The organism is Agrococcus jejuensis (genome assembly GCF_007679035.1).
Classification (GTDB): Bacteria; Actinomycetota; Actinomycetes; order Actinomycetales; family Microbacteriaceae; genus Agrococcus; species Agrococcus jejuensis_A.
On the sequence record NZ_VEFR01000002.1, the window covers coordinates 230,687 to 288,357 of the forward strand.

The window sequence follows — 57,671 nt, forward strand, 5'->3', positions numbered from 1 at the left end:
CCCGCCGCCGTCGACGCTCGTCGGCATCGTCGGCGAGGCCATCGGCGCCGATCGCTGCGAGCTGCGCCTCGGCACGAAGGCGCTCAGCTGGAGCGCGCACGACGCCCCCGCGCACGCCGAGGAGGCGACGCTCGTGCTCGGCACGAGTCCCGACGTCGTCGCGACCGTCGCGCCGGCGCACGTCATGCCGTCGCCGGAGGCGTGGCAGCCGCTGCTGCTGCTGCTCACGCCCTACGCGGCCGAGGACGCCACGTGGCACGCGCGTCGTCGCCAGCAGGAGGCCGTGGGCCGCATCGACGACGTGCGGTGGCGCGCATCCGCCGACATGGAGCACGAGCGCAGGAGGCTCGAGCGCGACCTGCATGACGGCGCCCAGCACCACCTCGTCGCGTTGCGCATGGCGCTCGCGCTCGCCGACCACCGCCGCGACCAGCCCGACGCCGAGGCGCGCATCGTGGCGCTCGGCGCGCAGCTCGATGCCGCCGAGGAGCTGCTCATCTCGACGGCACGCGGCGTGCTGCCGAAGTCGCTCGCGACCACGGGCCTGCGCGGCGCCCTGCGCGCGCTCGAGGCGACCGACGTCGTCGTGCGGGCCGACATCCCCAGGCTCATGCCGGCCGTCGAGTCGGCGCTGTACTACCTGGCGCTCGAGGCGGTGAGCAACGCGCACAAGCACGCGCCCGGCGCGACGATCGTCGTCGAGGCGCGACTCGACGCCGAACGGGCGCTCGTCGAGGTGCGCGACGACGGGCCGGGCTTCGTCGTCGGCGACGACGTGGGCGGCCTGTCGTACCTCGCGGATCGGATCGAGGCGATCGACGGCACCCTCGAGGTGCGCTCGGCGCCCGGCGAGGGCACGACCGTCACCGCGTCCGTGCCGTACTGAGCCTCAGCGCACGAGCAGGCCGACGGCGCTGCGCTCGAGCACCTCGACGGCTCTGCGGCCGGCGCTGCCGAGGCCCGGCCGGGCGCCGACGCGCTGCCAGTGCTCGACGGCCTCGAGGGCTGCGGCGTGCACGCGCTCCTGCGGAGCGTCGGGCGGCAGCCCCAGGCGCGTGCGCGGCTCGCCACCGTCGGCGCCCGCGAGCCGGGCGGCGGACGCGTCGACGATCGCCGGCGCCTCGCCGCGCGCGAGCTCGTCGAGCAGCACGTCCTCGACGAGCTCGTGCGCACCCGCTCGCACCTCGTCGATCTGCCATCGCAGGTCGGCGTCGCCGTCGTCGGCGGCGTGCTCGGCGAGCCGCTCGAGCACGCGGCGGGCGGCGAGCACGGGCGCCCGCGCCGCGAGCGCCGCGACCGCCTCCGCGGGTGCGACGCCGTCGCGGAACAGCAGCTGGCCGGGCCGGAGGCGCTGCGCGAAGCCGGGTCGGGGCGCGAGGGCGCACACCACGGCGTCGACGGCGCCCCAGCGGCCGTCGGGCACGCGGATCTCGTCGGCGAGCGCCACGTCGGGCGCCGCATCGCACAGCACCGCCTGCACGCCCGGCATGGGCGCAGGCAGCGGCCCCTGCACGACGAGCAGCACGATCGGCGCGACGAGCTCGTCGCGGCACGTCTCGCGCTCGTCGTCGGGCAGCCTCGCGACCTCGACGAGCGTCGCGACCCTGCCGTGCACGGGGCGCGCCGCGATCTGCCGGTTGCCGATCGGCAGCGACGTCACCTCGCTGCGGTCGGGCATCGTCACGGTCACCTCGACGGCGGCGCCGCCGTCGAGCACCCGCGCGACGAGCTCGCCGCCGAGCGACGCGATGCGCTCGGCGTCGGCGACGAGGGTGCGCGCGACGGCTGGCCCGTCGACGGGCGTCGCGCTCGCGACCGTCGCGACGAGCGCGGCCCCGTGGTGCAGCGCGACCGTGGCGGAGGCGCCGGCGCGCGCGAGCGCCGTGAGCGTGCCCGCGACCGCGTGGTAGAAGCCCGACTCGATGTCCCAGCCGGCGCGGCGCCCCAGGTCGCCGACGACGTCGACGGGCACGGGCAACGCGGCGGCGAGCTCGCGCAGCGTCTCCTCGACGCCGCGATCGGGCAGCATCGCGGGGAACACCCCGCGCACGGCGTCGCGGAGATCGGCGATGAGCCGATCGGCGAACGCGTGGATCGCCGGCCACTCGAGCGCATCCACGGGCTGCGCGAGCATCTCGCGCAGCCCGGCGAGGTCGTGCACCGTCGCCGTCGTGATGGTCTCGACGAGGCGGATGCGCTCGCCCTCGCGCACCCGCGCGGCGCGCACCTGCGCGCGCTCGGCATCCGTCTCGCGCTGCAGCGCGTCGCGGCGCGCGCGCTCGAGCGTGCGCATGCTGCGCGCGGCGCGCACGGTGGCACCGAGCCAGGCGCACGTCTCGTCGAGCAGGCGTCGGCGCCGCGCGGGCCCGAGATCGGGCGCGGGCCGGATCTCGAGCACGCCCACGCCCGGAACCGGATGCCGCGCGGGCTCGGCGTGCGACTGCGCCGCCCCCTCCTCCATCCACGCGGCGATCTGCTGGTGGTGGCCGTCGGCGAAGCGGCGCAGCAGCCGCAGCTGCGGTGCCGCTCCCCCGCGCACCGCGAGGCCGCGTGCGAGGTTCTCGAGCAGCGCGTGCGGCAGCGCCTCGCGCGGGGTCGTCGCCAGCACCTCGACGACGTCGCGCGCGACTGCCTGCGCCGTCATCGGCCCGAGCCGTCGACCTTCTGCGCCTGCAGGTAGCTGAGCACGGCGAGCACCCTGCGATGGTGCATCGTCGCGTCGTCGGGGATGCCGAGCTTCACGAACAGCGACGCGACGTGCTTCTCGACGGCCTTCACCGACACGAAGAGCTCCTCGGCGATCGAACGATTCGCACGCCCCTCGGCCATGAGGCGCAGCACGTCGAGCTCGCGTTCGCCGAGCGCTCCGATCACGCCGTCGCGGTGCTCGCCGATCTCGACGAGCCGCGACGCGAGCACGGGTTCGATGACGATCTCGCGCGCGAGGATGCGCTCGAGGGTGTCGTTGAGCATCTGCACGCTCGCGATGCGCTCCTTCAGTCGGTAGCCGATGCCCTCGGTGCCGATCGACAGCATCGTGCGCAGGTAGTGCGACTCGGCGTAGTGCGACAGCAGCAGCAGGCCGACCTGCGGATGCTGGGCGCGGATCCGCGCGGCCGTCGAGAGCCCGCCCTCCTCGCCCGGCGGCATGCGGATGTCGAGCACGGCGATGTCGACGTCGTGCTCGGCGAGCGTCGCGAGCAGCTGGTCGCCGTCGTCGAGCGCCGCGACGACCTCGTGGCCGGCGGCGTCGAGCAGCATGACGAGGCCCTCGCGGAAGAGCGTGCCGTCGTCGGCGATCGCGACCCGCATCGCACCCGCCTTCCTCCACAGCCCTCGCATGCCCGCGGCCGCGGGCCCGAAGGTCAGCCTATGGGGGCCTCCGGCCGCGAGCGCGACCACATCGCGTCACATCGGTCGTCTATCGTCTGCTCCGTGGGACCCATGCGATATTCGATCGGCGTAGACCTCGGCACGACCTCGCTCGCGGTCGCGATCGGCGACGACCTGGGCACGCGCGCCGCACAGCTGTCGCCGGTGCTCGTGGAGCCGTCGGTCGCCCTCTGCGCCGCCGACGGCACGATCCTCACCGGCCAGGCCGCGCTCGACGCCGCCGCCGACGACCCGACGAGGCTCGTGCGCGGCTTCAAGCGGCGCCTCGGCGACCCGACGCCGATCATCGTCGGCGGCGTGGGCTTCGCCCCGGAGGCGCTCATGGCGGCGCAGCTGCGCGACGTCGTCGCGCGCATCACGGAGCTGCAGGGCGAGGCGCCCGCGCACGTCGTGCTCACGTGCCCGGCGGCATGGGGCCCGTACCGCCGCGAGCAGTTCGCGCAGATCGCCGAGCTCTCCGGCGTCGCGGTCGACGAGATCGTCACGGAGCCCGTCGCGACCGCGACGTCGGTGTCGCGCGATCGCCCGCTCGACGACGGCGCGATCGTCGCCGTCTTCGACCTCGGCGGCCGCACCTTCGACGCGACGGTGCTGCGGATGGGCGCCGATGGCCTCGAGGTGCTCGGCACCCCCGAGGGCGTGGAGCACCTCGGCGGCGACGACTTCGACGACGCCATCCGCGGCCTGCTCGACCAGCGCGTCGGCGGGCGCATCTCGGCCCTCGACGCCGCGAAGCCCGACGAGGCCGCGACGCTCGCGGCGATCGACGAGGCCTGCACGCTCGCGAAGGAGGCGCTGTCGGTGCGGGAGGAGACGGTGGTGCGTCTGCCGTTCGACGACGCCGACCACCCCATCACGATCATGCGCGCCGACCTCGAGCGCAGCATCCGCCCCGCCGTCGGCCTCGCGGTCGCCGCCCTGCTGCGCACGATCCACTCGGCCGGCATCGATGCCGACGCCGTCTCGACCGTCATCCTCGCCGGGGGCTCGTCGCGCATCCCGCTCGTCGCCGAGGAGGTCGCGAGCATCGGCAGGCCCGTCGCCGCGACGCACCACCCCAAGTTCACCGTGGCGCTCGGCGCGGCAGAGCGGGCTCGCGCGATCGCCGCCTCGGCGCTCGCCATCGACGGCGATGCCGCCGCCGCTTCCGTCGCCACGCCGGTCATCGCATCGCCCGCCCCCGTGCCCGGCTCGGCGCCGACGGCCCCGCGCGGGCCTCGACGGCTGCGCATCCCCCGCGGGTACGCGCTCGTCGCCGGTGCCGCGGTCGCCGCGCTCGTCGCCGGAGCGATCGTCGTGGGCGCCATGCTCGGTCGCGACGGCGACCCCGACACGGCGGCGCCCGACGCCAACGTCCAGTCCGAGTCGAGCACCGAGCCGAGCGTGCCGCCCACCGTCACCGCCACGGCCGCGCCCGTGCCCGCGAGCGCGCAGGACGAGGCGGAGGCGACCGTCGCATCGCCCGTGTTCACGGGCGGCAGCTCGACCACGGGGCTCGACCTGTTCGTGCAGTCGGCCGACCCCTCGGGCGTCTGGGGGCTCACGCCCTTCGTCGACGGCGAGGCGATCAGGCCGAACCTCACGCTCACGCAGTCCGACGGCGGCCTGCGGGCACTGTGGACGAGCGGCGGCCCGGCGCAGTTCTACGCGCAGACCCTCGGCGACCCGCTCGACCTCGGCGAGATCGCCGACGACGACGGCGCGCTCGTGTTCGACGTCACGCTCAACGCGGGCACGGCCGACCACCTCGAGATCGCGACGCACTGCGGCTACCCGTGCGGCGGCTCCGTCGACGTGACGAGCGTCATCGCGAACGTCGCTCAGGGCGAGACGACCCACGTCATCATCCCCGTCGAGTGCTTCACGGCATCCGGCCTGCTCCCCGAGTCCGTCGACACCCCCTTCCTCGCCCTCGGCTCGGGCGACGTCGACATGACGTTCCGCGAGATCCGCTGGGAGAACCTGGCGGGCGCCGACCCGACGGCGGTGCGCTGCGGGCCATGACGGCGAGGTAGGGACACCCCTACCCGCGGCGTCGGGATGACAGCCCGAGCGGGGGGATGAGCCCAGAGACACCGCCTTCGCGCGGTCGGACGATCGAGAGAGACGTCGACCGACGGGAAGGACGCGCTCATGGCCATCGCCGCAGCACCGACCAGGACCAGCACCCAGGACACCAGGGCGTTCGACGCGCTGGTCGCCGAGCACCGACCGGGGCTCGTGCGCTACGCGACGCGACTCATGGGCGGCGACGTCGCCGCGGCGGAGGACGTCGCGCAGGAGACCCTGCTGCGCGCATGGCGCCACCTCGACCGTCTCACCGAGCAGCAGGGATCCGTGCGCGGCTGGCTCACGCGCGTCGCCCACAACGTCGCCATGGACCAGCACCGCGCCCGTCGCTCCCGCCCCACGGAGATCGCCTGGACCCAGTTCGACGAGGAGCGCGCAGCGTCGCTCGACGACCCGGCGCGCGAGGTCGAGGACCGCGTGCTCGTGACCGAGCTGCTCGCGCACGTCTCGCCCATCCACCGCTCGACCCTCGCCGAGGTGTACCTCTCCGACCAGACGGCCGCCGCCGCCGCCGCGCGGCTCGGCGTGCCGGTGGGCACCGTGAAGAGCCGCGTGTTCCACGCCCTGCGCACGATGCGGACGCAGGGCGGCGCGGCGCTGGCCGCCTGACGCCTGCTCGCTCGAGACGGATGCCCGCCAGGCTCGGCCTGGCGGGCATCGTCGCGGTCGTCGCCGGTGGGCTCGCTTCGAGGCTCGCTGCGGGCGGTCCTCGGGTCCGGCCCGGGAGACGCTCCCTGAGGTGCGAGCCTCGAAGGGTCCCACCGAGGACCTCGGATGGATCCGCTCGAGGCTCGCCCTTCGGGCTCGCACCTCGAGGATCGGTCCTGGGGAGATCGGACCTCCTCGGCGTCAGGCGCCGATCGCCTCGGGTGCCGGCACGTCCTCGGGCAGCAGCAGCACGAGGTCGTCCATCGTCGGGTCCTCGATGGTGCGCGTGCGGCGCGCGTGGTTCGCGATCGCAGCATCCATGACCTGGCGCGCGTAGCGGCCGTTGCCGAACGACGCCGTGCGGTCGACCGACGCGAAGTGGCCGCGCAGCGCCGCGACCGTCGAGCCCGTGCACTCGTAGCCCGAGCCCGTCGCGTGCTGGTTGACGATCGTCACGAGCTCGTCGGGCGTGTAGTTCGCGAACCGCACCCGGTGCGAGAAGCGCGAGTCGAGCCCCGGGTTCGTGGCGAGGAACTGATCCATCTCGCGCTCGTAGCCCGCCGCGATCACGACGACCTCGTCGCGGTGGTCCTCCATGAGCTTCACGAGCGTGTCGACCGACTCCTTGCCGAAGTCGGCACCGTTGCCGCCGCCCGAGGCGAGCGTGTACGCCTCGTCGATGAACAGCACGCCGCCGCGGGCGCGGTCGAACGCCTCGGTCGTGCGCCTGGCCGTGTGGCCCACGTACTCGCCCACGAGGTCGGCGCGCGACACCTCGGTGACCTGGCCCTGTGCGAGCACGCCGAGTGCCGTGAGCAGCGAGCCGTAGAGGCGCGCGACGGTCGTCTTGCCGGTGCCGGGAGGGCCGGCGAAGATCAGGTGCCTGCTGAGCGACGGCGCGGGCAGGCCCGCCGCCTGCCTGCGGCGTGCGGAGGTGAGCAGGTCGACCATGCCCTGCACCTCCTCCTTCACGTCGTCGAGGCCCACGAGCTCGCGCAGCGTGCCGAGCAGCTGCTCCACCCGCTCCTCGTCGACGCGGCCGACGCCGGCGCCGATCGACGAGCCGGGCAGCGGGCCGAGGTCGTCGGGCACGAGCCGCGTGAGCGTGAGCGAGTCCACCTCGGCGGCGTTGCCGAGCCGATACGCCTGCCTGCCGAGCATCTCCTCGAAGACCTTGCGCGCCGTGCGGCCGTTGCCGAACGTCTCGTCGCGCGGCAGCTTCGTGAAGTAGTCGTGCAGCGCCGCGCGCGTCTCGAACTCGAGGCTGTAGTGGTTGCCGCGGCAGAGGTTCTCGACGATCGTCACCATCTCGGCCGACGAGTAGTCGGTGAACTCGATCGTGCGCGAGAAGCGCGACGACAGGCCGGGGTTCGCGGCCATGAACGTGCGCATGTCGTTCGTGTAGCCGGCGACGATGACGACGACGTCGTCGCGGTGGTCCTCCATGAGCTTCACGAGCGTGTCGATCGCCTCGCCACCGAAGTCGTTGCTCGACCCGCCGTCCTTCGACAGGGCGTACGCCTCGTCGATGAACAGCACGCCGCCGAGGGCCTTGCCGAACTGCTCGGAGGTCTTGATGGCGGTGCCGCCGATGACCGCGGCGACGAGGTCGGGCCGCGCGACCTCGACGAGCTGGCCGGTGCGCACGACGCCGAGGGCGGCGAGGATGCGGCCGTAGAGGCGGGCGACGGTCGTCTTGCCGGTGCCGGGCGACCCGGCGAACACGAGGTGCCGCGAGACGGGCGGCGACGGCAGCCCCGCCTCGGCGCGGCGCTCGGCCATCTGGTGCATGCGCACGAGCGTCTCGACCTGGCGCTTGACGCTGTCGAGGCCGACGAGCTCGTCGAGCTCGGCGAGCAGGCGATCGAGCTCGTCCTGCCCTGGGCGCTCGGGAGGGGCGCCGGCCGTCTCGACGCCGCGCGGGAGCGCGGGTGCGCCGTCCTGCGCGTCGTCGTCGACGGCATCCTGCGGCTGCTCGACCTCGACCTCCGCGTCGGGACCGATGCGCACCTCGTCGCCGACGTCGACCATGCGCGTGCGTCGCAGCGCACCCGTGGCCGAGTCCTGCCAGGCGACGCCGACGCTCGAGCCGCGCACGGAGCCGCCGTCGACCGCGAGCCGTGCCGCGTCGCGGGCGACGGCCCCCTCGGCGTCGGCATCGACGACCCGCACGTTCGTGAGCGCCGCCGTCGCGTCGTCGGATGCGGTGACGCCCGCGCCCGCGGGCCGCTCGATCGTCGAGTCGAGCAGCGTGAGCGACGCCGTGCCGGCGACGACGATCGCGTCGTGGCCCGCGCCGCGCAGCTCGCATGCCTCGGCCGTGAGCCGCGCGCGCTCGATGAGGTGCAGCGCGTGCGTCGCACCGTCGTCGATGCGCACGCGCGCGAGCTCGACGACCGCGTCGGCCATGCCGACGATGCCCTGGCCGCCGAGCCGCTGCATCGCGACGTCGCGCAGGGTGGCGGATGCACCGGTCGTGACGAGCACCCCGATGCCGTCGCCGTCGGCGATCAGGGTGCCCGAGGCATCGAGGCTCGCACCGCCCTCGACCGTGATGGCGGCGTTCTCGACCGAGCCGATCGTGCCGCGCACGAGCGTGAGCTGGCCGCCGTCGGCGACGAGCAGGCCGCCCTGCACGGCGTCGATGGCCGAGTCGGTGAGGTGGGCGGAGCTCGGACCGCGCACGACGAGCGCCGTCGTGGCGATGTCGTGCAGGCGTCCGCCGACGATCTCGGTCCTGCCACCCTCGTACACGAGCACGCCCGCGCCTGCGTCGTTGAGGACGTTCGTGTCGTGCATCGACAGCTGCGCCTCGGCACGCACGACGAGCGCGACCTCGGTGGACGCCTCGACGGTGCAGTCGTCGAGCGACAGCGCCCCCGACTCCACGTCGACGGCCACGTCGCCACCGTCGCGGGCGATCGTCACGCCCGAGACGCGCACCTCGACGGCTGCGCTGCGGATCGCGGCTCCCGTGGCGCTCTCGATGCGCACCTCGCCGGCGTCCCCGACGCCCGAGAGCGAGACGGCACGGTCGACCGTCAGCGACTCCCGGTAGATGCCGGGGCGGATGGAGATGACGTCGCCGTCGTTCGCGGCGGCGAGGGCCGAGGCGATGGACTGGTGGCAGTCGGGGTTGTCGGCGGCGACCGTGAGCACCGCGCGCTCGGGGGCGATCAGTCGAGTGGCCATGTCGTGCCCTCCCAGGCGTCGGGGCGGATGGCTGCCGACAGCCGCCGCCAGGTCTCCGCGTCGATCGGTGCGGCCGGCCCCGCAGCCCGCAGGTGGGCGACGAGCTCGGGGTCGGGCGCGATCCAGTGGTGCTCGAGGTAGTAGGCGACGGCGTCGCTCCAGATCCATGCGCCGTCGGAGCGCAGGTCGGCGGGCACGGCGGCATCGACGTCGCCGAGGTCGTCGCGCAGCGGCTGCGAGGCGCGCACGACGATCGAGCCCGACCGCAGCAGCACGAGCAGCGCGTCGCGCTCGTGCTGGTCGACGATCACGGGGTGGTCCGCGGCGAACCAGGGCGTGCCGTCGCGCTGGCCGTCGAACACGCGCGCGACGCGCGGCGGCGGCACCCGACGTCGCGTCGAGAGCCGGGCGGCGACGTCGCGCAGCAGGGCGCGGATGCGCTGCGCGCCGCGCGCGGTCCCGTACGGCTCGACGGAGGGGGTGGGCGACTCGGGTGCCGCGGCGGTCGTGGCGGCGTCAGGCTCGTGCTCGACCGGTGGCGACGAGGACTCGTCGTGCTGCTGGGGTGCGGGGAGCTCTGACGTCATGCGATCCACCTCAGGCCGCCAGGGGAAGGTCGCCGAACCAGCGATCCTCGGCGTGGGCGCCGATCTCGCCGCGGGTCGCGGCTGCGGCGTGCAGTCGCGCGAGGGCCTGCTCGGGATCGGCGCTCTCCTCGGCGAGCAGCAGCCGCGGCGCCGGACCCTCGGCGGTGCCGAGCACGCGGAGACGCGCGCCAGCCGGCAGCACGACGTCGTCGGCGCCGGGGCTGCCGTGCAGCACGCGGTCGAGCCGCCGTCCGCTCGTCGTCCAGATGAGCGCCTCCGCCGGTCCCGCCGCAGGTCCGTCGGCCGCGGCTGCCACGAGGGGCGTGCGCAGTCGCAGCAGCGAGCCCGGCGCGGCGTCGAGCCCTGCGGGGATGCCGCGCACCACGACGGAGCGGGCTGTCGGCAGCATCGCGAGCCCCTCGGCGAGGCACGTGTGGAAGTCGAGGTCGTACTCGGCCTGCGGCTCGGTCGCGAAGACGCGCACGAGCGAGAGGCCCGTGAGCATGGCGGAGCGGTCGCTCGCGACGCGCATGCCGGGCTGCTGCGCGAGCAGCTGCGAGACGGTGCGGCTCGCGACGTCGTAGCGGGGGCCGAGCGCCGTGCGCACGCGATGGCGCTGGTCTGCGGTGGAGCGGACGCCGAGCGGCACGTCGATCGCGGGCGCGCTGCGGGGCGGCTCGGCGGCGCGCGCCGCCGTCGCCTCCTCGGTGCGCGGCGACTCGGGAGCGTCGGCAGCTGCCACGGCGCCCGACGGCTCGGCGACGGGGGGCGCCTCGGCCGCTGCCGGTGCGGGGGCCGCCGCCGTCTGGAGGGCGCCTGCGGCCCGCTCGGCTGCGGGCTCGGGCTGCGCGTCGGGCTCGGGGACGGAGGCCGATCGCGGGGCTGCGGTCGCCGCGCGCGTGCCGGCACCGAGCAGTCGCGTGGAGGCCGAGCCCTGCAGCGCTCGCGCGAGGGCGTCGCTCGCTGTCGCTGCCGAGGCGCGCCCCGGCGTCGCGGCACCGTCGGCGGTCGCCGCGGCGGTGCTCGGAGCCTCGGCCTCCGCCTGCGCGGCCGATCGCGTCTGCGGCACCGTCGGCGCCGCGGGCTCAGGTGCGAGGGTCGATGCGGGCGCGGGCTTCGGCGCGGGCTGCGCGTCGGCAGGCTGTGCGACCCGGTCCACCGCGTCGGTGGGGGTCGGCCGACGCACGGCGGCCGCGTACCAGGCCGCCGCTGCCGAGTCGGCGCTCGGCACGTTCGTGACCTGCGCGTCGCGGGCGCGGCGCTGGGCTGCTCCTGCGCTCTCCTCAGGCGCGGAGGCGGCGGCGACGCCGCCGATCACCGCGTCGACCGTCGTTGCGTCGCGGGCCGCGGTCGCCGCATCCGTCGACTCGCGCAGGGCGGCGCGCTGCCCGGCGGCGCGCTGCCCGGCGACGTCGCCGCGTCGCTGCGCACGCGTGCGCTCCGGCTGCGCGGCGGCAGTCTCGATGGCGGCGGGCGAGACCTCGAGACGCTCGACGTGCGCCTGCTCGACCTCGCCGTCGGTGCCGTGGCGCTCGGCCTCGAGCGTCGCCTCGTCGAGGGCGGGCTCGGCGGCGTTCCGGGGCGCCGCCTCCGAGGCGGCGTGCCGGTGGTCGAGGTCGTCCGCGGCGACGTCGGTGTCCCCGCTCGCGTCGGCCGCGGCGGCGACGATGCGCCCGTCGGCCGTGATCGCGAGCGACTCCGTCGGTGCCCAGGCGCCCGGGTACGCGTCGCGCACCACGCGCCGTGCCGCGCCGTCGAGGGGATGGATCGTCACTGCGCTGCGCTGGGCGAGCCCCTCGCGCAGCGGCGCGAGGAGCGCGGGCAGCGCCGCGGGCTGCTGCGCCCCGTCGCACTGCACGAAGATGCCGAGCGATCCCACCGGCGCCTCGAGCTCCGCCTCGTCCACGAGCGGCTGGCCGGCGGGCCGGACGACGATGCCCGCAGCCACGACGTGCACGACCCAGCGATCGCCTGCACGGCGCCGAGTCGTGGGGGTCTCGCCGAGGCGGTACTCGACGGCGTTCGTGGCGACGAGCCCGGACGGAGGCGCCCACCGCTCGAGCGTCACCGTGCCATCGGGAGCGCACACGCTCTCGAGCGCGAGCGTCGTCGGCGGGGCATGCTCGTCACCGTCGATCCGCACGGATGCACCGTCGATCTCGACGCCGTGCGCGACGCGCAGCGGCTGGTCGAGGGCGGCCGCGAGCGATCGCACGGTCTCGAGCGGCAGGCTGCCGACACCGAAGCCCGCGAGCACGACGGCCGATCGCGTCTCCATCGGCAGGGATCGCAGCATCGCGAGCAGTCGATCCTCGGAGGGCGCGGGCTCGGACGGGCTGCCCGCGACGACGAGCAGCTGCCGCTCGCGCACGGCGATGCCGGCGAGCCGCATGGCATGCCTCGGCTCGGTGCCCGCCGTGATCCACACGCCGGCGGGGATGTGGGCGGCCCCGCGCAGCGACTCGGGCAGCTGCGACTGCCAGGCGGGCGCAGGATAGCGTCGCCCGGCGCGCACACGAGCACCCAGGGGGCTCTGCGCGATCCAGCCGTCGCCGCCGCCGACCGAGAAGAGCGTGCCCTCGCAGCGCACGATGCGCCCCTCGGGTGCGACGACCGAGACGCCGAGCGCCTGCGCGAGACGCGTGCTCTCGGCCTCGCCGTCGTCCCCGGGCTTGGCGAGACCCGCCTCGGGCACCACGACCGCGCCGTCGAGGTGCGGCAGCACGGCGTCGACGACCTCGGCGTCGGCGCTGCGCAGCGCATCGCGCAGCGCGGGCGTCGCCGTGAGGTAGCGGGCGGCGCGCAACGGCGGCAGTCCCTCGAGGATCGCCGTGGCCTCCGCGTCGTCGCTCTCGGCGACGACGATCCCGAAGCCGGTCCGCTGCACGGTGATCGACGTCACGGCACTTCCTTCCCTCAGCACGATCACGCGCCCGGGGCAGGTGGTGGTTCACCGCCGTGCGGCGCGTCCCCCGTGCGTCCTCAGGAGCGGCTGAGCGCGTCGTCGAAGAAGGCCTGCGCGTCGAAGGTCGAGCCGTCGCCGGTGAGCGTGCCGTCGGGCAGCACGATGCGGTCCTCGAGCTCGTCCTCCTCCTCGGGCACGTAGCCGGCCGTGGGCGCGTCGGGGATCCAGGTGTCGTCCCGCGGCTGCTCGGGCGTCGGGCCGTCGCCGTCGCCTGCACGGGGCGCGTGCGTCGCCGCGTCGTCGTGCACCGACTGGGCTCCGGATGCGTCGGATGCGTCGGCCGGATCGGATGCCTCGGGCGCGGGCTGCGCGGGCACGGGCGCGACCGGCGGCAGCGGCTCGGATCGCACCGGCGGCACGTCTCGCGGTCGCGGCGGCGCGGGTCGGGCCTGCGGCTCGTCGTCCTCGCCCTCCGAGGCCGTGAGGTATTCCGCGGCGGTCTCGTACTCGGAGGTCGACTCCGTCTCGGCGGCATCGACGGCGGCGTCGTCCGCCTCGTCCTCGCCCTCCGAGGCCGTGAGGAACGCGTCCGCGGTCTCGTCGTCCGACGCTGCGTCGCCGTCGGTGGTCTCGACGGGAGGCGCGGACGTCGTCGGCCGCGGCGTGGTCGCGGTCGACGCCTCGTCGTCGGCGACCGACGCGAGCTCGTCGTCGACCATGCGGTCGGCGTCGTCGTCGGCCTCGTAGCCGTCGTCGATCTCGGTGCCGCGACCGCCCTCGTCGCTCGGCGCGGGGCGCTCGTCGACCGGCGTCGCGATCGTCTCGTCCTCGTGAGCCTCGCGAGCCTCGCGCTCCTGCGCACGGCGGCGCTCGGCGACATCGGCGCGCTCGTCGGCCCGCTCCCTGCGATCGCGCTCCGCGGCCTCGCGCTCCGCGGCCTCGCGTTGCTGGTCACGACGCTGCTCCGCAGCCTCGGCGCGGCGACGACGCTCGTCCTGCTGCTCCCCCCGCTCGATGGCCTCGGCGCGGCGATCGCGCTCCTCCTGACGCTGCTCCTCGCGCTGCCTGTCGTCGGCGTCCTGCTGCTCGGCCTCCCGGCGTCGCTCCCGCTCGCGGCGATCGGCAGCAGCCGCGCGTCGCTCGCGCTCGTCTCGATGCTCGCGCTCCTGACGCTCGACCTCGCGCCGCTCGGCCTCCGCGCGCTCCGCGTCCTGGCGCTCCCACTCCCGGCGCTCCGCGTCCAGGCGCTCCTGCTCGCGGCGCTCCGCCTCCTCCCGCACTCGCTCTCGCCGCTCGGCCTCCTCGCGCTCCGTGCGCTGCTCCTCCTCGCGGCGGTGCCGAGCCAGCCGCTCCTCGGCCTCCCGCCGCTCGGCGTCGCGGGCGCGCTGCGCTGCCGCGTCGCGCTCGGCGCGCGCCGCCTCCTCGCGGGCCGCGGCCTCGTCGCGCTCGCGCGCGGCCTCGTCGGCACGCGCCGCGTCGCCGTCGGTGTCGGCGGGCACCGCGAGCCCGAGCGCCCCGAGCTGCTGCTCCCACACCTGGAGCACGACAGGCACGTCGACCTCGCCCGGCTGCCGCGGCCCGCCGCTGCTCACGATCGTCGAGGTGCCGGCCGTGATGCGCAGCCGCAGGTGGGCGTCGACGATGAACGAGCGGCCCTTGTGCGTGATCTTCTCCGACGTCTTCACGTCGGTGCCCTGCTCGTCGGCACGGCTCGACGAGCTCTTGAACGAGGGCGCGAGCACGCCCGCGACCATGCCGGCGTCCGTCATGCCCGACAGACCGAACGGCAGCGACATGCCGGCATCGTCTGCCCGCTTCTTCGCCTCCGCGAGCCCGACGCCGAGGTCGACGGTGTGCTGCAGCGTCGTCGATGGCGCCTTCGAGCCTGGGCGGATCGACGGCTCGACGAGGCCGCCGGAGATCGACAGGTCGGAGCGAAGGTCGCGGAAGGCACCGCGGCGCGCGATGAGCTCGTCGACGCTGAACGTCTCGCCCGAGACGATCCTGGGGATCGCGTTGAACAGCATGGGGTTCGACATCGCGGTGCGCAGCGCCTCGTCGTAGACGTCGCCGGGACGCACGTCGCCGCCCTTCGCGTCGAGCGATTCCTGCACCGTGGCGCGCACGTCGTCGACGCTCGCGTGGTCCCAGCGCACCGGTCGCCAGGCGCCGACCGCGGGCAGCTGATGCTGCTGCGCGGCGGGGGCGGGAGCGGGCGGGGCGTCGAGCGAGTCCGGCGAGTCGGTGGGCTCGAGGATGTCGACCGTGCCGCCGACCGAGATCGGTGCGAGCGGCGTGTGCGAGCCCTTCGTGATGGCGCGGGGCAGCAGCGAGTCGAGCGCACCGCCGACGTGCTCGTGCAGCTGCAGCGTCACGTCGTAGGTCACGGGCACGTGGTGCTGCTCGAGCGACTCGTGCTCGGCCGTCGTGGCGAGCTTCGGCGACTCGGGACCCGAGACGCTCCTGTCCCACCGACGGTTGAAGACCGTCCAGTCCTGCTGCGTCGAGGCCTCGCCGCCGGGCAGGTCGGCGACCTCGTCCGGCCGCGTGAAGAACCCGAGTCGGCCGTCGAGCCCGAAGTTGACGAGGTGGAAGCGATTCCGCTTGCGGGTCGAGCCGCCCGAGCGCTCGGTCGAGAGCGTCTCGCCCTTCAGATCCCTCCTCGTCGCGGGGTCGGCGGCGTCGGGGCGGTGCGAGACGTCGAGCTCGATCGTGACGGTGCGCTGCGTGAACGGGCCAGCAGGCAGCGGCACGGTGATGCGGTTCGGGCCGACCATCGCGTCGCGCACGAAGCCCGAGCCGGAGCTCTGGGTGAGCACGCGACGCACCTCGCCGAGGATCTGCTGGCGCGTGCGCTCGTCGATGCCGACGGGGCGCCAGCTGCGCTCCATGCGCGCGAGCGCCTCCTTCGTGATCCGGCTGTCGGCCACGACGGCGTCGGAGTCGTCGCGGAAGGGCGCGAGCGGGTCGGCGGGCGGATTCGCGGGATCGGCAGGAGGGTGCGCAGGATCGCGCGGCGGCAGCGAGCCGAGCTCGATGCCCGCGGGCGTCACGACGGGCGGGTCGGCGACGACGGTCGAGTCGTTCGTCGTCGTGGGGTCGGTGGTCGCCGCCGGCGCCGGCGCGTGCGCCACGAGCTCGCGCGGCAGGTCGATGCCGTGCTTCTGCAGCAGCGCGGCAGCCTCGCGCACGGGCAGCTCCACGTCGACCGACGCGGGCTCGAAGCGCGTGTACGACGGGTTGGCGAAGCCGCTGCGCCACCGCCAGCGGCGCAGCTCGAGCGAGGGCTTGTAGCTGCGCTCGGCGTCGAACCGCAGCACGGCGGTCTCGCCGACCTTCGACCGCTCGCTCGCGATGCCCGCCGAGCGCTCCGCCTCCTTCGAGCGGCCGTGGGTGTAGCCGAGCTTCGCGCCGATCTGGGCGAGGAAGTTGTCCTTGCCGCCGGGTGCCGTGGCGCGCACGATGCCGTCGAGGCCGCCGTTCAGGCTCCACTCCTTCGACGTGCCGACCGCGCGATCGTCGGCCGAGCCGCGCATGAGCGTGCGATGGTCGCGCGTCGTGACGAACGACGGGTTGCCGAGCCGCTGCTTCACCTCGACCGAGCCGTGCAGGTCGCGGATCTTGCCGGGCAGCACCATGTCGCCGGTCGTGACGCCGCGGTCGCCGAGGCCCTCGTTCGCGATCGTGCGCAGACCGGCGTCGGAGCCGAGTCCCTGCACGGTCGCAGCCGTCACCTCGCCGGGCTTCGTGAACGGCGAGCGCGTGATCGTCGGGCCCGCGACGGGGTCGAAGGCGCGCGATCCCCAGCTCGAGAAGTTGCCGCTGCCCAGCGGGCTGCGGTGCGGGGTGCCGGTGCCGCTCGTGAGGTCGGCGCGCTTCGACAGCGAGGCCTCGAGCAGGCTCGCGTGCGCGTCGTGGCCGCTGACGCGCTCGACCTTCGCGTAGGCCCCCAGGTCGGCGGCGTCGATCTCCTGGAAGCTCGGGTCGCCCACGTCGCCGACGAACGTGCGCGGACTCGTCGCGCCGGGCGTCGTGCCGTCGAGCTGCGGCCTGCGTACGGCGACGCCGTCGATCTCGATCGACTGGCCGAGGTCGGGTCGCACGACGCTGTGCCGGTCGGCGGTCGGGCCGCTGCCCAGCAGCCTGCCGCCCGCGAGGCCGCGCTGCAGGAAGTTCGGATCCTTCGTCGACTCGTGCACGACCTTGAGCGTCGTCCTCGTCGGGTGGTAGCCAGCCGGACCGATGCTCGATGCGGCGCGCGTGTCCTTGATCGTGTGCTGCGCGGCGTTCTTCGCCGTCCGCTGATGCCCGCCCGAGAGCTGCAGGATCGCGTTGCCCCAGTTCTTCTCCGCCGCCGGCGACGCGGCCGCGGCCTGCGAGGTGGTCGACGCGAACGACGCGATGGCCTGCGACCCGACGGTGAAGCCCTGCGTCGCCTTGGAGTCCATCGTGATCTCGCGCTTGCTCGACACCGACTCCTCGTGCTTCGACGTGCGCGAGTCCGCCGTCGTGCCCGGGTCGCCGAGCGTGACCTCGGCGGTGATCGTCACCCGGTGCGTACGACCGCCCTCGTGCCACACGGCCGTCGTGCCGTCGGTCGCCGCGTCCTGCATCGACGCCTTGGCCTTGGCGTCGTCGGCGAACGTCCTGGCGATGGCCTCCTTGCCCTTGTCCGAGAGCTCGAGCCCGTCGCCGATGCGGTCGGCGAGGTCGGGCGGCACCGACACGAACGAGTCGCGCGACGGGTCGAAGGTCGACTCCGGGCGGAAGGGCCCCTGGTGCATCGTCATGCCCTCGGGCCGCACGGGTGCAGGCAGCCAGAGGCCTCGCGCGGCGGCGTCGGCGATCGGCACCGAGAACGTCGTCTGCACCTCGACCGACCGCGGCGACCCGAGGCCGAAGCGCGGCTGCACCTGCACCGTGCGGCGCAGGGAGTAGATCGCGACCTTGTCGTCGTTGCTGCGTGCCGACGAGTGCTTGGTCTCCTTCGAGCCGCCGATCTGGCCGCTCGACGTGACGGTGAGGCCACCACCGATGCGCAGGAAGCTGCGCAGGCGACCACGCGCGCCCGCAGTGGCGCTGAGGTCGACGCCCTTCGACCAACCCGAGGAGAAGGCCGTGCCCCGCGTCGTCTTGCTGCCCCCGTCGGCGACGCCGAGGTACGCCGTGCGTGGAGCGTCGTCGGTCACCGAGAACGTCGACCGGTCGCCGCGTGCCTTCGCGTCGCCGGAGGCGGTGAGGATGCCCGTGAGCGCGTCGACGTCGCGCTGCGAACGGGGCCGCACCGTGCCGTCGGCGAGGGTCGTGACGCGGCGCGGCTCGATGCCGCGCAGGTCGGCGTTCTGCCACGTCGACGCCTCGCCGGGGACGCGACCATCCTGCCTCGGGGCGGTGGCGGACGCGTGGGAGACCTCGGGCATCGTCAGGCGGGCGTCGACATCGACCTGCGTCGTGCGCCCGTCGGTCGTGAGGTCGAGCGTCACGTCGGCGTGGGCCGGCGTCAGCCCCGTCTTGGGTGCCGCCGTGTCGCGCAGCGTCGACTTGAGCCCGAGATCGGCGCCCGTCGTCGCACCCATGCCGAAGGTCGCGGCGGGGAAGCCGGGCGTCGGACCCATGGCGACCGTGAGCTGCAGCTCGGCCTTCGCGGAGTTGCTCACCGACGTCTTGTCGGAGCGCTCGACGTCCTGCGTGCGGCTGAAGGCGTCGGTGGCCTCCTGGACCTTGGGCGCAGGCTCGGGCTTGCCGTCGCCGTCGGCCGTCGCGTCGGCGCCGTCGGCGTCGTCGGCGTCGTCGGCGTCGTCGGTCGAGGTCGTGGCATCGGTCGACGGCTTCGGCGTCTCGGCCGCGACCGGCGTCACGGCCGGCATCTGCACGTCGGCCGTGCGCACGGTGGCCGTGTGGCCGTCGACCGTGATCGACCCGGCGTCGAGCACGCCGCGCCATGCCTCGGCGACCTGCGCATCCGTCGACCTGTCGGTGAGCCCCAACGCGTCGCGCACGCGGTCGGGCGCGACGCCGAGATGGTTCGCGACCTGCGCGTGCATGGCGTCGGGATTGCGGATCGACGAGAGCGGCAACGGCTGGCCCTGCAGCAGGTCGTTCGCCGGGTAGGAGTGCTCGGGCAGCTGGTGCTCGCCATCGGCGATGCGCTCGATCATCCAGAGGTTGCGCGGGTAGAGCATCGCGCCCTCGCGATGCACGGCGTCGCCCATGATGCCGTCGTCGTGGTGCACGGCGGTGCTGTCGGCGTCGCGCTGGAAGACGCGGCGGGAGTCGACCGACTCATCGGCGAGGCCCAGCGAGTGCAGCAGCTCGTGCGTCAGCACCTGCCCGGCCTCGTCGGTGCGCCAGTGGCGCTGGTCGGTCGAGGTGGGGCGCTGGCCGTCGGGCCCACGACCGGTGTCGCCGATCTGGTCGACGGGTGCGACGACGTCGATCGTCGTGTGCGCGGTCGACGCGTCGTCGACGAACTGCACGTCGAGGTGCAGCTGGTCGCCGCTCGGCAGCCGGTAGCCCTGGTTGACGATCGCGTCGACGCTCGAGCGCGCCCGATCGCGCGTCGCGGTCACGTCGGCGGCGCTCACGCCGTCGCCGGGGGCGAGGTGCATGCGCACGGTGTACACCTGCACGGCGCGACCGTCGGGCACGACGACGCGAGCCCGGTCGTACTGGATGAACCCCTCGAACCTGCGCAGGCGTCCCGTGGTGCTGTCGGTGCGCACGTCGGCGACCGTGACGTCGACGGTGCGCGCCGGCGCGGACGTGAGCCGCGGACGCCAGTCGGCCTCGGCGATGGGCGTCGCCGTCGGCTCCGACCACGGCGCCGTGGGGTCGCTCGCGTGCCGCCAGCCCTCGTCGTCTCGCACGGGGATGCTCGGGTCCGGTCCGCGCCGCGGCGGCGTCGGCCGGCGCTCGATCGGCGGTGCGGCATCGGTCTCGGGCGTGCGCGGGGGCGCCGGTCGGGGCAGCGGCGGGGCCTCGGGGATGTCGGACGCGCCGCGATCCTCGCCGCGGCCGCGGAAGGGCAGCGCCTCGTGGTCGCGGGTGCCGTCGCGGCCCTGGGCGCCGTCGCGATCCTGCGAGTCCTCGCGATCGGAGACCCCGTACAGGTCCTCGTCGCTCGTCGCATCCGAGGCGTCGAAGAGCGCCTCCTCGCCCTCGCGGGTGCGCGTCCAGTCGCCCTGCTGGTCGAGATCGCGGCCGTCGGGGCCGAATCGATCGGGCTGCCCGCCGTCCGCCGCGAGCTGGCGGTCCACCTCCTGCTGCTCATGGAAGGTGCGCGCCGCCTCCGCCGACGGCCGCACGTGGTCGCCGGGGTTCCCGGTGGGCTCGACGTGCCGGGGCGGGCCCACCTGGGTGCTGCTGCTGAGTCGGTCGCCGCTGCCCGACACCGAGGTGAAGATCTGCTCGTCATGGTCGGGCTTCGCGACCAGGTGCGCCTCGAACAGCCGCCTCGTGCGCGGCGTCGGCTCGCCGTGCATGTCGAGCTCCGCATCGAAGCCGGTGCTCACCGCGCCGTTGAGCCTCCTGTCGCCCACGCGCACGTTGCCGGTCGAGTCGATCGAGCGCGCGATGACCTGCACGTAGTCGGTGCGGCGATCCGGTGCGAGCAGATCGCGCAGCGCGTCGACGGCCCGCTGCTGCTCGGTCGCCGGCGCCTTCGGCGAGGGCGTCGCGCTCAACGCGGCGAGGTGCGGAGCGGCCACCGCGCGCTCCTGCGACGTGAGTCGCCGGCCGACGATCCGTCGCAGCCTGCGCAGCGCGTCGTCGCGCGTCAGACCCGTGCTCGCGCTCGGCTGCGCCGACGGGTCGAGCGTGTCGAGCGCCGCGGAGCGGCCGTCGCGCGTCTCGGGAGCCTCGACGAGCCGCGACAGCTGCACGAGCCCGTCGTCGCGGTCGGTGCGCACCTGCTCGTCGGTGCGCTGCTGCCTGGATGCGCGCGGCTCCTGCGTGACCGCACGCTGGTACTGCTGGAACCTGCCGATGGCGCTCGCGATGGTCGCGTTGCCCTGCTCGCGCTGCACGCGTGCCGCCTCGCGATCAGCGGGCTCCGCCTGCGGGTCGGCCAGCACCGACTCGGCCCGCTCGACGTCGCCACGGCCGTGGATCCCGGCGAGGATCGCCCGGTTGAGGGCGTTCTGCCCAGCGCCCGAGGCGATGATGTGGTTGCGCGTCGCGTCGCCGTCGTTGCTTCCGGTGGCGAGTCGCTGCTGCTCCTGGCTGGTGAGCGCGTCGCCCGCGGCGACCGCTGCGTCGACGATGTCGCCCTGGTCGGGCAGCTGGTCGACGCGGTGGTCGTGCGGCAGCGCGGGTCGCGGGCCGCCGGTGCCGCGCAGGAAGCTCCCGATCGTCGCGAGGTCCTTCGGGTCGAGTCCCTTCGTCGCCCCGTAGCGGACCTGGTGCAGCTTGTCGTCGGGCAGGTAGGCCTTCGGCTGCCCGGTGCCGTCGACGTCGGGCTGGGTGGGGCGCGCCGATCGCTGGGCGCGGTAGATGCTCGAGGGCACGGTGCCGTCGGGATTCGGCCGAGGCGTGGGGTCGAGGCGCGCAGGGTCCGCGACGAGGGGACGCCTCTCGAGGTCGGCGGGCGCGGTCGTCGTCGACGGCAGCGGCGGTGCGGGCGGCGGGGGCATCGTCGCCGGGGACTGCGACGGTGACGGCGACGCGGCACCCTGCGCGGTCTGCTGGCGCTTCGGCTTCGACGACGATGCATCGCCATCCCGCTTGCGCTTGCCTCCCGGCGCCTGCGCGGGGCTCGTCGAGGGCGGCAGCGCGCCGTGCGGCGTGGGCGCGAAGTCGGCGCGCTGCGGGGTCGCGTCCCGCCAGGTCGCGTGGATGTGCTCGACGTCGGCGTCGGTCAGGTACGGCGGCGCATCCTTCGCGGCTTCATCGACGCGCGGGAGGTCGCGCGCACCGTCGCCCATGACGCCGTCGCGCCTCGGCGTGCGCAGCAGATGGTGGTCGCCGCGGTAGCCCTCGCGCGCGCCGACGAAGTGCATCACCTCGTGCACGAGCAGCGGCGCATCCTTCGGGTCCGCCGACCACGTGCGCTGATCGACCTCGCCCTCGGGTCGCACCGTCACGCGCACGCGGTCGCTCGACGGGGCGTCGCTCGCCACGAACGTCGGGTCGATGCGCACCTGCATCGCGTGCCCGTCGCCGAGCGTGAACCGGTCGTTGACGAACGCGTCGAGGTGGGCCTGCACGTCGTCGACCACCGCGCGGAGGTCGTCGCCCGACATCGTGTCGGCGTCGGCGGTGATCTCGACGGGCACCTCGAACAGGCGGATCTGCGCGCCGTCGACCGTGAGGTCGCGCGAGACGTAGTCGACGATCGCGATCTCGCCGCGGATGTCGACGCCGGGCCCGTCGGAGCGTGCCGGGGTGAACGACTCGGTGCGCAGCTGCTTGGGCGCCGCCTGGTCGTACGCGGCCTGCCACGCCGGCGACTGCGCGGTGGGCGCGGCGTCGCGCGGCGCGACGTCGGCATCCGCATCCGCATCGACCGTGGTGATGCTCGTCGCGTCGCTGTCGGCGTCGCTGTCCACACCGCTGTCGGCGTCGCTGACGATGCTGGAGACGTCGTCGTCCGTGTCGCCGACGATGCTCGCCGCGTCGTCGTCCGTGTCGTTGACGATGCTCGCCGCGTCGTCGTCACCGACGACGTCGGTCTGGGCCTCGGGAGACGTCGCGTCATCACGCTGCGGCTGCTGGTCGACATCCGCGTGCGGATCCTGCGCAGACGGGTCGCGTGCATCCTGCGTCTGGCCGTCGGGGCTCGCGTCGGGCGCGACGGGCCCGTCGGTCGTGGCGTCGACGTCGACGTCGGCAGAAGGCGTCGGGCCGGAGCCCTGGCCGGGCGTCGGCGTCGAGGCCGCCACGGGGGTGGTGGTCGGCGGCGTGCTGCCGGGCGTCGTCGTCTGGGGCGCGGACGCCGGTGACTGCTGGGTCTGCGTCGAGTCAGACGGCGTCGTGTCGGCCTGCGTCGTGTCGGCCTGCGACGAGTCGGCCTGCGACGAGTCGGCCTGCGACGAGTCGGCCCGCGACGAGTCGGCCCGCGTCGAGTCGGACTGCGTCATGTCGGCGTGCGTCGGCGCATCCTGGTCGGTCGCCGAGTCTTGGCCGACCGTCGAGTCCTGGCCCACCGTCGAACCCGCGTCCAGCGTCGAGCCCTGCTCCACCGTCGAGCCCTGCTCCACCGTCGAGCCCTGGTTCACCGGCGAACCCTGCGCGACCGACGAACCCTGGCCTGCCGGCCGCAGGCTCGCCGGGTCGCCGGTCACCCCCTGCGGAGCCGTGCCCTGGCCGTCCGGCCTCGTCGGCCCCTGCTGGGCTCCCGGCGTCTCGGGTGCCTGCTGCTGCGATCCGGGAGCCGAGTCATGCTGCACGTCGGCGGTCGAGCCGTCCTGCTGCTGCGGATCCGACGACGACCCCTGGTCCTGCGCGCTCGTCGTCGGGCCACCCTGCGACTGCGCGGCGGGCGGCGTCGCGTCGGCGACGGCCTCGCCCTGCTGGCCAGCGGGCTCCTGGCGACCACCGAGCGGGTCGGGTGCGCTCGACGTGCTGCTCTCGAGCGGCCCCCGACCGTCCGTCGAGTCCCCGCCGCCGACGTCCTGCCGGCCACCGGCGCCGCGCTGGCCGCCGGCATCCTGCTCGCCACCGGCACCCTGCTCGCCGCTCGCGCCCTGCTGCGGAGCGCCCCGCGGTCCCTGCGGTGCGCCCGAGCCGCTGCCGGAGCCCTGGCCGCTCCCGGATCCCCCACCGCTTCCGGTCGAGAGCCCCGGACCGGCGCCCGTGCCCAGACCCGGTCCCCCGCCGAGCGCCGAGCCTGCGCCGCCGTCGGTGATCGGCGTCTGACCGGCGACCGGGTCGGAGCGCGTGCCGGCGTCGCCGCCGCCCGAGCCGCTCTCCGACGGTCCCGGGCCGCCGAACGCGGTGCCGGCGTGGTAGCCGGCCGCGGTGCCGAGGCCCGTGCCGATGCTCGACGACGCCGCCGAGAGCACGCCGCCCACGCCCACCTGGAAGCCCTCGCCCTGGATGGCGCTGTACGTGCCCTCGGTCATGACCTCGACGAAGGCCTCGCCGACGAAGTCGGTGGCGATGTCCTGCGCCGTGTCCTTGATGCCATGCGGCTTCGGCGCGCCGCCCGAGCTCGTGGTCGGCGGCAGGTCGCCGTCGGAGCCCTTGCCGGTCGGCGGCACGTCGACGCCATCGCCAGCGCCCCTGCCGGGCGGCGGCACGTCGACGCCATCGCCAGCGCCCTTGCCGGGCGGCGGCACGTCCACGCCGTCGCCAGCGCCCTTGCCCGCACCCGAGCCGGCGCCGTCGCCGACGCCCTTGCCGACGCCCGATCCGATGCCGTCGCCGATGCCGTCGCCCGCGCCCTTGCCGAAGGCCTTGCCGAGCCCGGCGCCGCCGAGGATGGGGACGGCGCCGAACATGCCGGCGAGGCCGCCGCCCGCCGCGGCGCCGGAGGTCTTGTCGCCGTCCCACTCGGTGCGGTTGCCCTCGGCCATCTGCACGAGCTGCGCGACGGCGTCGATCGCGACCTCGCTCAGCACGTTGAACGCCGCACCCTTCGCGACCTCGGCGAGCAGCTTGCGCAGGATCGTGCGGAACAGGATGGTGTACATCGCCTTGCGCGCCGCGAGCCAGGCCATCGAGGCGCCGAACGACGGCACGGCCATCGCGATCGCCCACGCGATCTCGGCGATGAGGGCGATGAGCGCGCCGATCAGCGTGTACTTCGTGTACTCGACGTCGAGCGCGAGCTTCTCGAGGAACTGCGAGCTCGACAGCATCGACTCCGCGACCTCGCGCAGCGCGTCGCCCTCCGTGAGCGACGCGACGTACCGGTCGTAGGCGTCGGCGCTCATGCCCGAGAAGCCCTGCTGCGTCGCGGCGAGGTCGCGACGCAGGTCGCCGTCGAGGTCGTGCAGCTCGCGGGCCGCGAGCTCCCAGCCCTGCGCGAGCGCGCGCAGCTGGTCCTCGTTCGCCATCGGGAAGCGCTCGCCCGCGAGCACGAGGAAGAGGTTCGCGGCCTCGTTGCTGACCATGAGCGCCATCGCGTCCTCCTCTCCCTCGAGCCCTGGGCGGGCATGCCGTCGGGTCCGCGGACCCGAGCCCGGCTACATCTGGTGCCGGCTCTCGCGGGTCGCCGTGTCCTCGGTGTCGGCGAGCTCGCGCGCGACGGTCGTGGTGTCCTGCGCGATCTCCTCGACCGACGTGGACAGCTGCGCCATGAACTCCTTGGCAGCGGTGGAGGCCGGCACGTAGTTCGTGTCGTACGACTCCTTGAAGTCGCCGTCGCCCGCGGCGTTCGGATACCGGGATGCGAGCTGGTCGACCGTCGACGAGAGCCCCTGCACACGGCTCTGCAGCGCGCGCAGTCGCTGTGCGCTCTGGCGCAGGCGATCGGGATCGGCGGCGAAGCGGTCACCGCTCATGGCGCACCTCCCCGAGCTGCTCGACGAGCCCCTGCATCATCGAGGTCATCTCGTCGGCCGAGGGCAGACCCGCCATGGGATCGAGACCCTCGGGTGCGCCGTCGCCGAGCAGCGCTCGACCCTGCTCCCGCACGTCGTCCTGCGCCTGCGCCACGATCGCGACGATCTTCGAGCACAGCTCCTTCGGCGCGAGCTCGCGCCAGGACTGCCCGGTGATCTTCAGCTCGGTGAGCACGCCCTGGGCGTCGACCGTCGCGCTCAGCACGCGATCCTTCGACGTCGCGGTCGCCGTGAGCGCGTCGACCTCGGCGGCACGCTCGGCGAGGTCGGCGTGCGTCTGGCGCACCTCGGCCATCATCTGCTCGATGTCGTCTCCGGTGAGCTGCATCATGCTCCCTCCTGCTGCGATGCCGCAGCCTGCTCCGCCGCGCCGGGCTCGGCACGCCGCTTCGCCTCGGGTGCGCGGCCTCCGGCCACGCCCGCAGGCACGTGGGCCGGCTGCACCGGCTCGCGCTCCTCGCCGAGACCGATGACGCCGTTCCCGTCGGCGTTCGTCGTGCCCCACACGTCCTCGTCCTCGGCGAGCCAGGTGTTGCGCTCGCGATCGCGGTCCTTCGCACCCTGCGAGCCCGGCGCCATGGGGGCCATCGGCATGCCGCCGCCGCCACCCATGCCGCCACCGGCCACGCCGCCGTTCGCACCACCGCCGGCGCCGGCTCCGAGGCCGTTGCCGGCACCGCCACCCGCGCCGAAGACGCCGCCGTCGTCGCGCCCCGCACCACTGGCACCGAATGCGTCGCTGCCACCGGCGGCGGAGCCGCCCGCCGCGCCGAACGCGCCGCCACCGCCACCTGCGCCGCCGAGCTCGCTCGCAGGCATCCCGGCCACGGCGCCACCACCGCCAGGGGTGGCGCCGCCGCCTCCGGCGCCCGCGAACGACGAGTCGCCGCTGCCGCTGCCCGCGCCGCCGCCGGCTGCGAAGTCGTCCCATTCGGAGGCGGCGCCAGCGCCCGACCAGCCACCGCCGACGCCGCCGCCTGCACCGAACCCGTCGTCGCCGCCGGCACCGGCGCCACCCCAGTCGGAGCCGAGCCCACCACCGCCGGCACCCGAACCGCCGAAGCCCGAACCAGCACCGTCGACACCGGCGCCAGCGCCACCCCAGTCGGAGCCGAGCCCACCACCGCCGGCACCCGAACCGCCGAAGCCCGAACCAGCACCGTCGACACCGGCGCCAGCGCCACCCCAGTCGGAGCCGAGCCCACCACCGCCGGCACCAGAGCCGCCGAAGCCCGAACCAGCACCGTCGACACCGGCGCCAGCGCCACCCCAGTCGGAGCCGAGCCCACCACCGCCGGCACCAGAGCCGCCGAAGCCCGAACCAGCACCGTCGTCCTGTCCGCCGGCGCCGGAGCCGTCGGGGGCGAGCACGCCGTCGCCGCCGATGCCGCCGGGAGGCGCCCAGCTGGAGCCGCCGGATGCGCCCGCGCCGCCAGCGCCGACCGTCGCGGTCTCTCCCTGCTCCCCGAGCCCACCACCGACCCCGCCGCCGATCGCACCGGCGCCGCCGCCATCCTCCGAGGGCGACGTGAGGTCGGAGAATGCGTCGTTCGGGTCCTCGAGGTCGGGCATCGCGACGTCGCCGCCGGCCGCGCCCGCGCCGCCGTCGTCCCGGTCGGTCGAGCCCGATCCGCCGCCCTGTCCGTTCGAGCCGCCGCTCTGGCCGCGCGATGCGCCGAAGCCACCGCCGCTGGCGCCCGCACCGCCGACCACGCCCGCGCCGCCGCCCGCGCCCGCGCCGCCGCCGTCCTCAGCCGACCACGATCCGCTGCCGTCGCCGCCGAGGCCGTCTGCGCCGAGGCCACCACCACCGCCGAACTGCCCGGCACCACCCCCGCCGAAGTCGCCCGCACCGCCGCCGAACTGCCCGGCACCGCCGCCACCGCCGAACTCCCCGGCGCCACCGCCGCCGCCGAAGTCCCCTGCGCCGCCACCGCCGCCGAACTGCCCGGCGCCACCGCCACCACCGAAGTCGCCGGCACCGCCGCCACCACCGAAGTCGCCGGCACCGCCACCACCGCCGAAGTCGCCGGCACCGCCACCACCACCGAAGTCCCCGGCACCGCCACCACCACCGAAGTCCCCAGCGCCACCGCCGCCACCGAAGTCGCCGGCACCACCGCCACCGGGCCCGTCACCGCCGGCGCCACCGCCGCCCGGGCCATCGCCGAAGATCTCATCCCAGTCGGGCATGTCGCCGCCGCCGCCGGGTCCGTCACCGCCAGCGCCGCCGCCGTCGTAGTCGGCCGACGTGTCCTCGACCATCGCGGTGGGGTCCTGCATGTTCTTGAGCGCGCGCAACGATGTGCGCATCGTCGTCTCGAGCTTCTGCTGCGCGGCGAAGACCTCGCCGGCCATCGTCGCCAGGACGTCACGCACCGACTGCGAGATCGCGCGGTTGATGGCACCGAAGGTCGCCTCGCTGTGCAGGTCGCCGCTGACGCCCGTGAACCCCTCGGGCGCGTTGCCGCCCCGGTTCCCCCACGTGTACGAGGCGTACACGCTCTTCGCGCGCTCCTGGGACATGCCCGCACCGTGCTCTGCGCGCCACACGCTGTCGGCATCCATGACGTACGTCCAGATGTCGTCGATGACGGCAGCCCTGGCCTGCCCGGGCAGGTGCCCCATCGCGGGGCCGTGCGCGTTCCACGTGCTCACGACCGACGTGTTGAAGGTGCGCACCGCCTCGGCGACCGTCTCGAGGGAGGCAGCGACGCCGCCGTCGTCGGTGAGCTGACGGTGCATGGCCTCGAGCGACTTCTGCTGCGCGGTGAGCTGCGCCAGCAGCGCGGCCGCGGCGGAGCCGCGGATCGACGAGTCGTCGGCGCCGAGCGACGTCGCGAGCGCCGAGATCTGCTCGGCGTTCTGGCCGGTGACCGTCGCGAAGTTCGCGAAGAGCGCTGCTGCCGTGTCGGTGCGCCTGGCGCTGAGGCCGGGCGCATCGTCCTCGTGGATCATCCGGATGTTGCGGAGCAACGCCTCGTAGGCGTCCGAGAAGTCCGGCGCTGCGCTCGGATTGTTGATGAGCTCGAGGCTGCGGACGTCGTCCTTGTAGTGGAAGTACCCGCGCACCCAGTTCGGTGACCAGGCGTCGCGGCCAGGGCCGCCCCGCGTGCCGGTGAGCCAACCCCTCGTGGGGTCCTGCAGCTGCTCGAGCACTGCAGCGAGCCCGCTGTCGGGCACGCCGGTCACGAGGCCGAGCAGTGCCTCGAGCGCCATGTCGCCCGTCGCGGTCGACCCCGTCGACGAACCCCCTCCGCCCGAGGCTCCGTGGTCGCCCGAGCCGGTCGTCTCGTCGTCGGCCATGTCGTCTCCTCGTGCGCAGGGGGTTCGTGCTGATGGGTGTGGCCGTCAGGCCTGGGCGTCGGCGACGCTCAGGTCGTCGGTCTCCTCGAAGAGCCTCTCCGCCTTCTCCAGCTGGTCGCGGAAGGTGGGGAGCGTCTTGTCGGTGAAGGTGTCGGTGAACGTGCGCACCTGGCCTGCCAGGGCCGACACGTCGTTGCCGACCTGCACGGCGACCTCCCAGCGGGCCTCCGCGGGCTGCGCCCGCAGGTCCGAGCCGATGGCGTAGCCGTCGGTGCCGTAGAGGGCGTCGTCGTTCGTGCGCTCGACGTCCGTGACGAGCTGCTGCACCTTGCGGTACTGCTCACGGTCGAACGCGACTCGCGTGCCTTCGTCTGCCATGGGGTTCTCCTCTCTCGAAGCGATCACGGGGTGCCCGCGAGCTCGCGGGCACCCCGTCGACGTCAGCTGAAGACGGCTGCGCCTCGCACGTCGCCGTCGAAGAACTCCTCGCGCACGCGCACGGCGGCGTTCTTGATGTTGACGCCCGCCTGCTGGACCTCGGTGTACTCGGTGTTCCAGCGCTGCTGCAGCTCGCCCCACACAGGCAGCGAACGACCCCACTGGGCCTCGCCCATCGGACGGATGGTGTCGTAGATGTTCTGCAGGATCTGCTCCACCTCCTGGCACGAGGCGTTGAGGGACTGGTTGGCCGTCTCGAACTGGACGAGGTCGACGTTGAAGGACATGTCGGTTCCTTTCGTGGAGGGGAGGGTCAGGCCGCGGCGCTGGACGCGGTCGAGTCGTCGGTGTTGGTGCGCTGGGTCAGCAGCGTCTGCACCTGGCCGTTGAGGATGTCGAGCTTGTTCTTGATGTCGCTGTACTCGCTCTGCCACTCGGTGAGGCGCTGGCGGAGCACCATGCCCGCCTGGGCCTGCGCAGCCGACGCGATGGTCTGGGTCGAGTCCTCGACGCGGCCGCGGGCGGCCTCCATCGCGGAGACCTGCTCCATCGTGCGGCTGATGATCTGTCGGAGGGTGTTCGCTTCGAAACCGGTGAGCTCTGCCATGAGGTTCTCCTTCGTGTTCGTGTGTGTCAGGGTCGTGTGTCGGTCGATGGGGTCAGGGTCTGGATGCGTGCGTCGAAGGTGGGCTCCTGTCCTACGTCGCGATCGTGGGCCCCGTCGGCAGCAGCGCGAGCAGCGCTGCCGGCACGGCGGGGGAGCTGGAGGCGTCGAGCCCGAGGGCTCCCGCGGTCTCTGCGTCGGCGACGGGGTACTTCGTGCCGTCGTCGGCCACGAGGTAGAGGCCGGCGCCGCTGACGCCGGGGGCCGCGGCCGTCGCCGCGAGGTGGCCGGCGCCGGGCGCGACGGCGACGATGCCTGCCGAGTCGGCGAGCGATGCGGCGTCGACGGTCGTGACGCTCGTCTCGCCGTCGGCCCACACCGAGCACGGCGCGAGGCCCGAGGCGATCGCCGTCGGCGGCGTCTGGGGCAGCTCCGCCTGCCATGCGGCGGGATCCGAGACGGTCGTGGCGACGAGGTCGCGCGGCGTGATGGTGCGCGGCTCGGGCAGGCCCAGGTCGGGCACGGTCGTGAGGAGTGCGGCGACGGTGTCGGTGATCGGCATGAGGCCGTCCTGCGTGACGACGTAGCGGGCGCCGTCGTCGGTCTCGACGACCTGACCGAGCGTCGTCGGCTCGCCGGCGATCGCCGGTCCCTCGCCGCCGAGCGTGAGGGCCGACAGGTCGAGGTCCCTGCCGCTCGGGATGGTGTCGAGCCAGGCGGCCTCCACCTGCACGGCCGCGTTCGGCTCGAAGCCGATCGCGCGTGCGGCCCACGATCCCGGCAGCTGCGAGCGCATCCCCTGCCAGACGAGCGACAGCTCGCCGTCGGCGGTCACGAGCACGGCCTCGTCCGCGGCGATCGGCTCGCCGTTCGTCGAGGCGCCGATCGCGAGGGTCGTGCCCTCGACGGCCGCGCAGGCGGCCCACTCGGGCGGCGTCTGCTGCGCGCCGGGCAGCTCGTCGGGCAGGCCCTGCACGCCCACGGCCTCCCCGCGCGGCACCGATGCGAGGTCGTCGCTCGACACCTGGATGACGGCGGGCGGAGCACCGGCGAGGAGCGCGGCCGACGCGAGGTTCATGACGGGGTGCAGGGTGTCGTCGATGAGCATGTAGCGGCTGCCGGTCGACTCGTCGACGAGCAGCGCACCCGGCTGGTCGCGCCAGCCGTCGTTCGTCGTGAACAGGAAGATGTTGAGCACGACGACGACGACGAGCGCGGCAGCCGCGACGGCGACGCCGATGCCCATGCCGGTCGACGTGCGACGCAGGGGACGGTCGGGCGCGTCGGGGTCCGAGCGCAGCACCGCGGCCGAGAGGCGCCCGCGCAGGAAGAGGTGCGCGTCCACGAGATCACGTCTGCCGTACATGCCCTGACTCCTTCCTGCCTTCGCTTCGACCACGACGGGACCGCCGTGGATGGTTCACACGAGGTCGGCGACCCACGCGTAGAGGCCGACGACCGCGAGCGCGAGCGCAGGCACGGCGATGGCGCAGATCCAGTGCATGACGTCGCCCGCGCGGCCCCAGGTGGGCGCGAGTCGCTTGCGCGGCAGCAGCAGCGCCGCGACGCATGCGTTCGCGGCGACGATCACGAGCGCGGCGGCGATGAGGATCTGCCACAGCGTGTCGAGCCGCCCGGCCTGGGCGACGGCGAGCACGACGATCGGGATGGCCGCGGCGACGAGCACGGCGCCCCGCTGCAGCGTCGCGTGGAGCTCGCGCGCCTGCAGCAGCACGCCGACGCTCGCTGCGACGGCGAGCGCGATGCCCGACCAGTGCGTGTCGAGGGCGAGCACGCACATCGCGGCGCACAGCACCGTCGCCCACGCCATCCAGAGCGCGGTGGCCATCGCCTGCGCGATCGTCGCCTTGCGCTCGACCTCGTCGGCGGGCACGGCGTCGAGGCCGGTCTGGAACTCCTTCGACGACAGCGGCACGGGATCGACGGCGAGACCGCCGACCCAGGCGGCGAGGCCGGGGATGCCGCGCGCGACCGCGAGCGCGATGAGCACGACGATCGCGGCGCCCGCGACGAGCTCCAGGCGCAGCACGAGCGGCACGGCGAGTCCGAGCACCGTGACGATCGCGGCGCCCGCCACGGCGAGCAGCACGGGGCGGACGCCGCCGCGCGCGTAGGCCGCGGCACCCGCCGCGACGCCGGTCGTGGCCGCGGCGATCGCGACGGCGGCGAGCGCGGGGGTGCCGGCGGTGGGGAAGAGCGCGGCGGGCAGTCCCGCACCGGCGACGGCGGCGCCGACGACGCCGCTGCCGATGAGCAGCGAGCCGATCGCGTCGTCCCAGAGCCTGCCGATCAGCGCGCCGGCTGCGAGCAGCACGAGTGCGAGCGAGCCTGCGACGATCGGCGCGACCGACCCCGTCGATGCGGCGGCTGCGACGGCGGCGAGGCATGCGACGGCGCCGGCGGCGAGCGCGGCGCGGCGCGTCCAGGTCGCGTCCCACGTGTCCTCGCGCGCGTCGAGCACCGACTGCACGCCGTCGACGAGGTCGTCGTACTGCGCCTGCGCGAGCGCGCCGGTGCGCGGCCGCAGATAGAGCACGTCGCCGTCGAGCAGGCCCGCTGCGGCGGTGCCGAGGTCCTCGTCGAGCGGCGGATGCCCGAGCCGCTGCAGCACCCAGCCGCCGTGGTCGAGGCCGCGGGTGGCGAGCACGGGGTCGAGGTGGCCGACGATCGTCGGCAGCAGCTCGGCGATGGGGATGTGCGAGGGCACGGCGAGCTCCACCCGCGAGGTGGGGCCCACGACGCTCAGCCGGCACATGTCGCCGGCGCCGGCCGGGGCCGTGACCGCAGGCTCTGCCGACTGCGACCGGCCGCCTGCCGGGATCGGGCTGCTCTCCATGCGCTGTTCGAGCGTCGTCATGCCAGGCACACGCGCCGCGGCGCATGGAGGGTTCACCGGTCCGGCGGGCGCCCGAGCGCTGGCAGGGCCAGCTGCGTCGGGCTCCGAGCCGGCGACCATCGATGCATGACCCCGCCCGTGTCCGTCACGCTCGAGCGCATGCGCGCCGCGCTGCCCTCGACCGTGCTCCTCGAGGTCGTCGAGGGCGGTGGCGACGGCCTCGACATCGAGCTTCGCGGCATGCGGTCCGGCGTGCTGCTGCGCGTCTCGCTCGGCCTCGCGATCGCGTGGGTGGAGATCCGCAACGTCTACGACTGGCATCGGGAGATGATCGAGCTCGATCGCACGGGCCCCGAGCTCATCGCGCTCGCCCGCTCAGCAGACACGTTGGTCGACGTCTCGATCTCCTACCGATGGCGGCTGCTCCCCATCGCTGGGCGCGACCGATGGATCGAGCTCGACGATGGGATGGGCCTGTGGTGGGGCGGCCGCCGCAACACGGCCGCGCTGCGTCGCGTGCGCCTGCCCGAGTACCGCGAGGTCCGCGTCCCGCTCGCGCCGACCATCGGGCCTCAGGGCTACTCCTGAACCGACCCCGGTGAACCCCTCGAGGGGGTGCCGCGCGTGCTCACGGTGACGCATCCATCGAGGAGAGCCGAGATGAGCACCATCCCCTTCCGCAGGCAGCAGCGGGCGAAGCCGCCCGAGATGCCCTCCGGCGACATCGAGCTGCAGGAGCCGCCCTCGCTGCCCGAGCTGCAGCCGAAGGATCCGCTCATGATGCTGATGATGGTGCCGATGATGCTCATCAGCGGCGTCATGATGCTCGTCTTCCTGGGTCAGCGGAACCCGGCGCTCGCCGTCGGCCTCTTCCTCGGCATGCTCGGCCTCGCCGTGCTGATGGTGCTCGTGCAGCTCACGCGCGCCGCCGCCGAGCGCCGGAGCACCGTGCGCGGCGATCGCCGCGACTTCATGCGCTACCTCGCGCAGATGCGCACGAAGGTGCGCGGCGCCGCATCGCAGCAGCGCGCCTCGCTCACCTGGCGGCACCCCGACCCGGCGTCGCTGTCGAACGTGGCGATGACCGCGCGGCTCTGGGAGCGGCGCGGCAGCCACGGCGACTTCGGCGAGGTGCGCATCGGCACGGGCTCGCACAGCCTCAGCCAGCGCATCACCCCGCTGTCGACGAAGCCGATCGCCGATCTCGAGCCGCTCTCCGCTCGCGCCCTGCGCCGCTTCATCGCCGTGCACGGCTCGGTGCCGCAGCTGCCCGTCTCGCTGTTCCTGCGACGCCTCGCCGACATCCGCCTCATGGGCGACGACGACGCCGCACGGGCGATGGTGCGCGCGATGATCGCGCAGGCCGTGACGGCGCACGCGCCCGACGAGCTGCGCATCGCGGTGTGCACCACGCCCGAGCGCGCCGCCGACTGGGACTGGGTGAAATGGCTGCCGCACGCGCAGCACCCCAGCAGCCAGGACGGCGCCGGATCGACGCGCCTGTTCGACGTCGACGTCGCCGACTTCGTCGAGCTGCTCGACGGCGACCTCAACGGCCGATCGCGCTTCGAGCCCGGCGCCTCCCCCACGGCCGACGAGCCGTACCACCTCGTCGTCTTCGACGGCATCGCGCCGCCGACGGGCTCGCGGATCGCATCCGCCGGATACCGCTGCACGACCACCCTGACGCTCGGCATCGAGGTCGACGAGACCGACACGTCGGGCCTGCTGCTCGACGTGCGGCCCGACGCGGTGCACATGCTGCGCACCGACCGCACCGAGGGCGTGCAGCGCACGGTCCTGTGCACGCCCGACGGGCTGAGCCTCGCGGCGGCGACCGCGCTCGTGCGCGTCATCGCGCCCTACCGCGTCGGCAGCCGGTCGGCGGATGCGAGCGAGCCGATGGTCTCGGACTTCGAGCTGCCGACGCTGCTGGGGATCGACGACGTCGACCGCTGGAGCCCCGAGGGCTTCATGCGCGAGCAGCTCGACCGCTCGCGCCTGCGCATCCCGCTGGGCGTCGACGAGCGCGGGCACCCCGTGGACCTCGACATCAAGGAGGCCGCGCAGGGCGGCATGGGCCCCCACGGCCTGCTCATCGGCGCGACGGGATCGGGCAAGTCCGAGCTGCTGCGCACGCTCGTGCTCGGCATGGCGATGACGCACTCGTCGGAGACGCTGAACTTCGTGCTCGTCGACTTCAAGGGCGGCGCGACCTTCCTCGGCCTCGACGAGCTGCCGCACGTGTCGGCACTCATCACGAACCTCGCCGACGAGGCGACGCTCGTGACCCGCATGCAGGATGCGCTCGCCGGCGAGCTGAACCGCCGCCAGGAGTACCTGCGCGCGGCCGGCAACTACTCGTCGCTGCTCGAGCACGAGAAGGCCCGCCTCGCGGGCGCGCCGCTCGAGGCGATGCCGACGCTGTTCGTCATCGTCGACGAGTTCAGCGAGCTGCTCGCCTCCAACCCCGACTTCGCCGAGCTCTTCGTCATGATCGGCCGCCTCGGACGCTCCCTCGGCGTGCACCTGCTGCTCGCGAGCCAGCGCCTCGAGGACGGCCGCATGACGAAGCTCGAGAGCCACCTCTCGTACCGCATCGGCCTGCGCACGTTCTCGGCGATGGAGAGCCGCAGCGTCATCGGCGTGCCCGATGCGCACCAGCTGCCGAACGCGCCGGGCAACGGCTTCCTGCGCAGCGACGTCGCGACCCTCACGCGCTTCAAGGCCGCGTACGTCTCGGGTGCCTACCGGCGTCGCACGCGCGAGCAGCGCCAGGAGGAGGTGCGCCAGCAGGTCGTGCTGTTCCGCGCCGAGCGCGTCGCACCGCCCGCGATCGAGGAGGGCCTGCAGCCCGCCCTCGAGGATGCGGTCGTCGCGCCGCTGCCCGCTGCGGCCGAGCCGTCGCCCGACGAGACCGTCATGGGCATGATCGTCGACCGGCTCGTGGGCTTCGGCCCGCCGGCGCATCAGGTGTGGCTGCCGCCACTCGCCGACCCGCCCACGCTCGACCAGCTGCTGCCGCCGCTGCTGCCCGACCCCGATCGCGGCCTGCACGCGATCGGCTGGACGGGATCCGGGCACCTCAGCGTGCCGATCGGCGTCGTCGACAAGCCCTACGAGCAGACGCGCGAGCTGTACGAGATCGACCTCGCGGGCGCGGGCGGCAACGTCGGCGTGGCCGGCGGCCCGCAGTCGGGCAAGACGACGATGCTGCGCACGATGGTGAGCGCCCTCGCCCTCACGCACACGCCCGCCGAGGTGCAGGTCTACTGCATCGACTTCGGCGGCGGCGGCCTCTCGACGCTCGAGTCGCTGCCCCATGTCGGCAGCGTCGCCACCCGGCGCCAGGGCGAGCAGGTCGCTCGCACGATCGCCGAGGTCAGCACGCTGCTGCGCGAGCGCGAGCAGCTCTTCACCGACGCGTCGCTCGAGGGGATGGCCGAGTACCGTGCTCGCCGCGCGGCCGGCGAGTTCGCCGAGCAGCAGTTCGGCGACGTCTTCCTCGTGGTCGACGGATGGGCCGCGCTGCGCGCCGAGTTCGAGCAGCACGACATGGCGCTGCGCGAGATCGCACGTCAGGGCCTCGCGTACGGCGTGCACGTCATGATCTCGACGAACCGCTGGACCGACGTGCACAGCTCGCTGCGCGATCAGCTCGGCACGCGCGTCGAGCTGAAGCTCGGCGACCCGATCGACTCGGTGCACGGCATGCGCAAGGCCGCCACCGTGCCGCAGCTGCCGGGTCGCGGCATCGACGCCGACGGCATGCACTTCCTCGCCGGCGTGCCGCGCATCGACGGCGCGACGACCGTCGACGGACTCGCCGCGGCCTCGCGCGACCTCGGCGACGCCGTGCGCGAGGGCTGGACCGGCCCCGTGGCGCCCGGGGTGCGCATGCTGCCCGCCGTGCTCGACGCGGCACTGCTGCCCGCCCCGACGGCACCCGGTCCGCGCATCGCGATCGGCCACGGCGAGCAGGACCTCCAGCCGGTGTGGCACGACTTCGCCGCGAAGCCGCACCTCAGCATCGTCGGCGACTCGGCGAGCGGCAAGACGGGCGCGATGCGCCTCATCGCGAGCGGCGTCGTCGGCGCCTACTCGGCCGACGACGCGCGCATCACCGTCATCGACCCGCGTCGCGGCGTCGTCGAGTCGGTGCCCGAGGCGTACCAGTTCGCCACCGCGTTCTCGACGTCGGCGACCGAGCAGGTCGTCGCGCGGCTCATGACGGAGCTGCGCGAGCGCGTGCCGAGCGCCGACGTCACGCCGGCGCAGCTGCGCCGACGCGACTGGTGGAGCGGTCCCGAGCACTTCGTGTTCGTCGACGACTACGACCTGCTGCTGGGCACGATGGGCGGGCCGCTCGCGCCCCTCGTCGAGCTGATCCCGCAGGCGGGCGACATCGGCCTGCACCTCATCCTCGCCCGTGCGGGCGCAGGATCGAGCAGGACGGCGATGGATGCGGTGATCCGCAGGCTGCACGAGTCCAACACCCCCGAGCTCACGCTGTCGCTGCCGGCGTCCGAGCCCCTCACGTTCACGCCGGGTCGCGGCAAGCCGCTGCCTCCGGGCCGAGCGGCGCTGCTCACGCGGCGCGGCGGCGAGGGCCTGCAGATCGGATGGACGGAGCCGGTGGCATGAGGCGCGCGAGGCTCGTCGCCGCAGCATCGACGCTCGCGGTCGTCGCGAGCGTGCTGCTGCCCGCCGCGAGCGCGACGCCCGCCGTCGCGTCGTGCGCGGCGACGGCAGGGTCGCCCGTCATCGAGGCCCCCTCGTGGGGGCAGCAGCGCATGGGTGCCGAGCGCGCCTGGCCGCGCTCGACGGGCGACGTCGTCGTGGCCGTGCTCGACACCGGCGTCAGCGCAGCATCCGCCTCCCTGCAGGGCGTCGTCCTCCCCGGCACCGACCTCGCGGGCGGCACCGGCGACGTCGACTGCTACGGGCGCGGCACGTTCGTCGCCTCGCTCATCGCAGGGCAGCCGCTCGAGGGCACCGCGTTCGCCGGCATCGCGCCGGGCGCGACGATCCTGCCGGTGCGCATCACGAACGACCCCGACGACCTCATGTTCACGTCCGAGCTCCCCGCCCTCCTCGCCCGCGGCATCACGGCGGCGGTCGAGGGTGGCGCGCGCGTCATCGCGATGCCGCTCACGTCGTCGTCGAGCTCGGCAGAGCTCGAGCAGGCCGTGCAGGCGGCGGTCGCGGCCGACGTGCTCGTCGTCGCCGCCGCCAGCGCCCCCACGACCGACGCCCTCGCCTTCCCGGCGAGCCTCGACGGCGTGCTGTCGGTGGCACCGCTCGACGAGGACGGCGGCACCGACCCGGCCCAGCTGGGTGCCGTGCCCGATCTCGCAGCACCCTCCGGCGGGCTCGTGGGCGCCGTGCCCGACGGAGCCGGCCACGTGACGGGCGCCGAGGCCGACCTGTCGGTCGCCTACGCCGCGGGCGCTGCTGCGCTCGTGCGCGCCGAGCGACCGGAGCTCACGGCCGCCGAGGTCGCCGACCGCCTCATGGCGACGGCCGACCCGTCGACGGCGCCGCTCGCCGAGGGCATGACGAGCGACCCGTCGATCGGCCACGGCGTCGTCGACCCCGTGGCCGCCGTCTCCCGCCTCGATCCCGACTCGGTCGCGGTCGCCTCGGGCGATGCGCCCGTGCTCGACATGCCCGCCGAGCCCGACGAGCGGCCGATCGACCTGGCGCTGCTCATCGGCATCGGCCTGCTCGCCGCCGCCGTCGCGGTGCTCGGCCCCGTGCTCGGCATCGTGTCGGTGCGCCGGAGGCGTGCAGGCGAGGCCTGACTCCCCCAGCAACTGGTCGCCTCGGGCGGGCACGTCAGGTCTCGTGACGGCTCCTCGCTGCGCTCCGGGCCTCCTCGACCAGCTGGAAGGACGGCATCCCCGAACCGGGGCGGTCCAGGAAGGCGGTCGAGGAAGGCGCGAGAGGAGCGGCTCCCCCTCCAGCCGGTCGAGGAGCGCGCGAGCCCGAAGGGCGAGCACGCGTCACGAGACCACGCGACCGCCGCTCCCGCCCGATCACGCAGATGGTCGCGCCGAGCGGGCACGTCACGAGGTCTCGTGACGGCTCCTCGCTGCGCTCGGGGCCTCCTCGACCAGCTGGAAGGACGGCATCCCCGCACGCTGGCAGCGGCTCCCCTCCAGCCGGTCGAGGAGCGCGCGGGCCCGAAGGGCGAGCACGCGTCACGAGACCACGCGACCGCCGCTCCTGCCCAGGCACGCGCATGGTCGCGCCGAGCGGGCACGTCACGCGGTCTCGATCAGCCGGTAGGGACGACGACGCCCCCGCATCCGATGGATGCGGCGGCGTCGTGACGGCGAGGCCGAGCGTCAGCTCGCGGCGGCCTCCACGGCCTCCGCGGCGCCGCGCTTGTCGTCGACCGAGAACTCGAACTTGCCGTCGACGAAGTCCACGAGCACGTGGGCGCCCGCGTTCAGCTCGCCGTGCAGGATCTTCTCGCTCAGCACGTCCTCGATCTCGTGCTGCACCGCGCGCCGCAGCGGGCGGGCGCCGAGCGCCGGGTCGTAGCCGAGGTGGATGAGGCGCTCCTTCGCGGGCGTCGCCAGCTCGATCGTCATGTCGCGGTCCATCATGCGGTCTGCGAGACGCTTCACGAACAGGTCGACGATCTGCAGCAGCTCCTGCGGCGTGAGCTGCGGGAACACGATCGTCTCGTCGACGCGGTTGAGGAACTCGGGGCGGAAGGACTTCTTCAGCTCCTCGTTGACCTTCGCCCGCATGCGGTCGTAGTCGTTGGCGCTGTTGCCCTCGAGGACGAAGCCCACGGGGCCGCCGGCGATGTCCTTCGTGCCGAGGTTCGTCGTCATGATGATGATCGTGTTCTTGAAGTCGACGACGCGACCCTGACCATCGGTGAGACGACCCTCCTCGAGGATCTGCAGCAGCGAGTTGAAGATGTCGGCGTGCGCCTTCTCGATCTCGTCGAACAGCACGACCGAGAACGGCTTGCGGCGCACCTTCTCGGTGAGCTGACCGCCCTCGTCGTAGCCGACGAACCCGGGAGGGGCGCCGAAGAGGCGCGAGACCGTGTGCTTCTCGCTGTACTCCGACATGTCGAGCGAGATGAGGGCGTCCTCGTCGTCGAACAGGAACTCGGCGAGCGCCTTGGCGAGCTCGGTCTTGCCGACGCCCGTGGGGCCGGCGAAGATGAACGATCCGCCGGGACGACGCGGGTCCTTGAGGCCGGCGCGCTGGCGTCGGATCGACTTCGCCAGCACTCCGATGGCCTCGTCCTGGCCGATGACGCGCTCGTGCAGCGCCTTCTCCATGAACACGAGGCGAGCGGACTCCTCCTCGGTGAGCTTGAAGACGGGGATGCCGGTCGCGTTCGCCAGCACCTCGGCGATGATGCCCTCGTCGAGCGTGCCCGTGGGGCCGCCGTCGCCCGAGCGCCACTGCTTCTCGAGGCGCAGGCGCTCGCCGAGGAGGTTCTTCTCCTCGTCGCGCAGCCGTGCGGCGCCCTCGAAGTCCTGGTCCTCGATCGCGCGCTCCTTGCGCATGCGCACGTCGGCGATCTTCTCGTCGAACTCGCGCAGCTCCGGCGGCGCCGACAGGATCGACAGGCGCAGGCGTGCGCCGCCCTCGTCGATCAGGTCGATGGCCTTGTCGGGCAGGAAGCGGTCCTGCACGTAGCGGTCGGCGAGGTTCGCCGCCGCGACGAGCGCGCCGTCGGTGATCGTGACCTTGTGGTGCGACTCGTAGCGGTCGCGCAGGCCCTTGAGGATGTTGATCGTGTGGGCGACCGACGGCTCGTTCACCTGGATCGGCTGGAAGCGGCGCTCGAGCGCAGCATCCTTCTCGAAGTGCTTGCGGTACTCGTCGAGCGTCGTGGCGCCGATCGTCTGCAGCTCGCCACGAGCCAGCAGCGGCTTGAGGATGTTGGCGGCGTCGATCGCACCCTCCGCGGCACCCGCGCCGACGAGCGTGTGGATCTCGTCGATGAAGGTGATGATGTCGCCGCGCGTGCGGATCTCCTTCGTCACCTTCTTGAGGCGCTCCTCGAAGTCGCCGCGGTAGCGGGAGCCGGCGATGAGCGAGCCGAGGTCGAGCGTGTAGACCTGCTTGTCCTTGAGCGTCTCGGGCACCTCGCCCTTGACGATCGCCTGCGCGAGGCCCTCGACGACGGCGGTCTTGCCGACGCCGGGCTCGCCGATGAGGACGGGGTTGTTCTTCGACCGGCGCGAGAGGATCTGCATGACCCGCTCGATCTCCTTCTCGCGCCCGATGACGGGGTCGAGCTTGCCGTCGCGCGCAGCCTGCGTGAGGTTGCGACCGAACTGGTCGAGGATCTGCGACCCCTTCTGGTCGCCACCCTGCTGCTGCGTCTCGCCGCCGACCGTGGTCGACTCGCGCGACTGCGTGCCCGAGAGCAGCTGGTTCACGGTCTGGCGCACGCGGTTGAGGTCGGCGCCCAGCTTCACGAGCACCTGCGCCGCGACGCCCTCGCCCTCGCGGATGAGGCCGAGGAGCACGTGCTCGGTGCCGATGTAGTTGTGGCCGAGCTGCAGCGCCTCGCGCAGCGACAGCTCGAGCACCTTCTTCGCACGAGGCGTGAAGGGGATGTGGCCGCTCGACTGCTGCGCACCGGTGCCGATGATGTCCTGCACCTGCTCGCGCACCGCGTCGAGCGAGATCCCGAGCTGCTCGAGGGCCTTCGCGGCGATGCCCTCTCCCTCGTGGATGAGGCCGAGCAGGATGTGCTCGGTGCCGATGTAGTTGTGGTTGAGCATCTTCGCCTCTTCTTGGGCGAGGACGACCACACGGCGGGCGCGATCGGTGAACCGTTCGAACATCGCATGCCTCCTGACGTTGAGATCGAGGCTAGACCGAACGCGGGCGCCGCGGCGGCCTGTTCGCTGTCGGCATGGCGTGCGGCGCCGACGAGCCGGGGACGCACAGGCGCGACCGATGCGGGCTGGGTAGCCTTCCACGCGAGGAGGTCCCGTGAGCCTGGACGACCAGAGTCGAGCCGGCGCACCGACGCCGCTCGGACGCCCGCAGCAGCCCGCCGACCCGAGCGCAGCGGTCGAGAACCCGGCGACGGCCGCGGAGCGCGCGCCCGACCGGGTCGTGCCGCCCGGCTTCAGCCGCGGCGAGGACACGATCTACCAGCAGCAGTGGGGCACGCAGCAGCCGTGGCAGCCGCCCGCCGCCCCTGGCGCGCCGCCCGCGTGGCAGCAGCAGGCGCCTGCGGCTCCGTCGCGCGCTCGCGTGCCGGCGGCGCTGCCGCTCGAGGGCCAGGTCTACGCGCAGGCGCTGCGCCCGCTCCCGCGCCGTGTGGGCCGGTGGTTCCTCGCATGGGCGATCGCGATCGGCTTCTTCGCGCTGGGTCAGGCCATCGCGCTCGCGCTCATGATGCCCGGCCTGCTCGAGATCTTCGACGACCCGACGACCGCGGCGAACGATCCCGCCTTCCTCATGGACGCCGTCATGGGCTCGCCCATGGCGTTCCTCGGCATCAACCTGTCGTGGGCGGCGATGATCCCGGGCGCCGTCGTGGCGCTCGCGGCGTACGGCGACAAGGCCATGGGATTCGCGTTCTCGGTCGCCGGGCGCTGGCGGTGGAGTGCCGTGGGCCGCACCGCGCTCGTCGTCGCGCCGATCTTCGCGATCTACGTCGGCGTCACGTTCCTCATCGATCCGTCGATCGAGTGGCGCTTCCAGCCCGACTGGCTGCTCGTGGCCATCGTGCTGCTCACCACGCCGCTGCAGTCGTCGGGCGAGGAGTTCGCCTTCCGCGGCATCGTGACCCAGCAACTCGGCTCGTGGATGCGCAACCCCTGGGTGTCGTCGCTCGTCACGGGCGGTGCGATCGGGCTCGTGTTCGGCCTCGCCCACATCGGGTACCCGCCACTGGCGATCCTGCAGGTCTCCCTCGTCGGGTTCACGTGCGCCATGCTCACGTTCCGCACCGGCGGCCTCGAGGCCGCGTGCGTCGTGCACACCGCGAACAACGTCTTCATCATGCTGCCGCTCGCGCTCATGGGCGTCTCGCCCTTCGCGACCTCGTCGGGCGAGGAGGGGCCGTTCTGGATCCAGCTCGTCGCGTTCGCCGCCTGCATCGCCGCCCTCGGTCTGTCGTACGTCGCCGTGCACCTCATGTCGAAGCGCTGGCAGCGTCGCACCGAGGGCGCGCCCGGCGCCGAGCTGCTGCTCCTGCCGAAGCCGCAGCCGCAGCTCGTGGCGCCCGGGATGCCCGCGATGGCAGCGGCGCCCGGGTACGGCGCTCCCGGGTACGGGGCACCCGGGTACGGGATCCCGCAGCAGGCGCCCGGGTACGGCGCACCCGGCTACGGCATGCCGTCGCAGGCGCCCGGCTTCGGCGCTCCTGGGTACGGCATGCCGCCGCAGGCACCCGGGTCCGGCGCTCCTGGGTACGGGATGCCCCAGCAGGGATGGCAGCAGCCCGCGCCCCAGCAGTGGGCGCCGCAGGCGATGCCGCAGCAGCCGTGGGCGCAGCAGGCCGCGCCGCAGCAGGCGTGGCCCCCTGCCGGGTCGCCGACGCCGCATCCCGCGCCCGAGCAGCACGGCTGGGGCGCGCCGGTCGAGGCCGAGCCGCAGGCACCCGCCGGCGGGCCGCCGCCCGCTGCCGAGGAGCCGCAGCGCGACGACCGCTGACGCACGAACGCCCGCACCTCACGGTGCGGGCGTCGTCGGTCGGGGCGTCAGGCCTTCGGCGGCAAGCCGGCCTTCTCGCGCTCCTCCGCCTCGATGCGGTCGTAGACGCGGCGGGCCGTGCGGTCGGCGCGGAAGATCGAGCGCAGCACGAACCAGAAGACGACGCAGATCACGATGGTCGGGATCAGCGAGAAGATCGCGTTCCCCCAGAAGTCCTGCGGCATGGCTCCATGGTACCGCGCGGGTCGCGGGCGATCCCCCAGCAGCTGGTCGAGGAGCGCGCGAGCCCGAAGGGCGAGCACGCGTCACGAGACCACGCGACCGCCGCTCCCGCCCAGCCGTGCGCGTGGTCGCGCCGGGCGGGCACGTCACGTGGTCTCGCGACGGCTCCTCGCCTGCGCCTCGGGGCCTCCTCGACCAGTTGAGGGCCTACGCCGTCAGCAGGCTCCGCAGGCGCTCCTCGCCGATCGCGAGGAGCAGCGTCGGCAGACGCGGGCCCGCGTCGCGGTCGACGAGCAGGCGGTAGAGCAGGGTGAAGAACGCGCGCTGCTCGGCGGCGATCTCCTTGTCGCCCTTCACGATGGCGGTCGGCTCGAGGCCGCGCTGCACCTTCACGACGCCGTAGACCTGGTTCGTGAGGCCGTCGATCGACCACGCGTCGCCGATGGCGGGCAGGCCGCCGCCGCCGTCGAGCAGCAGGGCGATGGCTGCCCGCTGGCCGGGCTCGAGCGCGCCCAGCGTCTCGACGTCGGGCTCCGCGCGCACGACGGTGCGCTCGTCGGTCGGCATCTGCGTCGCGACCCACGTCTCGACGCGTCCGAGGCGCGGCTGCAGCGTGCCGAGGTCGCCGATCGTGCCATCGACCTGGCGCACGAGGCGCACGAGCTGTGCAGGATCGCCGGTCGACAGGTCGACGAGCGACGCGAGGGTGCGGAACGCCACGCGGTGCGGCGTCGACTCGAGCGTCTCGTCGGCCGTGCCGATCGCGCGGGCGTGCGCCGCGACCTCCGCCGCACCGGCCGTGCCGGCGTCGAGCTTGCGACCGAGCGCATCCCACTCGTCGTAGAGGCGCTGCAGCTCGCTGCCGAAGGCGACGTCGAACGACTGGTTCATGCGGCGGCGCGCGTACTGCCAGCGCAGCACGGGCCCCTCCATGACCTGCAGGGCATCGATCGGTGCCGGGGCACCACCGCGCGACGACGACATCTTCGCCGCGCCGCCGAAGCCGACGAACGCGTACATGGGGCCGTAGGGCCGCTCCCAGCCGAACAGCGGCGCGAGCTCGAGACCGACCTGGAACGATGAGCCGGGCGACTGGTGGTCGACGCCCGAGGGCTCGAACACGACGCGCTCGTAGGCCCAGCGCATGGGCCAGTCGACCTTCCACACGAGCTTGCCCGAGCGGTGCTCGCGCAGCAGCACCGTCTCGACGTGCCCGCACTGGCACGTGTACGACAGCTCGGTCGAGTCGTCGTCGTAGGCCGTGATCGTGGTGAGGTCGGTGCCGCACGCCGTGCAGTACGGCTTGTACGGGTAGTACTCCGCGCCGCCCGAGCCGTCGTCCTCCGACGCGGCGCCCGAGCCGGCGGCGAGCGCCTTCTGCAGCTCCTCGTCGTCGTCCTTCGCGGCGGGCAGCGTGCGGAACTGCGCGAGGATCGCGTCGATCTCGCGGCGCTTGCGCATCGCGTCGAGGATCTGCTCGGTGTACGCGCCCGACGTGTACTGCTCGGTCTGCGAGATGCCGCGGTAGCGGATGCCGAGCGCTGCGAAGCCCTCCTCGGCCTGCGCGCGGAAGTGGGCGGCCCACGAGTCGTGCGCCGATCCGGGAGGGGCGGGCACCGAGGTGAGGGGCTTGCCGATGTGCTGCGTCCACGACTCGTCGACGCCCTCGATGCCGGCGGGCACCTTGCGGAATCGGTCGTAGTCGTCCCACGAGATGATGTGCTCCACCTCGAGGCCGCGGCGCCGGATCTCGTCGCCGACGAGGTGGGGGCTCATGACCTCGCGGAAGTTGCCGAGGTGGATGACGCCCGAGGGAGACAGGCCAGAGGCGACGAGCGGCTTCGTGCCCAGACGCGCGGCCTTCTCGATGACCTCGTCGGCGAGCCTCGAGACCCAGTCGTCGCGGACGTCGGCTGCGTTCGGGGTGGGCTCGCTCACGGACATCGATCCTACGGCGGTGGGCGGATGCGAGCCGCATCCACCCACCGCCGACGGCGTCACCCCCGGATCGTGAACGTCTGGCATCCGATCGTCGTTCGCAGACCCGTCCGCGGCGACACCGCGACGGCGCATGCCGTGTGCGTGCCGGGCGAGAGGGTGGCGCCGGCGAAGAAGGCGTGTGCACCCGGCACGCCGTACGGGCGGAGGTAGTCGCTCGGCAGGGCGGCGGTGAGGCCGACGTGCCAGCGTCCGTCGATGATGATGCCGACGGGGATCTGGGCGTAGAGATCGGCGTGGTCGAACGCCCAGCCCATCACCGCGACCGTCGTGCCGCCCACGGGCACCACGGTCATGTCGCCCTGGGGTGCTGGCGCCACGCCCGTCACCTGCACGCATGGCGGCACATGGTCGCCGCCCGCGCCGATGCCGACGGCGACGACGCACACGGTGCTCGTGCCCGCGGGGATCGCGACCGCCATCGAGAACCCGTGCCCGCCTGGCACCCCGTAGCGGCCGAGCTCGGGCGACGCGCGATTCGCGAGCGTCGTGCCCATCCACCGACCGTCGACCGTGACGCCCATCGCGAGCGGCGCGTAGAGGTCGGATCGGTCGAAGGCCCACCCTCGAACGGTGGCCGTCAGCCCCGAGGCGGTCGCGGACATCGACGCCTGTGGCGCCATCTCCGCCACGGCCTGCGCCGCGGTGAGGCCGCCGGCGACGAACCGCGCCAGGAACGCGGCGATGCGCTGCTGCCCGACGCTGTTGAAGTGGACCCAGTCGGCAGCCCAGAACGCAGGCGGGTTGGCACCCGCCGCGATCCACTCGCGATCCCGAGCGGTCGGCACGAGACCGGCGTCGGTGATGGCGCCGTTGGCGAGGTAGAGGTCGAGCGGCACGTATGACGCGTACCTCGCCTGCAGCGTCGCGTTGATGCGCGAGCGAGCCTGACCGTAGATCGAGCCCGAGTTGCCCCAGGCCGGCGTGACCGACACGACCCAGAACGGACCGCCGGACGTCGCCTGGTGGTGCCGCACCATCGCGTCGACGTCGGCGAGCACCTGGGAGACGTCGAGCAGGTTGTTCGTGCCGGCCCAGATGATCGACGCGGTGCCGGGCTGGGGCACCTCGAGCGACTGGATGGCGGTGCCCGCGGGGGCATCGACGGGCGCACCGCCGACCGTTCGATCGAAGCGCCAGGCGATGCCCTGACTCGGATCGTGGAAGAGCCAGCCGCCGACGCCGGCGATCGACGCCTGCATGTACAGCGGCCCGAACGCGTGGTCCGGCGACGGCAGCCACGCTGGCCGCCCCACCGACACCGATCCGGAGCCCGGGATCGTGACCGGCGACGAGAGGCGCAGCACGTACGCGCCGATCTTCGTCGCGATGCTGCCGGAGGAATGGCCGCCCTGCGCGTACGACTGCACGCGCGAGGCCGGGATCGCCTGCTGGAGCGCCGAGGACGCTCCGCCGCACACCGATGCGAGGATGCTGTCGCCGTAGCACTGCACCGTCGCCGGCGCAGCCTCGGCCGCCGCCGGCGCATCCTCGGCCGCCGCCGGCGCATCCTCGGCCGTCGCCAGCGGCATCGGCATCACCACCCCGGCCGCGACGGCGATCGTCGCCGCGAACGCCCCCATGCCGAACCATCGCCTGCGTGCCACCATCGCGTCTCCTCCCGACCGTGGCGCCGTCCGCGCCACCTCGTTCGGTCATGTCCGCGCATGGGTGCGGGTCACGGTGTCGAGGTCACGATCGCATCACGGTGACGCGATGACGGGACACAGACGCGCAGTCTGTGACTGGCGAGATGGGACCGTACGCGAGGCGATGTCGCTCGACGCACTGGTCACCGACCCAGGCTCGAGGTGCTCGGGTCGCACGCTCGGGCGCGGCAGCGCAGCCTCGACGACCGCGCGCAGGCTCGCGCGGCGCCGGCCCCGTTCGGGCCGCCCCCGGTCAGGCGCTCAGGTGGCGGATCTCGAGGGTGCGCAGCACCCGCACCATGGCCAGCTGGTCGAAGGATCCGACGAACCCCTCACCCCCGGGGTACTTGGCGTAGATCTGCATCGGCGCGTCCGTGCCCCAGGCCGTGGCAGCCCAGATCGCTCCGTCGCCGATGGGGACCGTCTGCGAGAGACATCCGATGGCGGCGTCCTGGGCCCGCAGGATCGCGACGCCGACGAACCCGCCGTACCCGTAGTCGGCCGTCACGATCTCGAGGTCGCCGACGTCGTCCGCGAGGTCGGCGGCGAGCGGCGTGACCGCCTCGGACTCGATGACCGTCATGGTCTGCATCGCAGTCGGATCCGTGCACGCCATGGCGGCGAGGTCGCTCCCGCCCCACTCGGAGGTCAGGAGGCTGAAGTGCAGCGTCTCGTAGCCGTCTGGCGTCGTGAGCCAGAAGCCGTGACCGTCGGACGTGCCCTCCACGGTCCACGCGGCAGGATGCTCGAACGCGATCGCGCCGTCGGCGGAGTCGAAGCGCGTCCACGGCACCGTCGCCAACGGGTCGACGCCCGCGGGCATGGCATCCCACGGCAGCGGCTCGAGCTCGAGCGTCGCGAGCAGCTCGAGCGCCTCGGTCGTGCCAGGAGCCTCGAGGCACGCGACCGCCGATGCCTCGTCGGTCACCGATGCGCACTCGGGCACGGCCGCGAGGTCGGCCGAGAACGAGTGCAGTCGATCGAAGCCCTCGGGCACGACGGTGCTGTTCGGGGACGTGACGTCGGCGACGACGGCGGCATCGACGTGCCAGTCGTCGCCCTCGCCGGACGTCGACCACCACGCGGCGGCGTGCAGGCCGTCGACCATCGCGATCGACTGCACGGTGCCCGTCTGCGCGACGGCGCCGACGTCGTCGGCGTAGCCGTCGCCGTAGTGCGCCCGCGGCGTGCCATCGGCATCGAGCAGCGTCAGCCAGTTCTGCCATGCGGGCCCGCCGTGGTTCGTCACGAGATCGGTCTCGCTCGTGTCCTCGACGGTCCAGCCGTCGGGCAGCAGGAACGACGCTGTGCCGTTCTGCGTCGTGAAGGTCGTGGGCTCCGGCGTCGGCTCTGGGCTCGCGGTCGGGGGCGCCGTCGGGGTCCCGCTCGCGCCGACGGACTCCTCCTCGACGTCAGCGCCCGTCGCGCACGAGGCCAGCAGGGTCGCGAGCGCGAACCCTGCGATGGCGGTGCGGATGCGGGATGCTCGTGCGGCCACGGCCGTCTCCTCTCGTGCGGCTCTCGCCGCGCATCCCGTCATGTCCACGACGCACGCGATGTCACGCGACGCGCATCACGGTTCGATCACGACGACGGGTCGAGCACGAACCGCACGTTGGTCCCCATCTCGAACGCGAGCTCGATGGTGGGGACCAGCTGATCCGGCCCGTAGGGGATGCCCCACGCGGCGAGCTCGAGCGCGTACTGCTCACCATCGGCCCAGGTGCAGTCGAACGGGATCCCTCCGACCGACGCCACGTATGGGCACTCGGTCCAGACCGAGGCCACGCCGCCGATGCCGATGCCACCAGGGTCCTCCCCAGCGGCGACGACGCGGACCACGCCGGTGAAGTCGTCGCTGAGCACGACCTGTGCCCCAGTACCGGCGAGGGTCGACACACGCATCTGGGCGATGACCGTCGACGGCGCCTCCTGCGCGCAGTCCACGACCAGGCGCGGCGTCTCGACGGACCCGACCCCACGGCAGAGCACGTAGATGTCGTACACGTCCACAGCAGGTCCCCCGGCCGCGCCGGTGTCGCCGCGACCGCCCTGCCCGACCAGCGTCACGACGGGCACGCCCGCGGCGACGCCCTCGAAGCCGGGCGGCGGCGTGGGCTCGGGATCGGGCTCGGGCGTCGGCGTCGGCGTCGTCGACGGGGTCGGCTCGGGCGTCGGCTCCGGCGAGGGCGTGACCGACGGCGTCGGGGTCGGGGTCGGCACGGCCTCGACGCCGGGGCCGCTGCTGCCGAGGGTCTGCACGCCCAGCACGGTCACGGCCACGATCGCGAGCACGCCCAGCGCGCCGGCCGCGCGACCCTGGATGCGTTGCCTGCGGGCGACCTCGCGCGGCGGCATGGCGGCCAGGCCGCGGCGCATGCGCGCTGCGAACGCCTCGTCCATCTCGGGACCGGTCTCGTCGCTCATGCCACCTCCTCCATGGTCGGGGCGACCCCTGCCGCCTCGAGCTGCGCGCGGAGGCGTCCGCGGGCGCGGTGGATGCGGGTCTTGGCCGCGCCGTAGCCCATGCCGAGCGCGCGCGCGGCGTCGGCGAGCGGCATCTCCTCGAGCATCACGAGCGCGATGAGCGACGCGTCGGCGGGCGGCAGCGCGCGCAGCGCCTCGGTCACGGCGACCTTCGCCTCGTCGGCCTCGCTGCGATCGCCGACGACGTCGGCGGCATCGGGGGCGTCGTCGGCGCGCGGGATGTGCGCGATGAGGCGCTGCAGGCGCCGATTGCCGCGGCTCGCGTTGCGCGCGCAGTTCGTGGCCGTGACGAGCAGCCAGGGCAGCAGCGACTCGTCGACGATGCGCACCTTGGCACGTCGACGCCACGCCTCGGCGAACGTCGCCGAGACGACGTCCTCCGTGTCCTGTCGGTGCTGCATCATCCTCCACACATGTCGCCACACGCGGTCGCCGTGCCGGTCGAAGACGCTGGCGAACGCGATGCCGTCGCCGCGCACGACGGCAGCCCACAGCTGCTCGTCGGTCTGCTCGGCGGTCACGCCCTGGATTGTCCATGAGTCGACCTGCGGTCACGCTGGACGCCCCCGGGCGTGTCGGCGGGTCAGGGCATCGCGCCGCCCGGCACGTCGTGCGGCTCGTACCTCGCGAGCACCTCGAGGGTCTCGGTCACCGCATCCGACTCGAGGCACGCGACGGCCGCCGCCTCGGAGCCGATCGCCGCGCACTCGGGGATGCCCTCGAGCACGCCGGCGGCCGTCGCAAGGCCGCCGGAGATCGCGATCACCGCAGACGGGTTCGACGGGTCCTCGACGAGCGCCGCCTGCACCGAGTACGTCGTCGTGCCGCTGGCAGCGCCGTACGACACCCACCACGCTGCCGCGACGATGCGATGCTGCAGCGGAAGGGCCTGCACGACGTCGAACGCGTCGCCGGCTGCCCCGACGCCATCGGCGATCGGGTCGAAGTACGTGATGCGGTCGGCGCCCGAGGCGTCGACGAGCACGAGCGAGTTCGACCACACGTCCTCGCCGTCGTGGTCCAGCGACAGGCTGCTCGTGTCGCGCACCGTCCACCCGGCGGGCAGCGTGAACGACGTCGTGCCGTTCTGCGTCGTGAACGTCGCGGGCTCCGTCGGCTCGACGGGCTCCTGCGTCGGCGACGGAGATGCGCTCGGGCTCGGGCTCGCGCTCGTGCCCGCGTCGGTCGACGCGGGGTCGTCGTCGAGCGTGCCGGGCGCGCAGCCCGACGCGATCGCGAGCGTCGCGGCGGCGCCGACCGCCGCCGTCCAGGTTCGCGTGCCGCGCATGCGCCCCTCCTCACGGATCCGCACCGTGCGGATCCTCGACCCGTCATGTCCGGCACCCACGCGTGGTCACACGCGGGCCGGCGCACGGCGCGTCGGAGGTCAGGGGATGGCGTACGTGGCGTTGTCGATGAGGCGCACGTCGCCGACGCGCGCAGCGACCAGCACCTGCACGGGGCCGTGGTGCGCCTCCCCCACGAACGCGAACGTCGTGGGGTCGACGACCGCGAGGTAGTCGAGCTGCACGCCCGTGTTCGACTGGATGACGCCCTGCGCCGCAGCGATCATCGCCTCCACGCCGCGATCCGCCGACGAGCCGGCGGCCTCGAGGGCGCGCGACAGCTCGAGCGCGGTGCGGCGATCGTGGTCGGAGAGGAAGCGGTTGCGGCTCGACAGCGCGAGACCGTCGGCGTCGCGCACCGTTGGCACCCCGACGATCTCGACGGGCATGTCGAGGTCGTGCGCCATGCGCCGCACGAGGAACAGCTGCTGCGCATCCTTCTCGCCGAAGCACGCCACGTCGGGGCCGACGATGTGCAGCAGCTTCGACACGACGGTGAGCACGCCGTCGTAGTGGCCCGGGCGGCTGCGCCCCTCGAGCACCATGCCGAGGTGGCCGGCGGTCACGATCGTCGGCGACGCGGCACCCGACGGGTACATCTCGTCGGCGGTCGGCGCGAACACGACCGCGACGCCCGCGACGGCGAGCCGTGCGCGGTCGGCGTCGAGGTCGCGCGGATAGCGCGAGAGGTCCTCGCGCGGGCCGAACTGCATCGGGTTGACGAAGATCGACACGATGACGAGGTCGGCGTGCTCGTGCGCGGCGTCGACGAGCGCCAGGTGGCCGTCGTGCAGGGCGCCCATCGTGGGCACGAGGGCGACGCGCTCGCCGCGGCTCCTCGCCGCCCGTACCGCATCGCGCACGGCGTCGATCGTGGTCAGGGTCTGCACTACAACGCCTCCAGGTCGTCGCCGATCGTATCCGCCTCGGGATGCGACGGTGCGCGCGAGAGCGCCCGCTCGACGCTCGATCGCACGATGGGTCCCAGCAGGCGCACGGGCCGCGCGACGCCGATGTCGGCGAGGCGCGCGAGCGCGTCGCCCACGACCCGCTCCCCCACCTCCGTCGCGAGCGCGACGGCGGTGGCGTAGTCGGCGCGATCGGCCTCGGCGACGACGACGGGCTCCGCACCCAGCTCGACGACGAGCGCCTGCGCGATCGGCAGCACCGGGGCCGGCGCCGTGACGGCGCACACGGCGTCGCGCAGGCGCGTGAGGTCGAGCGTCGTGCCCGTGAAGGCCATCGCGGGGTGGATCGCGAGGGGGATGGCGCCGGCGGCGCGCGCGGGCTCGAGCACCTCGACGCCGTGCTCGGCAGCCGTGTGCACCACGAGCTGGCCCGGCTGCCACGCTCCCGTCGCCGCGAGGCCCTCGACGAGGCCTGCGAGCTGGTCGGTCGGCACGGCGAGGATCACGAGCTCGGCGCGCTCGACGATCGTCGGCACGTCGAGCACTGGCAGGCCGGGCAGCATGACCTCGACGCGGTCGCCGCCGCCCGAGATGCCCACGAGCGCGTGGCCGGCGCCCGCGAGGGCCGCGCCGAGCACAGGGCCGACGTGGCCGGCGCCGACGATGCCGACGCCGAGACGAGCCGGCTTCACCGCTGCTGCTCGTCGCCGCGCGCGTCGGCGCCCGGGTGCGGCTGCGGCGGCTGCTGCTGCGATGCCGGCTGCTGCGGGGTCTGCGGCTGCGCGGCGGGCCCGTCCTGGCCGGCCGCATCCGATCGATTGGTCACGTCTTGCTGCTCCACGCCGTCGATTGGTCCACTTGTGGACCAATCGACCGTACCGGGTCGCAGATCGCGACCACTCGCGCTGGCCGGGTCGGGCGCGGCGGGCAGCGCCGTCGGCGGCGCATCGGGCCGCGATTCGCGCACGTGCCAGGTCTCGGTCGTGTCGGCGCCGATCGCCGCGGGCACCACCTCGCGGGCGTGGGCGAACGCGCGCTGCGCATCGTCGACGGCGAGCGCGCCGATCGTCGGCGAGAAGGCGTTGCCCACGACGTGCACCGCGAGGTGCGCGACGCCCAGCGCGCCCTCGAGGGGGCCCTGGTGCATCGCGAACGACTGCGTGCGGGCGAGCGGCACGATGCCGAGCGACCGCCAGATGCGTCCCTTGCGCAGCAGCACGGCATCGTCGCCGATCGCGACGCCGTTGCGACGCCACGACAGCGGGCGCAGGATGCGCGCCGACCGCGGCGTGGTCACGAAGCCGTCGTGGGTCGCGGCGGCCGCGTGGTCGTCCTCGGCGCCCGCATCCGCGTCGACGGCGCCGCGGCCCACGAGGCCGTCGCGCAGCAGTCGCGTGCCGCGCAGGTCGGGCAGCACGAGGCCGATGACGGTGTCGACGTCGGCGAGCGACCCGACGGGCAGCAGCATGTTCGCGTACTGCCGCTGCTGGCCCGACGACGCATCCGTCGTCTTCGTGGCGCGGGTGAACGCGATCTTCCACCAGCCCATCGGCCGCCACAGCAGCGGCTGGCTCACCGTGATCGAGAACACGCGGCCAGGGGGCAGCACCTCGGTCGTCGTCGACAGCAGGCCGTACGCGAGCCGGATGCCGTCGGGCGTCTGCGCGATCGAGTAGCGCAGCTTCTGCGAGAGCGTGCGCACCGTGATGCTCACGACCGAGATCACGGTGGGGATGAGCGTGAACAGCAGCCACGGGATGTCGAGCACGACCATGGCCACGACCGCGGCGACCGAGACGAGCACGCCGATGACGAGCCCGAGGTCGAGCAGCGACGACACGATGACCGTGCTGGGCTTGAGGCGCACGAGCGACGTCGAGGCGATGCCCGCGAGCTCGGCGTCGGGCCGCAGGAAGTCGTCGACGACGCGCTGCGTGCGCGAGCCCGCCTGCTGCTGGTGCTGCTGCGACGACGTGCGCCCCGCGGCCCGCGCGAGGATCTCGTAGCGCAGCGCGTCCGCGAGCCCGTTCGACAGGTAGGCGAGATCGACGTTCGCGTCGGCACCGGCCGACTGGATCTCGAGCTTGCAGGCGCCGAAGATGCGCGCGAACCACGGCTTCTCGAGGTTCACGCCCTGGATGCGGGCGAGCGGTGCGCGCCGGTGCGACCGGAACAGGATGCCCTGCCGCACCTCGACGACGTCGCCCGTGACGCGGAACGTGTGCACGCGCCACGCGAGCCAGAAGCCGAGCACGCACAGCGCGAGCACCGCGACGAGTCCCAGCAGCACCCAGAGGAGCGTGCCGCTCCGGGCCAGCTGCTCGGCGGCCTCGATCGCGTCGGGTGCGTCGCCGTCGTAGTCGAGGTCGTCGGGCAGGAAGAGCGCGACGACGCGGTCGCGCAGCGTGTTCAGCAGGAAGAAGCCGGCGACGATGACGGCGAGGCCGCCGCGCAGCAGCGGCGTCGCGGGGTGCAGTCGGTGCCACTCGCCGTCGACGAGCGAGCGGGCGCGCTCCTGCGCCTCGACGGGCGGCTGCTCGGCCGGCGGCAGCATCGCCGCCGCGGCGGTCGGCTGCGGGGCCTGGTGCTGCTGCTCGCGGGGCGGCGGCGGCTGGAGCGGGTCGGTCACAGTCCGGCCCGACGCGACTCGGCGACCGCCACGAGCTCGTCGCGCAGCACCTCGGCATCCGTGCCAGGCAGGCCGGGGATCGTGACGGCGCTCGTCGCGGCGGCCGTGACGAACTTGAGCGTCTTGAGGTCGAGCATGCGCTCGAGAGGCCCCTGCGTGACGTCGACGACCTGCATGCGGCCGTAGGGCACGCTCACGAAGCGCCGGAACAGCATGCCGCGGCGCACGAGCAGGTCGTCGTCGCGCATGAGGAAGCCGATCGTGCGTACGCGGAGGAACCCGAAGAGGCCCGTGAGCGCGAAGAAGACGAGCACGGCGACGCCGATCGCGATCGGCACCCATCGGTCCCAGTCGCTCACGAGCCACAGGAAGACGCCGACCGCGGCGGCGATGATCGCGCCCCAGATGGCCGAGGTCCACAGCTCCGCCCACGCGTACCGCGGGCTCACTCGGCGCCAGTCTCCGGCGAGGTCGATGCGCTCCATGCGTCCAGGCTAGGCCGCGGGGCTGGACGCCGATTCCCGCTTGCGACGGACGCCGAGCGGGGGATGCGAGTGGCGGCCTCCTGCAGCTGGTCGAGGAGCGCGCGAGCGCAGCGAGCACGCGTCACGAGACCACGCGACGTGCCCTTCCGGCGCGACCACGCGCGTGGCTGGGCAGGAGCCGCGGTCGCGTGGTCTCGTGACGCGTGCTCGCCCACGGGCTCGCGCGCTCCTCGACCAGCTGGTGGCTCAGGCCGGCGAGGCGTCGTCCTCGTCGGGCGGGCTCGCGCGCTCCTCGACCAGCTGGTCGCTCAGGCCGGCGACGCGCCGTCCTCGTCGGGCGGCAGCATGCACCACGACTCCGCGAGCAGCGCCGCGACCAGCAGCAGCACGGCACCGCCCATCGTGACGAGCGACATCGTCACGGCGTCGCCCGACACGACGACCCGCGTGAGCAGGAACAGCAGCGCGCCGGACGCCCAGCCGCCGAGCACGCAGGCGACGAGCACCGACGCCTTCGCGCCCGCGAGCACGCCCGTCGCATGCCGGAAGCCGACCTTGCGGCCGCCGCGCACCATCTGCCGCACGGGCCATGCGAACGCCACGAGCACCACGGCGATGCCTGCGAGCACGACGCCGATCGTCGGCGGCAGCGGCAGGATCGGCCTGCCGGCGCCCGCGAGCGCCGCATCCACCGCGAACCCCGCGGCTGCCGCGACGATCCACGTCACGACGAGCGTCGTCGTCGAGGTGCGCGTCATGCGCGATCCTCGCGGTAGGGCCAGACGTCGCCGTGCGCGTACTCGGCGAGCTCGGCGATCCCGCCGTGCTCGGGCAGCTCGGCGCCCGGCTGCACCTCGAGCCACGGCTGCAGCACGAACTGCCGCTCGTGGGCGCGCGGATGCGGCAGCGTGAGCACGGGATCGTCGGAGACGACACGGTCGTATGCGACGACGTCGACGTCCATCGTGCGGTCGCCGAAGCGCTCCACGCGCACGCGCCCCAGCGCATCCTCGATGGCGTGCACGGCGTCCAGCAGGTCGAGCGGCTCGAGCACGGTGCGCACGATCGCGACGGCGTTGACGTAGTCGGGGGCGCCGTCCGCGCCGTCGGGCTTCCAGGCGGGCGACTCCCACAGCCCCGAGCGCGCGGTGACGCGGATGCCCGGGGCTCGGTCGAGCAGGTCGATCGCGCGCTGCACGAGCGCGGCCCGATCCCCGAGGTTCGCGCCGATCGACAGCACTGCCTCGGCCTCGCGCAGCATCACGCGCGCCCGCGCTCGATCGTGACGGCGACGTCGCCGAAGGGCACCGTGATGGGGGCGCCGGGCTTGTGCACCGTGACGCGCACGCGCTGCGCTGCCGCGAAGCCGAGGGCGACGGCGGCGATGCGCTCGGCGACGGTCTCGATGAGGTCGACGGGGTCGCGCTCGACGGCCGCGACGACGGCCTCGGCCAGCTCGCCGTAGTGCACGGTGCGGGCGAGCTCGTCGCCGCGCGCGGCGGCGGCGAGGTCGACGTCGACGTCGAGGTCGATGACGAAGCGCTGCCCGTCGCGGCGCTCGTGGTCGAAGACGCCGTGGTGCGCGAACGCCTCGAGGCCGCGCAGCTCGATGCGGTCGGCGACGCCCGCGACGGGCGCCGGCCGACGCGCCGCCGCGCCGACGGCGTCGAGCACGTCGAGCACGCGTCGCGTCGAGACGACGTCGTGCACGCGCACGCCCCACGCACCGGCCTGCGCCGCGAGCACAGAGAGCGCCGCCGTGCCGTGGTCGCGTGCGTCCATCGGCGCATCGGCGGGCAGCAGCGCGCCCAGGAACCGCTTGCGGCTCGCGCCGACGAGCACGGGCAGGCCGAGGTCGACGATGCGATCGAGCCCCGCGACGAGGCGCCAGTTGTCGTCGGCGTCCTTCGAGAACCCGAGGCCCGGGTCGAGCACGATGCGCGCCGGGTCGATGCCCGCGGCCACGACGGCGTCGACGCGTGCCGAGAGCTCGTCGCGCACGTCGGCGACGACGTCGCCGTACGTGGTGCCGAGCCCCAGGTCGTGCCCGCGCCAGTGGGTGAGCACGTAGGTCGCGCCGAGGTCGGCGACGACCGAGGCCATGCGCTCGTCGGCGAGGCCGCCCGAGACGTCGTTGACGATCGTCGCGCCCGCCTCGACCGCCGCGCGCGCCGTGTCGGCGTGCATGGTGTCGATCGACACGGCGATGCCGCCCGACGACAGCGCCTGCACGACGGGCAGGATGCGCGCGAGCTCCGCCTCGACCGCGACGGGCGTCGCGCCGGGCCGTGTGGACTCGCCGCCGACGTCGACCACGTCGGCGCCCTGCACGCGCAGACGGCGGGCGTGCGCGATCGCCGCGCCCGCATCCTCGAACCTGCCGCCGTCGCTGAACGAGTCGGGCGTCACGTTGAGCACGCCGAGGATGCGCGTCACCGCGACTCCCCGATGAGCGCCATGATCTCGGCCCGCTCGACGGGCTCGGCGAGCACGCCGCGGCTCGCCATCGTCACGGTCGACGACCGCACCTGGCGGGCGCCGCGCGCCGTGACGCAGCCGTGCGTCGCCTCGACGACCACGAGCACGCCGCGCGGGGCGAGGCCGCGCACGAGCGCGTCGGCGATCTCGTCGGTGAGGCGCTCCTGGATCTGCGGCCGTGACGCGACGGTGTCGACGACGGCGGGGATGCGGCCGAGGCCCACGATGCGTTCGCCGGGCAGGTATGCGACGTGCGCGGTGCCCATGAACGGCAGCAGGTGGTGCTCGCAGATCGAGCGCAGCTCGA

The 57,671-nt window shown here is 74.0% G+C and carries 37 protein-coding genes (2 of these 37 running past the window's edge); 7 read left to right on the forward strand and 30 right to left on the reverse strand.

Going from position 1 to position 57,671, the window contains the following annotated elements; translation table 11 throughout:
* Window positions 1-886 carry the 3' portion of a sensor histidine kinase gene (locus FS793_RS08085; RefSeq protein WP_144719998.1) on the forward strand. Its footprint begins 62 nt before the window's first position, so only the last 886 of its 948 coding nucleotides appear in the window; its start codon lies off the left edge, out of view; it ends in the stop codon at window positions 884-886.
* Between the two features lie 3 nt (window positions 887-889).
* Here the strand turns inward: FS793_RS08085 and FS793_RS08090 are convergent, their stop codons facing one another.
* A complete protein-coding gene (locus tag FS793_RS08090; RefSeq protein ID WP_144719999.1) occupies window positions 890-2,644 on the reverse strand; it encodes a hypothetical protein in 1,755 nt (584 codons plus the stop codon).
* The gene (locus FS793_RS08095; protein ID WP_144720000.1) at window positions 2,641-3,312 is read right to left on the reverse strand and encodes a response regulator transcription factor; all 672 of its coding nucleotides are present in this window, start codon (window positions 3,310-3,312) and stop codon (window positions 2,641-2,643) included. The genes FS793_RS08090 and FS793_RS08095 overlap by 4 nt, the downstream gene beginning before the upstream one ends.
* Window positions 3,313-3,444: 132 nt before the next feature.
* Here FS793_RS08095 and FS793_RS08100 point away from each other — a divergent pair, with 132 nt between their 5' ends.
* Together FS793_RS08100 and FS793_RS08105 are read left to right on the forward strand one after the other, a co-directional pair.
* Entirely contained in the window at window positions 3,445-5,397 is a 1,953-nt protein-coding gene (locus FS793_RS08100) for an Hsp70 family protein (RefSeq protein ID WP_260980117.1), read from the forward strand.
* A 129-nt stretch (window positions 5,398-5,526) separates the two neighbouring features.
* Window positions 5,527-6,072, forward strand: coding sequence for a sigma-70 family RNA polymerase sigma factor (locus tag FS793_RS08105; protein ID WP_144720002.1), 546 nt, complete (start codon window positions 5,527-5,529; stop codon window positions 6,070-6,072).
* A 240-nt stretch (window positions 6,073-6,312) separates the two neighbouring features.
* On the opposite strand, the gene FS793_RS08110 is transcribed toward FS793_RS08105, so the two are convergent.
* From FS793_RS08110 to eccD, 12 genes are all read right to left on the reverse strand, one after another.
* Window positions 6,313-9,303, reverse strand: coding sequence for an AAA family ATPase (locus tag FS793_RS08110; RefSeq protein WP_144720003.1), 2,991 nt, complete (start codon window positions 9,301-9,303; stop codon window positions 6,313-6,315).
* Window positions 9,288-9,890: a hypothetical protein gene (locus FS793_RS08115; protein WP_144720004.1), complete on the reverse strand. Its 603-nt coding sequence runs from the start codon at window positions 9,888-9,890 to the stop codon at window positions 9,288-9,290. Before FS793_RS08115 ends, FS793_RS08110 begins: the two co-directional genes overlap by 16 nt.
* Before the next feature lie 10 nt (window positions 9,891-9,900).
* Window positions 9,901-12,792 (reverse strand): hypothetical protein, encoded by a 2,892-nt coding sequence (locus tag FS793_RS08120; RefSeq protein WP_144720005.1) that lies wholly within the window; start codon window positions 12,790-12,792, stop codon window positions 9,901-9,903.
* Between the two features lie 80 nt (window positions 12,793-12,872).
* A complete protein-coding gene (locus tag FS793_RS08125) occupies window positions 12,873-24,857 on the reverse strand; it encodes a hypothetical protein (RefSeq protein WP_144720006.1) in 11,985 nt (3,994 codons plus the stop codon).
* 63 nt (window positions 24,858-24,920) lie between these two features.
* Window positions 24,921-25,238 carry a hypothetical protein gene (locus tag FS793_RS08130; RefSeq protein WP_144720007.1) on the reverse strand — a complete coding sequence of 106 codons (318 nt, stop codon included), beginning with the start codon at window positions 25,236-25,238 and terminating at the stop codon, window positions 24,921-24,923.
* A complete protein-coding gene (locus FS793_RS08135) occupies window positions 25,228-25,629 on the reverse strand; it encodes a YbaB/EbfC family nucleoid-associated protein (protein WP_144720008.1) in 402 nt (133 codons plus the stop codon). Before FS793_RS08135 ends, FS793_RS08130 begins: the two co-directional genes overlap by 11 nt.
* The gene (locus FS793_RS08140; protein ID WP_144720009.1) at window positions 25,626-28,604 is read right to left on the reverse strand and encodes a hypothetical protein; all 2,979 of its coding nucleotides are present in this window, start codon (window positions 28,602-28,604) and stop codon (window positions 25,626-25,628) included. The genes FS793_RS08135 and FS793_RS08140 overlap by 4 nt, the downstream gene beginning before the upstream one ends.
* A gap of 45 nt (window positions 28,605-28,649) precedes the next feature.
* The gene (locus FS793_RS08145; protein WP_144720010.1) at window positions 28,650-28,982 is read right to left on the reverse strand and encodes a hypothetical protein; all 333 of its coding nucleotides are present in this window, start codon (window positions 28,980-28,982) and stop codon (window positions 28,650-28,652) included.
* 62 nt (window positions 28,983-29,044) lie between these two features.
* Complete coding sequence (locus tag FS793_RS08150; protein ID WP_092503187.1) at window positions 29,045-29,329, reverse strand: hypothetical protein; 285 nt, start codon at window positions 29,327-29,329, stop codon at window positions 29,045-29,047.
* 26 nt (window positions 29,330-29,355) lie between these two features.
* Window positions 29,356-29,649 (reverse strand): hypothetical protein, encoded by a 294-nt coding sequence (locus FS793_RS08155; RefSeq protein ID WP_144720011.1) that lies wholly within the window; start codon window positions 29,647-29,649, stop codon window positions 29,356-29,358.
* Window positions 29,650-29,740: 91 nt separating this feature from the next.
* The gene (eccB, locus tag FS793_RS08160; protein ID WP_144720012.1) at window positions 29,741-31,012 is read right to left on the reverse strand and encodes a type VII secretion protein EccB; all 1,272 of its coding nucleotides are present in this window, start codon (window positions 31,010-31,012) and stop codon (window positions 29,741-29,743) included.
* A 54-nt stretch (window positions 31,013-31,066) separates the two neighbouring features.
* Window positions 31,067-32,503: a type VII secretion integral membrane protein EccD gene (gene eccD, locus FS793_RS08165; RefSeq protein WP_186329395.1), complete on the reverse strand. Its 1,437-nt coding sequence runs from the start codon at window positions 32,501-32,503 to the stop codon at window positions 31,067-31,069.
* Window positions 32,504-32,629: 126 nt separating this feature from the next.
* Here eccD and FS793_RS08170 point away from each other — a divergent pair, with 126 nt between their 5' ends.
* The 3 genes from FS793_RS08170 to FS793_RS08180 all read left to right on the forward strand — a co-directional run bounded on the left by FS793_RS08170 (window position 32,630) and on the right by FS793_RS08180 (window position 38,307).
* The gene (locus FS793_RS08170) at window positions 32,630-33,091 is read left to right on the forward strand and encodes a hypothetical protein (RefSeq protein WP_144720014.1); all 462 of its coding nucleotides are present in this window, start codon (window positions 32,630-32,632) and stop codon (window positions 33,089-33,091) included.
* 72 nt (window positions 33,092-33,163) lie between these two features.
* On the forward strand, window positions 33,164-37,147 hold the full coding sequence (eccCa, locus tag FS793_RS08175; RefSeq protein ID WP_144720015.1) for a type VII secretion protein EccCa: 3,984 nt from the start codon (window positions 33,164-33,166) through the stop codon (window positions 37,145-37,147).
* The gene (locus tag FS793_RS08180; protein ID WP_186329396.1) at window positions 37,144-38,307 is read left to right on the forward strand and encodes a S8 family serine peptidase; all 1,164 of its coding nucleotides are present in this window, start codon (window positions 37,144-37,146) and stop codon (window positions 38,305-38,307) included. Before eccCa ends, FS793_RS08180 begins: the two co-directional genes overlap by 4 nt.
* 546 nt (window positions 38,308-38,853) lie before the next feature.
* Here the strand turns inward: FS793_RS08180 and FS793_RS08185 are convergent.
* Window positions 38,854-41,337: an ATP-dependent Clp protease ATP-binding subunit gene (locus tag FS793_RS08185; RefSeq protein WP_144720017.1), complete on the reverse strand. Its 2,484-nt coding sequence runs from the start codon at window positions 41,335-41,337 to the stop codon at window positions 38,854-38,856.
* Window positions 41,338-41,488: 151 nt separating this feature from the next.
* Here FS793_RS08185 and FS793_RS16740 point away from each other — a divergent pair, with 151 nt between their 5' ends.
* Window positions 41,489-43,162: a CPBP family intramembrane glutamic endopeptidase gene (locus tag FS793_RS16740; RefSeq protein WP_144720018.1), complete on the forward strand. Its 1,674-nt coding sequence runs from the start codon at window positions 41,489-41,491 to the stop codon at window positions 43,160-43,162.
* Between the two features lie 47 nt (window positions 43,163-43,209).
* Here FS793_RS16740 and FS793_RS16180 read toward each other — a convergent pair whose 3' ends face one another.
* The 15 genes from FS793_RS16180 to folE all read right to left on the reverse strand — a co-directional run.
* Entirely contained in the window at window positions 43,210-43,386 is a 177-nt protein-coding gene (locus tag FS793_RS16180; protein WP_172802255.1) for a hypothetical protein, read from the reverse strand.
* A gap of 205 nt (window positions 43,387-43,591) precedes the next feature.
* Window positions 43,592-45,322, reverse strand: a complete 1,731-nt coding sequence (locus FS793_RS08195) for a lysine--tRNA ligase (RefSeq protein ID WP_260980085.1) — start codon at window positions 45,320-45,322, stop codon at window positions 43,592-43,594.
* A gap of 59 nt (window positions 45,323-45,381) precedes the next feature.
* Window positions 45,382-46,989: an SGNH/GDSL hydrolase family protein gene (locus FS793_RS08200; protein ID WP_144720020.1), complete on the reverse strand. Its 1,608-nt coding sequence runs from the start codon at window positions 46,987-46,989 to the stop codon at window positions 45,382-45,384.
* Between the two features lie 295 nt (window positions 46,990-47,284).
* Complete coding sequence (locus FS793_RS08205; RefSeq protein ID WP_144720021.1) at window positions 47,285-48,529, reverse strand: hypothetical protein; 1,245 nt, start codon at window positions 48,527-48,529, stop codon at window positions 47,285-47,287.
* Between the two features lie 86 nt (window positions 48,530-48,615).
* On the reverse strand, window positions 48,616-49,458 hold the full coding sequence (locus FS793_RS16185; RefSeq protein WP_186329397.1) for a hypothetical protein: 843 nt from the start codon (window positions 49,456-49,458) through the stop codon (window positions 48,616-48,618).
* The gene (locus tag FS793_RS08215; RefSeq protein ID WP_186329398.1) at window positions 49,455-50,039 is read right to left on the reverse strand and encodes an RNA polymerase sigma factor; all 585 of its coding nucleotides are present in this window, start codon (window positions 50,037-50,039) and stop codon (window positions 49,455-49,457) included. Before FS793_RS08215 ends, FS793_RS16185 begins: the two co-directional genes overlap by 4 nt.
* Window positions 50,040-50,101: 62 nt before the next feature.
* On the reverse strand, window positions 50,102-50,806 hold the full coding sequence (locus FS793_RS08220) for a hypothetical protein (RefSeq protein ID WP_144720023.1): 705 nt from the start codon (window positions 50,804-50,806) through the stop codon (window positions 50,102-50,104).
* 99 nt (window positions 50,807-50,905) lie between these two features.
* Window positions 50,906-51,754, reverse strand: a complete 849-nt coding sequence (gene panC / locus FS793_RS08225; RefSeq protein WP_440130458.1) for a pantoate--beta-alanine ligase — start codon at window positions 51,752-51,754, stop codon at window positions 50,906-50,908.
* Window positions 51,754-52,464 carry a DUF2520 domain-containing protein gene (locus tag FS793_RS08230; RefSeq protein ID WP_144720024.1) on the reverse strand — a complete coding sequence of 237 codons (711 nt, stop codon included), beginning with the start codon at window positions 52,462-52,464 and terminating at the stop codon, window positions 51,754-51,756. The genes panC and FS793_RS08230 overlap by 1 nt, the downstream gene beginning before the upstream one ends.
* Window positions 52,461-54,401 carry a PH domain-containing protein gene (locus tag FS793_RS08235; RefSeq protein WP_144720025.1) on the reverse strand — a complete coding sequence of 647 codons (1,941 nt, stop codon included), beginning with the start codon at window positions 54,399-54,401 and terminating at the stop codon, window positions 52,461-52,463. Before FS793_RS08235 ends, FS793_RS08230 begins: the two co-directional genes overlap by 4 nt.
* Window positions 54,398-54,886 (reverse strand): PH domain-containing protein, encoded by a 489-nt coding sequence (locus FS793_RS08240; protein ID WP_144720026.1) that lies wholly within the window; start codon window positions 54,884-54,886, stop codon window positions 54,398-54,400. The genes FS793_RS08235 and FS793_RS08240 overlap by 4 nt, the downstream gene beginning before the upstream one ends.
* A gap of 308 nt (window positions 54,887-55,194) precedes the next feature.
* Window positions 55,195-55,644, reverse strand: a complete 450-nt coding sequence (locus FS793_RS08245) for a DUF3180 family protein (RefSeq protein ID WP_144720027.1) — start codon at window positions 55,642-55,644, stop codon at window positions 55,195-55,197.
* The gene (gene folK / locus FS793_RS08250) at window positions 55,641-56,147 is read right to left on the reverse strand and encodes a 2-amino-4-hydroxy-6-hydroxymethyldihydropteridine diphosphokinase (protein WP_144720028.1); all 507 of its coding nucleotides are present in this window, start codon (window positions 56,145-56,147) and stop codon (window positions 55,641-55,643) included. Before folK ends, FS793_RS08245 begins: the two co-directional genes overlap by 4 nt.
* Window positions 56,147-57,322 carry a dihydropteroate synthase gene (folP, locus tag FS793_RS08255; protein ID WP_144720029.1) on the reverse strand — a complete coding sequence of 392 codons (1,176 nt, stop codon included), beginning with the start codon at window positions 57,320-57,322 and terminating at the stop codon, window positions 56,147-56,149. The genes folK and folP overlap by 1 nt, the downstream gene beginning before the upstream one ends.
* Window positions 57,319-57,671: the 3' portion of a GTP cyclohydrolase I FolE gene (gene folE, locus FS793_RS08260; protein ID WP_144720030.1), read on the reverse strand. 217 nt of this gene lie beyond the right edge of the window; the window shows 353 of its 570 coding nt (coding positions 218-570); the start codon falls outside the window, past its right edge; its stop codon occupies window positions 57,319-57,321. Before folE ends, folP begins: the two co-directional genes overlap by 4 nt.

Bases quoted from the DNA above. Each gene is read 5' to 3' on its own strand.
- FS793_RS08090 (WP_144719999.1), bottom strand. From the start codon at position 2,644: ATGACGGCGCAGGCAGTCGCGCGCGACGTCGTCGAGGTGCTGGCGACG.
- FS793_RS08095 (WP_144720000.1), bottom strand. From the start codon at position 3,312: ATGCGGGTCGCGATCGCCGACGACGGCACGCTCTTCCGCGAGGGCCTC.
- FS793_RS08100 (WP_260980117.1), top strand. From the start codon at position 3,445: ATGCGATATTCGATCGGCGTAGACCTCGGCACGACCTCGCTCGCGGTC.
- FS793_RS08105 (WP_144720002.1), top strand. From the start codon at position 5,527: ATGGCCATCGCCGCAGCACCGACCAGGACCAGCACCCAGGACACCAGG.
- FS793_RS08110 (WP_144720003.1), bottom strand. From the start codon at position 9,303: ATGGCCACTCGACTGATCGCCCCCGAGCGCGCGGTGCTCACGGTCGCC.
- FS793_RS08115 (WP_144720004.1), bottom strand. From the start codon at position 9,890: ATGACGTCAGAGCTCCCCGCACCCCAGCAGCACGACGAGTCCTCGTCG.
- FS793_RS08125 (WP_144720006.1), bottom strand. From the start codon at position 24,857: ATGGCGCTCATGGTCAGCAACGAGGCCGCGAACCTCTTCCTCGTGCTC.
- FS793_RS08130 (WP_144720007.1), bottom strand. From the start codon at position 25,238: ATGAGCGGTGACCGCTTCGCCGCCGATCCCGATCGCCTGCGCCAGAGC.
- FS793_RS08135 (WP_144720008.1), bottom strand. From the start codon at position 25,629: ATGATGCAGCTCACCGGAGACGACATCGAGCAGATGATGGCCGAGGTG.
- FS793_RS08140 (WP_144720009.1), bottom strand. From the start codon at position 28,604: ATGGCCGACGACGAGACGACCGGCTCGGGCGACCACGGAGCCTCGGGC.
- FS793_RS08145 (WP_144720010.1), bottom strand. From the start codon at position 28,982: ATGGCAGACGAAGGCACGCGAGTCGCGTTCGACCGTGAGCAGTACCGC.
- FS793_RS08150 (WP_092503187.1), bottom strand. From the start codon at position 29,329: ATGTCCTTCAACGTCGACCTCGTCCAGTTCGAGACGGCCAACCAGTCC.
- FS793_RS08155 (WP_144720011.1), bottom strand. From the start codon at position 29,649: ATGGCAGAGCTCACCGGTTTCGAAGCGAACACCCTCCGACAGATCATC.
- eccB (WP_144720012.1), bottom strand. From the start codon at position 31,012: ATGTACGGCAGACGTGATCTCGTGGACGCGCACCTCTTCCTGCGCGGG.
- eccD (WP_186329395.1), bottom strand. From the start codon at position 32,503: ATGGAGAGCAGCCCGATCCCGGCAGGCGGCCGGTCGCAGTCGGCAGAG.
- FS793_RS08170 (WP_144720014.1), top strand. From the start codon at position 32,630: ATGACCCCGCCCGTGTCCGTCACGCTCGAGCGCATGCGCGCCGCGCTG.
- eccCa (WP_144720015.1), top strand. From the start codon at position 33,164: ATGAGCACCATCCCCTTCCGCAGGCAGCAGCGGGCGAAGCCGCCCGAG.
- FS793_RS08180 (WP_186329396.1), top strand. From the start codon at position 37,144: ATGAGGCGCGCGAGGCTCGTCGCCGCAGCATCGACGCTCGCGGTCGTC.
- FS793_RS08185 (WP_144720017.1), bottom strand. From the start codon at position 41,337: ATGTTCGAACGGTTCACCGATCGCGCCCGCCGTGTGGTCGTCCTCGCC.
- FS793_RS16180 (WP_172802255.1), bottom strand. From the start codon at position 43,386: ATGCCGCAGGACTTCTGGGGGAACGCGATCTTCTCGCTGATCCCGACC.
- FS793_RS16185 (WP_186329397.1), bottom strand. From the start codon at position 49,458: ATGAGCGACGAGACCGGTCCCGAGATGGACGAGGCGTTCGCAGCGCGC.
- FS793_RS08220 (WP_144720023.1), bottom strand. From the start codon at position 50,806: ATGCGCGGCACGCGAACCTGGACGGCGGCGGTCGGCGCCGCCGCGACG.
- FS793_RS08240 (WP_144720026.1), bottom strand. From the start codon at position 54,886: ATGGAGCGCATCGACCTCGCCGGAGACTGGCGCCGAGTGAGCCCGCGG.
- FS793_RS08245 (WP_144720027.1), bottom strand. From the start codon at position 55,644: ATGACGCGCACCTCGACGACGACGCTCGTCGTGACGTGGATCGTCGCG.
- folK (WP_144720028.1), bottom strand. From the start codon at position 56,147: ATGCTGCGCGAGGCCGAGGCAGTGCTGTCGATCGGCGCGAACCTCGGG.